This window comes from Kribbella sp. (assembly GCF_035655035.1).
Classification (GTDB): domain Bacteria; phylum Actinomycetota; class Actinomycetes; order Propionibacteriales; family Kribbellaceae; genus Kribbella.
In genome coordinates, this window is record NZ_DASRVN010000170.1 from 1 (window position 1) to 57671 (window position 57671).

The following is a 57671-nucleotide window of genomic DNA, read 5'->3' on the forward strand; positions in this document are numbered from 1 at the left end:
TACGTCGTGGGGCTCGACATCGGGGCGTACTCCGTCCGCGGGGTGCTCACGGACCTCGACGGGCAGGTGCTCGCGAACACCCGGCGGACCGTGACGCCAGAGGTACCACGCGCCGACCGACTGGCCGTTGCGGATCAGGTGATCGCGGACTGCGCCCACGAGGCCGGCGTACCGGCGGCTCGGGTGTGGGCAGTCGGCGTCGGCACCACCGGCATCGTCGACACCACCGGCACCGTCGTCCAGGCCAACGCGATCCCCGACTGGGGCGGCACCAACCTCCCCGCCCACTTCACAACCCGCCTCTCCGTGGCCGACAACGACAGCCAACTGGCCGCCCTCGCCGAACAACGCCGAGGCTGGCTGACCACATCCCACCCCTCCAGCCCGGCGGGCTCCCCCGCGATGTCCGCACGCACCGGGCGTCCTGCGGGCTTCGCCTCCGGGCAGGGGTCCTCCGCCGGACCCGCGGACATGGTGTTCTTGCATGCCGGGCGGCGGACCGGGCTTGCTCTCGTGATGGATGGGACGTTGCGGCGGGGCGCGTTCGGGGCGGCGGCGGACATGTCGGCGTTGCGCGGGGTCGCCTGGGAGGCGGCGCTCGAGTATCTGCATGCCGTCGTACCGGCGGATGTCCCGACCGTGGACAAGGCCGAGCGGGCGTTCGCCGCCGCGCGCGACGGCGACCGTGCCGCGCGCGCCGCCGTACGGAAGTACGCGCAGGCGATGGCAGTAGCGGCCGCCACCGCGATCGCGATCGTCGACCCGCGCGTGCTCGTCCTCGGCGGCGCGTTCTCCCAAGCGGCCGACGTACTGCTCGAACCGCTCACCGCCGAACTCGACCGGCTCTGCCCGCGCGTCCCCGACGTACGCGCCTCCGCGCTCGGCGCGCTCTGTGTCGCGCTCGGCGCCGCCAGCCTCGCCCTGGACGCGCTCAACGACCGCCTCCTCACCCCCGCGCGCGGTCCGCTCCCCCCGCTCGCCGCCCGCAGCCTCTGACCCTACTGACCGGCGAGCTTGGCCACGGCCGGGGCGAGCGTCTCGGCGAAGTCCGCGCCGATGACGAAGTAGGAGAAGCCGATCTCCTCACGGCGTCGCTGGATCTCCTCGGCCGCTGCCGCGGGGTCACTCGGCAGGATGATGAGCGAGTCCGCCGCACGAAGCGCCGCGGTGTCGAGGCCGGGCGCCGCCATGAAGGGAGCGGTACCGTCACCGACCGCGGCCACGTGCTGGGCGAGCTCGATGTCCCGGCCGTCGCCGAACTCACGGACCCGGCGCGTGGTCTCGGCCCGGTCGTCGTCCGCCGGAAGCACGAACGTGACCCCGTCGGCGACCTCGAGCGCCAGCGCCTGCGACTTCGGTCCGCTGACCGCCATGATCACCGGCGTGTGCCGCTCCGGCCCGTCGAACCGGCGCAGGGCGGCCACGCTCTCCCGCATTCTGGTACGCCGCTCCGCCAAGGAGACGGCGGGCATCCCCAACTCGACCTCGATCCCCGGCCGGCCGGCGCCGATGCCCATCTCGAAGCGTCCTTCGGTGAGGACCGAGAGCGAGTGGGCTTCCCAGGCCATGCTCGACGGCTCGTGCAGCGCGGCGGCATAGACCCACGAGCCGATCCGCAGGTCGGCGATCGCGGCCGCGGTGGCCAGCGTGGGGGCGAGCGCCGGCTGCCACGTCGGTACGTCGGGCATCAGCACCGTCGAGTACCCGAGGCCGGCGACACGGCGCACGCGGTCGCGCCACGCGGGCAGGTCGGAACCGATCGGGGCGACGACCCCGAACCGGAACGGTCTGGTCGCTCGCGCAGCCTGGTTCTGCATCATGATTCCCCTCGGGTCCGGGACCGCGTTCGGTCCGTCTGCCCTGTCCACGAACTGCCCACCCCGACTTCGACACGGCCCGCCCAAAGATTGTCGCCGAGCACTGTTCGTCAGCCTGCCGATCAGCGCGTGTTCACCGACGCGTTGACGGATGTCCCGGCACAGGCGTTAATAATGTCGGAAAGAGGCAATAATGCGCACGAACGCGCATCCCCCGCCAGGAAGTAGGTTCGTTGTGAACAGTCGGATCCGCCGCCGGACGTTCCTCACCGCCACCGGAGCGCTCGCCACCGCCACTGCGGTCGGCGACGTCGCCTACGCCACCCCGCACGCACTCGACGACGCGTCCGGGTACGTCGACGTACAACTGCTGAACATCACCGACCTGCACGGTTACCTGCAGCCGACGACGCCGGGCCAGGGCAGCGTGATCACCGGCGCCGGCGGTGTCCAGGTGACCGTCGGCGGTGTCGGGTACATGGCCACGCACCTCAAGCGGCTCCGCGAGGGCCGGAAGAACTCGCTGTTCTTCTCGTCCGGGGACAACTTCTCCGGCTGGCCGTTCGAGATCGACGCGCACGCCAACGAGCCGACCGTCGAGGCGCTGAACGCACTCGGCCTGCAGTTCAGTACGGTCGGCAACCACGAGCTCGACCAGTCCGTGAGCTTCCTGGTCGACCACATGGAGCACGGCGCGCCGTACCCGGTGAACGGCCGCGACGACAACTTCGCCGACTCCACCGGTCACAAGTTCCGCGGCGCGAACTTCCGCTTCTACACCGCGAACATCGTGTACTCCGACACCGGCCGGACGATCGTCCCGCCGTACAACATCGAATGGGTGGACGCCGGAAACGGGCGGAAGCTCCCGATCGCGTTCATCCACCTCACCGTGATGGACACCCCGACCGGGTCGACGTCGTACCAGCCGGACCTGAAGTCGCTGTCCGACGTACAGCAGGCGAACAAGCTCGCCGCCCAGCTGAAGGCCCGTGGCGTGAACGCGATCGTGATCAACATCCACGACGGCGGCGTCGCCGGGAACGACTACAACGCCGGCACGAATCCCTCCGGCCCGGTGTTCCAGCTGGCCGCGAACGCGTCCCCGGACATCGCCGCGATCGTGACCGGCCACTGGCACTGCCGGTTCAACATGATGGTCCCGGACCCGAACGGCGTACCGCGTCCGGTGGTCGAGGCGGGCAACCACGGCTCGCTGATCAACGAGATCAACCTGAAGCTGGACCCACGGACCGGTGCGGTGATCCGCGAGCTGACCACCTCGACGAACCACGCGAACACCCGCGACGTACCGGTCGACGAGGAGCTGCAGTACATCGCCGACTACTGGACCGCCAAGGGCGCGAAGCGGTACGCGACGCCGCTCGCGAAGGTCACCGGCGACTTCACCCGGACCGCGAACGCGTCCGGCGAGAGCACGATGGGCAACCTGGCCGCGGACTTCGCGTACTGGGACGCCAACCAGAACCGCGACGGCCGGGCCGACCTCGCGCTGATCTCGACCAAGCCGGTGTCCGGGTCGAACGCGCTGACCGGCGACCTGTTGTTTGCCAAGGGCACCAATGCGGCCGACGCGGACGGGACCGTGCTGTTCGGCGAGGCGTGGAACGCATTCGGGTACGGCAACCCGATCCTGACCGTGACGCTGCCGGGGACGCAGCTGCACGCCGCGTTCGAGGCGCAGTGGGTGCCGCAGACGAACGGGACCGTGAAGTTCGCACCGTTCGCGGTGTCGCAGAACGTCAGCTACAGCTACGACACGAGCAAGCCGGTGGGTCAGCGGGTCGACCCGGCCGGGATCCTGATCGACGGCAAGCCGCTCGACCTGAACCGGAACTACCGGGTCGCCGCGCTCGCCTACACGCTGATCGGCGGCGACGGCACGAAGGTGTTCACCGGCTTCACCGACCCGGTCCGCAACGACCGCGACCACGAGGGCTTCATCAAGTACCTGCGGGCGCACCCGGTGCTCACCCCGTCCACACTCACCCGCGCGAAGCCCGTGAGCTGACGGTCCACCGAAGCCAACGGGCGGACGCCACCGGAAGCGTCCGCCCGGATGAGTCTGTCACGTCTCGTATTTCACGGTGTATGACTACGGCCATGACAGTGGCTCCGGACGGTGTGCGGCGGGGCAGTGTGCGCAGTACCGGCCTCGAGGCGACCGTGCAGCTGCTCAACCAGGTGTATCCGAACCGGGTGCGCCTGGTCGGCCGGACCCGGGACAACGGGTCGCTGGCGCTCAGTACGGCGGACCACGCGGGCGTCGGCGCCGACCGGTGCCGGATGGAGATGCGGTTCGACGCGCTCACCGATCCGTGGCAGGACCTGAACGCGATCTGGCTGGTCAAGGGCCGGCTCGGCCTCGGCGACCGGACCGGCGAGCACACCCTGACCGCGGGCGACAGCTTCCTGTACTCGGTCAAGGACGTGATGCGGTTCCACCCCCAGCCGCTGGAGGTGGTGGTGGTCCGGGTCGGCCAGGCGGACGTGGCTCGGGTGGCCTCGCGGCACTTCGGCGCCGTACCGGCGGACCTGTGGCCGGCCGCGGGCCGACCGGTGTCGCGGGCGATGAACACGCACTGGCAGGTCCTGTCCGGGTACGTCCGCAAGACGCTGGCCGCGGCGCCGTCGGTCGCGGAGCATCCACTGATCGCCGGGCAACTGCTGGAGTACGTCGCCTCGTCGATGCTCGCGGTCTTCCCGAACGCGACCATGCAGCTGTCGCACGTGCCGTCTCCGGGAACCGTCGGTACGGCGACCCTGCGCCGGGCGGTCGCGTACGTCGACGCGAACGCGGAGCAGCCGATCACCGTCGAGGACATCGCGACCACCGCCGGGACGAGTGCTCGCGCGCTGCAGTACGCGTTCCGCCGGTACCTCGACTGCACACCGCGCGAGTACCTCCGCCGGGTCCGGCTCGAACGCGCGCACCGCGATCTCCAGGACGCCGGCCCGGACGCCACGGTCGCGGCGATCGCGCTCCGCTGGGGATTCACCTCAACCGGTTGGTTCAACCAACATTACCGAGCGACGTACGGGTGCTCACCGGGCGAGACGCTGCGCGGCTGAGGCAGCCAGGATCGAGGCCAGCTCGTGCCGGTACACCGGACGGGCCACGTCGCAGGTGTGGGTGAGGTGCCGGTCCCGGAGCATCCGCTGTACGTCGTCGACGTCCACGCCGAGCGCCTTCGCGGCGGTCGCCAACGTCAGCCATCCGCCGCGCAGCGTGGCCAGCACCTCCACGTCGTTGCGGCGCAGCGGCAACTCCTTACCGTGCGCCGCCAGCAGTCCGGCCGAGATCAACCGCCGTACGCTGGTCTGCCCGAGGCCGAGAACCGCACCCGCCTCCGCGACCGACATCCACTGGTCGAGACCTGACTGGACCACGTCGGACAGCAGCAGCCGGCGGTGCGCCCGGGACCGGGCCGGCAGATGCCCGGCGCGGACGAGCCCCGCGACGCGCTGCGGCGAGACCCCGAGCAGGACCGCCGCCTGCGCGGTCGTGATCAGCGGGTCGTCGACCATCAGGGGCTCGCCGAGCAGCTCCGTCAACCGCGCTCGGTACTCGCGAGCCAATGCGTCCATCACGATCACCCCCAGACGCCGGCCGGGCGCAACGGTCTGACGCGCCGGCGAGCAACACGCTCTGCGGCCGATTGATCCACGTCCGCAGCCGGGACGCCAGCGAGTTCTTCCGGTACCGGAGCGCGGCTTCGGATCCGGGAGCGCCACGCCCTACGGGATCAGGCCGTTCCAGTCGATCGGGTGCTGGCCGTGGGCGGAGTCGCCGCGGACGAACTTCGCCGGGTCGCCGGCGGCGCGCGGGTTCGAGGCAAGCCAGGCGGCCACGCCGTCCGGGTGCCGGCGCTCCAGCTCGTCGAGGTACGCCCGGCGCTCCTCGACGACGCGCAGCTGGTCGCTGGGTGCGGCGGCCGCGCGTTGCAGACCGGCGAAACTCGCCCGCCAGGCGAGGCACAACGCCTCGTCGCTCAGCTCGGTCAGGTCCTCGACGTGCTCAGGCGTGACTGTTACCCCGGCTCCCCTCGACATCGGCTTGCGTCGCGAACGCGGCTTCGGAGTGGGCCGGACCGCGGCAGGTGGCTCGCGGAACCAGCCGATCCAGTGCGGCACGACGGACGGCGCGCCACCGATCGCGACCAGCCCGACCCAGAGCGTCGTCCACGCCCCGGCGAGCGATCCGAGCCCGCCGAGCACGATCGTCGCGGCCCCGGACACAACGGTGCACTTGGCAACGATCGTCCACACCTCGCGGGGCCGCCGGGTGGTCTCGTCGGGGTTCAGCACGACCAGCGCGATCATGCCGCCGGTGGCGCCGGCCACCGCGAACAGCAGCACCAGCACGGACAGCGACCAGTCCGCGGCACCGAGCGCGCCGGCCAGCCCGGCGACTCCGCAGAACACGACCCAACCGATCCGGTACGCCATCGCCATCACTCGTCCTCCACGCTCGCCTCGCGCGGATTTGTATCGTAACACGATACTCTGAACGGATGACCGCTGAGGAGCTGACGAAGGCGGACTTCGAGGCACTGGCCCGGTTCCGCTTCGGTATCCGGCGGTACCTGCGGTTCAGCGAGCAGACCGTCCGCGAGCACGGCCTGACCCCGCAGCAGTACCAGCTGATGCTCGCGCTGAAGGGCTACCCCGGCCGCGAATGGGCCACGTTGCGTGAGCTGGCGGACCGGTTGCAGTTACGCCACCACAGCGTGGTCGAGCTGGTCGACCGCGCGCAGGCCCAGCAGCTGGTACGCCGCGACCCGCACCCCGAGGATGCCCGCGCCGTACAGGTCCGTCTGACCCCGACCGGCGACCACGCCCTCAGCCGCCTGAGCGCCTTGCACCGCGACGAGCTGCAGCGGATGGCCGCCGTCCTCACCCTCCCGGAGTGGACCGATCCAGCAGAGAGGTGAGCGCGTCACGGACAGCGGCGATGGCCGGAGCATTCGCACTTCCCCGGCGTACGGCGATGGAGATCGTCCGAGCCGGATCGCCTTCCAGCGCGCGGGTCTGGACCGCGGTCGTGTCGCACGCACGCAGAACCAGCCCCGGGACCAGAGCGACCGCCGCGCCGGCCGCGACCAGGCGGACGTGGAGCAGCACATCGGTCGACTCGAACGCGACAGCAGGCTCGAAGCCCGCGCGGCGGCACGTCGACTCGGCCCAACGGCGGGCCGGCGTACCGACCGGCTCCATCACCCACGGCCGCGCCGCCACTTCCGCGAGCGACCCAGGCGACGCCGCCGGCACCAGCAACCACAGGGGATCCCGCGCGACCGCCGCGGTCTCGACCCCGGCCGGCTGCACCTGCGGCTGCCCCGGGAACTCCTCCTGCAGTACGACGTCGAAGTCGCGCGCGATCAACGCCGGCAGCGCGTCCTGCACCGGGATGTGGCTCACCTGTACGTCGAGCGCCGGATGCGCCGCCGCCAGCGCACGGACGGCCTCCGGGATCACCGTGTGCGCCGCGGTCTGGAAGGTCGCGATCCGGACCCGCCCCCGGACCGCGTCGTGGGCCGCGGCGATCTCCGCCTCGGCCTCCTCGAGGTGCCGGAGGATGTGCTCGGTGTGCTCGACCAGGATCAGCGCCTCCGCGGTCAGCCGGACCTTGCGACCGACCGGCTCCAGCAGCGGTACGCCGACCTCGCGTTCGAGCAGCGACAACTGGTGCGACACCGAGGAAGGGTTCAGCCCGAGCGCCTCGGCGGCCGCCGCGAGGGTGCCGCGGACCCGGACCTCACGGAGCATCCGGAGCCGGTTCACGTTGTACACGATTCATGCTCACATTTCATGAGTACACCTGTAAATCATGTCATCGACGCCACCCGAGCGGCTCCGTAGCGTGGCGGCCATGATCACCATCGACTCCCAGCGGCTCTGGCACTCGCTCATGGAGCTGGCCGAGCTCGGCGCGTACGACGACACCGCGACCGGGCTGGTCGGCGTCAACCGGCAGTCCCTCACCGACGCGGACGCGGCCGGCCGGCGCCTGCTGATCGGCTGGATGCGGGACGCCGGGCTGGACGTGACCGTCGACGAGCTCGGCAACATCTTCGGCCTCCGCGAAGGCCTCGAACCCGCCCTCGCGCCGGTCGTCATCGGCTCGCATATCGACAGCGTCGCGACGGCGGGCGCCTTCGACGGCTGCCTCGGCGTACTCGGCGGGCTCGAAGTCGTCCGGTCGCTCAACGACGCCGACGCCCGTACCCGCAGGCCGTTGGTCGTCGCCGCGTGGACCGAGGAGGAGGGCATCCGGTTCGGGACCGACATGCTCGGGTCCGCGGTCGCGGCCGGCCGGCTCACCCTCGAGTACGCGTACGACCTGGTCGACGCGGACGGTCTCCGGCTCGGCGACGAGCTCGTCCGGATCGGGTTCAAGGGCGACCGCCCGGTCCGGCTCGACCCGCCGTACGCGTATGTCGAGTGCCACATCGAGCAAGGACCGGTGCTCGCCGGCCAGGGGTTCGCCGTCGGCGTGGTCACCGGGGTGCAGTCGATCTCGTGGCAGCACGTCACGCTGCACGGGCGGGCGGCACACGCCGGTACGACGCCCACCGAGCTGCGCGTCGACGCCGGGCTGGCCGCGGCGCAGGTCGTCGTACACCTGAGGGAGATGGTTGCTTCGGGCAAGTACGGGCAGCTGCGCGCGACCGTCGGCCGGTTGCAGACGTTCCCTGGCGTACCGAGCGTCGTACCGGATCGCGCGGAGCTGACCGTGGACCTGCGGAACCCGGACGACGCGTTGATGGCCGCGGCCGAGGCGGACCTCGCGGCGTACCTGGAGGCGCTGCCGGTGTTGCGGGTGGACACTCGGAGGATGGCGCGCACCACGATGGTCCCTTTCGACCCGAAGATCCAGGAAGCGATCGCGACGACCGCGGACGAGCTCGGGATCCCGACGATGCGGCTGATGTCCGGCGCCGGACACGACGCGCAGGAGCTGGCCGCGATCACGCCGACCGCGATGGTCTTCGTCCGCGGGCAGTACGACGGGATCAGCCACAACCCGCGCGAGTACTCCACGCCGGAGGACTGTGCGGCCGGTGTCACGGTGCTGGCGAACACCGCCGTACGGCTGGCATCCTCGTGAACAGTCTGGAGTTCCACCGGAGCATGCCGGGCTACGCGCCGACGCCGTTGATCGAGTTCGGCAAGTTCTGGGTGAAGGACGAGTCGAACCGGTTCGGGCTGCCCGCGTTCAAGGTGCTGGGCGCTTCGTGGGCGGTGAACCAGGCGCTCGGCCCGGCGCGGACGTTCGCCGAGCTGGCCGCGCTGCGTCGGCACGTCACGCTGGTTACCGCGACGGACGGGAACCACGGGCGAGCGCTCGCGTACCTCGCCCGATCGCTCGCGTTGACGTCCCGGATCTACGTCCCCGCAGGCCTTCCGGACGAAACCCTGCGGACGATCCGCGGTGAAGGCGCGACGGTCATCGAGACCGGCCGGCCGTACGACGACGCGGTCCAACTGGCCGCCGCCGGCGTCGGGGACGGTGATGTCTTGATCCAGGACACGGCGTGGCCCGGGTACGAGGACGTGCCGCGGTGGATCGTCACCGGCTACGACACGCTCTTCAGCGAGATCGACGAGCAGTTCCCCGGCGTACCTGATCTGGTCGTGGTGCCCACCGGCGTCGGGTCGCTACTGCAGGCGGCGCTCGAACACTACCGCGGACGAACCAAGGTCCTCGCCGTCGAGCCGACCACCGCGGCGTGCGTCGGAGCCTCACTGAAGGCCGGAAAGCCTGTCTCCGTTGACACTTCGGCCCCGACGATCATGGCCGGCCTCAACTGCGGCACCGTCTCCTCCATCGCCTGGCCGACCATCCGCGACCACCTCGACGCCGCAATCACCGTCACCGACGACGAGACCCGCGCCGCCATGCAGCTCCTCCACACCCACAACATCCCCGCCGGCCCCTGCGGCGCCGCAGCCCTCGCCGGCGCCCAGAAATCCACCCTCCCGGCAACCACCACCGTACTCATCAGCACCGAAGGCCACTAAACCCCTTCACCCCTTGACGTTGTGAGAACCTCGCCGTCTGCTGCCGCTCTTCGGCTGAGTTGGTGGGGTTGTCGAGGAGCGCACCATCAGGCGGCTGGGGACGATTGTGCGGCGTTCGGACGGGGGTTTGCCGTTGAGTTGGTCGACGAGGAGCTGGGCTGCGCGGCGGCCCAGGTCCTGGCTCTGCAGGGCGACCGAGGTGAGGCCGGCGACCGGGGCGGCGGAGGTGTCGTCGAAGCCGGCGACCGAGATGCCGGGGGTGCCGGACTCGCGGAGCCATTGCAGGACGCCGAGGGCCATGCCGTCGTTGAACGCGAAGACGGCCGTGGGCGGGTCGGCGCGGTCGAAGAGGCGGACGGCGGCGGCCTGGCCTGACTCGGCGGTGAAGTCGCCGCGGTCGGTCAGCGTGGGGTCCGGGTGGAGATGGGCGTCGGCGAAGGCCCGGGTGACGCCGGTGCGGCGGGCGGCCATCGCGAGGTGGTTCTCGGCGGGGCCGTTGACGATGCCGATCCGGCGGTGGCCGAGGGCGAGCAGGTGCTGGACGACGGCGTACGCGCCGCCCTCGTCGTCCGGGTGGACCATCGGCAGGTCGTCGTCGGCGTACCCGATCACGACCGCCGGATAGCCCTGGGCCAGCAGGTCCGAGAGGCCGGTGAGGCCGGCGCCACCCTCGACCAGGAAGCCGTCGACGAGGCTGCGGCGGTCGAAGCGGGTGAACGCCGACATCGCGTCGCCGCCCGGCTCGCGGGTCGACAGCAGCAGCCCGTACCCACGCGCCGCCACCTCCTGCTCGGCGCCGCCGATCAGCCGCATCAGGTGATCGTTGCCGAACGTGAACCCGGCGGCGTGCGGTACGACGAGCGCGACCACCTCGGTACGGCCGCGGGCCATCGCGCGCCCGCCCGCGCTCGGGCGGTAGCCGAGCGCGGTGATCGCGGCCCGGACCCGCTCGCGGACCGGTTCGGTCACCGACCGCTCGTCGTTCACCACCCGCGAGACGGTCTGGTGCGAGACCCCGGCAGCGGCCGCGACGTCGCGCATGGTCGGTCGGCCGGCCAACTCCGCCTCCTGAGGGATCGACGAGCCCGAACCCTTGACGGCCCGGCTCTGGAATCCTAGCGTTCCGTACCGTCGATGTGAACGTTCACGTGCTTGTCACTTTCCCCCGCCCGCCACCAAGGGATCCAGACATGAACGACCGCCCAGGTATCACCCGCCGGCAGGCGCTCGCCGTCGGCGGCGGCGCCCTCCTTCTGCCCACCCTCTTCGCGAACACCCCGGCCAGTGCGGCGTCGAGCCTCACCACGTCGTGGGTCGGCAACACGTACTCCGGCGCCACCGAATGGATGCAGGACTTCGTCTTCAACATCGCGGTCACCCCGGACGGCGCGGTCTACACCGTGAGCTTCTGGGACGAGGCCGGCAACTACGCCGGCATCTACAAGGACGGCCACCTGACCGGCAACTGCCGCGGCGCCAATGGTGATGCCGTCGCCGTCAACAGCACCAACGCGTACCTGTCGGTGGGCAACGGCCTGACCGCCTTCACGCTGGCCGGTGCGGCCACCTCGCTGGCCTTCCCCGTCGGCAGCCCACCGGCCGCCGCGGCCGCGACCGACACCCAGGTGATCGTCACCGACCGGGTGCAGAACCGCGTCGTGGTCTTCGACGCCAAGACCGCAGCGGTGCTGAACACCTGGAGCGTCAACCAGCCCGGCGCCGTCGCGGTCGACAAGACCACCGGCGAGATCTGGGTGGTCGCGAACATCACGCGGGACGCCAACGACGGCCACTTCTGGCACGTCGACACCGCCAAACCCGCGCAGATCCTGCACTTCTCTGCCACCGGTACGGCGCTCGGCGGCACCATCAACGGTCCCGCGGCGACCTGGATCCCGACCTCGCTCGCCGTCGACAAGGACCACAGCCTGCTCGTCGGCGACAACGGCCCGCGGCGCCAGGTGCACACCTACAGCACGCCGTCGACCACACCACGGCTGACCCGCAGCCTCGGCCTGTCCGGCGGCATCGGTGCCGGTACGCCGGGGGTCGTGACGCCGGACAAGCTGTGGGGCATCGCGGGCGTCGGCGGCGACGCGGCCGGGAACACGTACGTCGCGATGTGCGAGTTCGGCTCCTGGCTGCGCAAGTACGACCCGAACGGGAACCTGGTCTGGGAGCTGATGGGCGCCGAGTTCGTCACGACCGCCGACTTCGACCCGGCCTCGGACGGGAAGGACATCTACAGCCAGCAGAACCACTACCGGATGGACTACACCAAGCCGCCCGGCAGCAACGCGGCCTGGATCGGGCACTCGCTCGACTCGGTCCGGTACCCGCAGGACGCGCGGCTGTTCCTGCCCGGCCACCAGCACCACATCTCGTCGCCGTTCCTCAAACGCCTCGGCGGCCGGCTGTACCTGTACGCGACCGGCATGTACGCGTCGCACCTGGTCATCTACCGGTACGACGGCGAGATCGCCCACCCGTCCGGCGCGATCTTCAAGGCGCACTGGACCGGCGACGACCCGAGCTGGCCGCCGTACCAGCCCGCGGCCGGGGAGTGGATCTGGCGGGACGCGAACGGCGACGGGAAGTTCACGGCCGACGAGTACCTGCAGACCGGCACCGGGCAGAACTCCCCAGGCAACTGCTGGGTGTGGTTCGTCGACGACCGCGGCGACATCTGGGAGGGCGGCGACCGGGACCTGCGGCGTTATCCGCTGAAGGGCTTCGACAGCTTCGCCAACCCGATCTACGACTACGCGAGCCGGGTCACCATCGCGTTGCCGGCGCCGTTCAAGGTCGTACGGCGGTTGCACTACGACGTGGCCACCGACGTCATGTACCTGTCCGGCTACACCGCCGATCAGCCGTTCGACAACGCGTACTGGAAGGAGTGCGGCAAGGTCCTCGCCCGCTACGACGGCTGGAGCACCGGCAACAGAACGGCGACGTGGACGATCCTGCTGCCGTGGGACACGACCGCGACACCACTCGTCACGACGGTGTCCTGGGCACCGGCCGGTGACTACATCTTCAGCTGCGGCGTCGCGACCCGGGGCAAGGTCTGGGCCTGGCACGCGGCGGACGGCGCGGCCGCGGGCAGCTGGTTGCCCGGGGCAAACGTCGGCGGCGTGGACCGGACCGGCTGGGTCGACATCCCGTACGGACTGAACGCGGCGCGGCGCTCGGACGGTACGTACCAGGTCGCCGTCGAGGACGATCTGTTCAACAAGGTGCTCGTCTACAGCTGGCTGCCCGGATGATCAGGTCGACTGGCGCTGCACCAGATCGGTGCCGAACAGCGTCGCCTGCGGCGGCTGGTCCGGGTTCGCGATCCGGTCCAGGATCAGCTGCGCCGCGGCCTGCCCCTGACGGCGGATCGCGACCGCCATCGTGGTCAGCGCCGGCCGCACCAGCGCCGCCGCGTCGATGTCGTCGAACCCGACCAGCGCGACGTCGCCCGGGACGTCGAGACCCCGGTCGAGCGCCTCCTGCATCGCGCCGATCGCGACGAAGTCGTTGGTGCACACAACGGCCTGCGGAGGGTGGTCCAGCGCGAGCAGTTGGCGCATGCCGGCCGCGCCGCCCTCCCGGCTGACCGGGCCGTGCACCACGAGCTCGTCCGCGATCCCAGCACTCTCGAGCGCTGCCCGGTACCCGGCGACGCGGTCGGCGGGTGGCCCGACGTCGCTCGGCCCGCTGATGCTCGGCCCACTGATGCTCGGCCCGCTGATGAAGGCGATCCGCTCGTGGCCGCGGGACAGCAGGTGCTCGGTCGCCAGCCGGCCGGCACCGATGTCGTCCGTGGTGACGGTGCTGATCCCGGGGTACGGCGCGCGGTGCCCGAACAGCACCACCGGTACGCCGGCCTCGACCGCAGGCTCCGCGTCGGTGTGGTCGTCGTAGTACCCGGAGATGCAGATCCCGTCGACGCGGCGGGCGAGCATCTGCTCGACGATCTCGCGGCGGGACACCGGCTCGGCGTCGGAGCTGCAGATCAGCGCCTGGTAGCCCTTCGGCGACAGCACGTCCTGCATCCCGCGGGCGAGCTGCGGGTAGAACGGGTTGGTGATGTCCGGGACGATCACGGCGACCGTGGTGGTCGGCTGGCCGCGGAGGCTGCGGGCCGCCTCGTTCGGCCGGTAGCTGAGCTCCTCGATCGCGCGCTGCACCCGCTCGCGGGTCGCCTCGGACACCGGGCGGCGGCCGCTGAGCGCGTGCGACACCGTGGTGATGCTGACGCCGGCCCGCGCGGCGACATCCACGATCCGCACGCGCTGCTTGCCGTCGACAAAACGTCTTGCTGCCATGCCACGAAGTATGTCATCACCAGATCCCTTGATTTCAAGGGTCCTCTTGACAGCGTTGTCTGCGTCCCCCAGAGTCGGACCCACTCCAAACGCAAAACGTTCTGCACCGGCGGACGGAGTCCGCAAAACAACCAACAGCTCGCGGAGGTTGGCTTCATGCCCGAAATCCCGCCCATCACCCGCCGTCGTGCCCTCGGGTACGGCGCCGCCACTGCCGCCGGCGCCGCGCTCGCCTCCACGCTCACCGCCGTACCGGCGCGGGCTGTGGCTACCGGGGTCACCGTCGCCGCGGCCGACGACCCGTCGGTCACGTTCACCGCCGCGTTCGACGACGTCACCGCGCTGTACGTCGCCCCGGCCGCCCCCGAACTCGTCGTCACGATCGCCTCGAAGGTCGCGCTGACCGGCACCGTCAGCTGGAAGGTCCTTGCCCACGGCACCGAATCGGCCGGTTCCGGCAGGTCGCCGGTGACCGTCGCGGCCGGCGGCTCCGGCACGGTCCGTTCCGCCCTCGGACCGCGCACCCCGGACTTCTACGCGGTCCAGGTCGACCTCGCCGACAGCACCGGCACGACCCTCGCCACCCGCACGCTCGGCCTCGGCGTCCTGCATCCGCCGACCGACGGCCTGCGGCCCGGATCGTCGTTCGGCCTCGGGCTGCGCGGCGAGTCCGACCCCGTGATCACCAAGCGGATCGCCCAGCGGATGGGCGCCAAGTGGACCCGCGGGATCAGCGCGATCTGGCCGGACGCCGTCTGCACCGCGCCCGGCAAGTTCTGGGACCAGGCCGCGATCGACAAGGCCCGCAACGAGGTCGCCGAGTGGCGCTCGTACGGGATCGAGCCGATCGGCTTCATCGCCTACAACATGTGGTGGAACGTCACACCCGGCCCGAACGGCGAACCGCTCAAGCTGCACCAGAACAAGCCGCTGGACCTGAACGCGCACGTCGAGATGACGTACCGGGCGATCGCCCCGATGCAGGACCTGGTGAAGAACTGGGAGATCTGGAACGAGCCGTGGGTGCACGGCTGGACCTGGAAGACCGGCGACGCCCAGGACTACCGGGACCTGACCAAGCGGACCTGGGACCGGGTCAAGGCGGACTTCCCGGACGTGAACCTGATCGGCGGCGGCTCGGTCCCGTACCAGCGCGACGTCGTCTACGCGAAGGGCTCCAAGGACACCGGCTACATCGACGGGTCGGTGAACCACGCGTACGGCGTACCGGATCCGGTGCAGTACGCGCTGACCAAGGTCCAGATCAAGATGGACAAGCTCTGGTCGAAGTCGAACGGCCGCGCCGGGCAGTGGCAGACCGAGCTGGGTACGGCGGCCGACTCGTTCCCCGGGCTGCCGTTGGAGGAGGTGCCGTACGCCGTCGCGCGGACGCTCGCCCCGACGTACCTGCTGCATCTGCTGGCGGGTGCCGAAGAGGACTCGCCGATGAAGGTGTTCTGGTTCTCGCTGTCGTACGACAAGGGGTACTCCGGCGACACGTTCAACATCTACGACGCCGGCACCAAGACGCCACGGCCGGCGGTGGTCGCGTACTCGGCGATGACGAGCCGGCTCGAGGACTCGCGGATGCTGCGGGAGCTGTACCCGGACGCCCGCTCCACCTGGGGATTCCTGTTCGAGGACGCGGACGGGCACGGTCGTGCGGCGTTGTACTCGGTCCCTCGGGAAGCGGATGGTTATGCCCATCCGGAAAGCGGTTACCGTGGCACGCTCACGCTGCCGGACGCGCGCGGTGTCAAGGTGTACGACTACCTCGGCCGCGAGCTCAGCGACGGGCGCGCGCCGCAGGTCACGCTGCCGGTGAACCCGTGGGAGGTGCTGTACTTCGACAGCGACCGCTCCCCCGAGCAGCTCGCGACCGCGCTCACCCGGTCGGCGCATTTCGACTACGACACCCCGCTCGACATCCGGCCGCTGTCGTTCACCCGCCCGATCGACGCGTCCGGCGCGATCGAGGTCCGGGTCGAGAACGTCACGCCGCAACCGGTCAGCGCGGTGCTCGGCGTCCAGGCGCCGGCCGGTTGGGTACTGCGCACGCAGCAGGTGGAGGTCGACGACCTGCAGCCCGGCGAGGTCCGCACCGTCCGGTTCCCGGTGGTTGCCTATCGCAACGAGCCGTCGAACAAGTACCTGATCACGTACGAGGCGAAGATCGCCGGCGCGGCGAAAACCCGGCAGAGCGGCGAGCGGGAGATCCAGCTCGCGTACGCGCCGTACCGTCAGATCACCGTCGGCGGGGATGTCTCTCAGTGGGCGGGGATCGCGGGGGTCAGTGTCGCGAACACGTCGGCGAGCGGTGACCGGAAGGAGTACCGGCTCTGGTCGGCGTGGGACCAGCAGTTCTTCTACGTGCGCGCCGTACTCGAGGACGCGGTGCACTTCGGGAACAAGCCGTTCCCGCAAGATCAGTACTCGTTCCCGTTCAAGGCGGACAGCCTGCAGCTCGCGTTCGACGCCGGTGCCAAGCCTGACGACCTGCTGGCCGGGGATCCGCACTACGCGAAGTGCGGCGGTTCGTTGTCGCACCTGTACGTCGCGACGCTCGCGCAGGGTGGTGTCTCCGAGCTGCACCGGCAGGCTGCGCCCGGGACGAACTACCAGACGTTCTACCCGACGAACGCACCGCTGGATCCGCCGCTCGGATTGTTGACAATCGACGAAGGACGGGCGCTGGTCACGCGGGACGAGACCGCGAAGACCACGACGTACGAGGTCGCGATCGCCTGGGACCAGCTGCCCGAACTGGCCGCCGAGGCCGCGGGGCTCACGGCCGGGAAGCAGGTGCGGACGACGTTCGCGTTCGCGGTCGCCGATGCCGGGACGAACGGCCACGGGATGACGTACTGGACAACGGCCAACGGGCCGCTGACCACCGGCTGCTACAACTTCGCGCCGTTCTGGGGCACCGGCGGGCTCGCGCTCGGCGGCCGTGTCGACACGCCGTGGGGGCTCGGCCGATGAGCGAGCCGCCCTGGGACGGGTCGGACGTGAAGATCACCGACGTCCGGGCGTTCCTGACCGCTCCCGAAGGGACCACGCTGGTGGTGGTCCGGGTCGAGACGAGCGAGCCCGGGCTGTACGGCGTCGGGTGTGCGACCTTCACGCAGCGGGCCAATGCGGTCGCGACCACGGTGACCGACTATCTGGCGCCGCAGCTGGTCGGCCGCGACCCGGCGGAGATTGTCGACATCACTACGATCCTGCATCTGAGCGGCTACTGGCGCTTCGGGCCGGTGCTGAACAACGCGATCTCCGGTGTGGACATGGCGTTGTGGGACATCAAGGGCAAGCTCGCCGGGATGCCCGTGTGGCAACTCCTCGGCGGCCGCGCCCGCACCGCCGTACCCCTCTACGGTCACGCGTCCGGCCGAGACCCCGCCGAGGTCGCCGACGAAGTACGCGCACTCCTCGACGCCGGCTACGGCCACGCCCGCTGCCAGGTCGCGGTCCCCGGAGCCGGAACGTACGGCGCTCCGGCTGCTGGTCCGACGACTGGTGCGTGGGATCCGAGGAAGTACACGCGGACGGTGGTTGGGCTGTTCGAGTATCTGCGGCAGGAGCTCGGTGACGACGTCGAGCTGATTCACGACGTCCACGAGCGGGTCGCGCCGGTGGATGCGATCGGCTTGGCGCGGGAACTCGAGCCGTACCGGCTGTTCTTCCTGGAGGATCCGGTCGCGCCGGAGGATCTGAACTGGTTGCGGCGGCTTCGGGAGCAGTCGTCGATCCCGATCGCGATCGGCGAGCTGTTCACCCACCCGGCCGAGTACCGGCCGCTCCTCGCCGAAGGGCTGATCGACTTCGTCCGGGTGCACCTGTCCGCGATCGGCGGCATCACCCCGGCCTGGCGGCTGGCGACGGCGTGCGACCTGTTCGGCGTCCGTACCGCCTGGCACGGACCGGGCGACGTCTCGCCGATCGGCCACGCCGCGAACCTCGCGCTCGACTTGGTCAGCCCGAACTTCGGGATCCAGGAGCAGCACCCGTTCAACGCCGAGGCCGAGGAGGTCTTCCCCGGCGTACCGCAACCACGCGACGGCCACCTGTGGCCGAGCGACCGCCCCGGCCTCGGCGTCGACTTCGACGAACGGGCCGCCGGCAAGTACCCACCCACCCTGAGACGACAGGGCGACCGGTGGAAGCCGCCCCGCCGCCCCGATGGCGCCGTACAACGCCCTTGAAAACCCTGTCTGGAAAGGACATCCGATGAGAGCACGATTCCCGGTGCTGCTGCTGTGCGGCAGCCTCGCGCTGGCCGCGACGGGCTGTACGGTCGGCGGCTCTGCCGGTTCCGGTGCCGCGGGCAACGGTCAGCAGAAGACCCTGGTGGTCGCCGAGTGGACGAACCCGTCGGCGATCGAGGCGACCAAGAAGATCAACGCGATCTTCGAGAAGGAACACCCCGGCGTCAAGGTCAAACTGGAGAACGCCCCGACCGCCGCCGGCGCCTGGGGCACGCTGACCAACAGCCTGCTGTCCGCGAAGTCGGTCGACGTACTCGCGCAGTTTGCGCCGACTCCGGCCAAGTTCCCTCCGGCCGACACCGGGCTGAAGTCGTCCGGCTCGGCCGCCCTGATCACCGCCGGCCAGATCACCGACCTGTCCGGCCAGGACTTCATGAAGTCGTACGACCCGGTGCTGCAGAAGTACGGCGTCGGCTACAACGGCGGCATCTACGGCGTGGTCGCCGCGGAGTACATCGGCCACGGCGCGGTCTGGTACAAGAAGGACCTGCTGGACAAGTACGGCGTGAAGGTGCCGACGACGTACAGCGAGTTCGTCGCGGCGCTGAAGAAGTTCAAGGACGCCGGCAAGACGCCGATCTTCGTGGCCGGCAAGGACGGCCTGCAGGGCATCGTGTACGGCGGCGCGGTCCAGCAGCTGCTGATGAAGGGGAAGACCAGCACCGACGCGAACGTGGTCAGCGACCAGCGCGCGAAGGACTTCTGGGCCGGTACCAAGACCTGGAACGACCCGGTCTACAAGGAGGCCGCGACCAAGTACACCGAGGTCATGCAGTACATCGAGCCGGCCGCGTCCGGTGTCGCGCAGCTGACCGCGCCGGGCGTCTGGGCGGCGAAGTCCGACGACTTCCCGTTCTTCCTCGACGGGTCCTGGGACGGCAACACGATCAAGGAGGCGAACCCGGACCTGAAGTTCGGCTTCTTCGTGATGCCGGCCACCGACGACGCCGCGAACAACCGGGTGCCGGTGAAGGCCGACCTGACCTGGATGGTGCCGACCTGGGCGCCGAACAAGGACCTGGCGATGGACTGGCTGCGGATCTTCTCGCGGCCGGAGAACTACAAGCTCTGGCTGGACGCCACCGGCTCGACCTCGACCCAGCCCGGTGTCACCTCGTCCACGCTGCCGTGGATGGACTGGCTGAACGAGCACGGCGACCAGCGGTTCGTCGCGCTCACCGACCCGTGGATCCCGGCCGGCGCGCCGCCGGAGGCAGCAGGACCTGACCTGACCAAGATGACGCCGTTCGGCAAGCAGAGCGTCGACGATGCCCTGACCGGCGCGGCCACGGCGTACCAGAAGTCGGTGGGGAAGAAGTAGATGACGACCTGTCCGTTCGGCACCCGCCGGACCCGCCGCTACATCCCCTGGCTGTCGATCGCGATCCCGGGGATCGGCTGGCTGGTGTTCGGGCTGTACCCGTCCGTCGCCACGGTCGGCTACTCGTTCACGCAGTACTCCGGGCTCCCGGGCACCGCGCTCAACGTCTGCGGGCTGTGCAACTACCGGGACGCCTTCACCACGATGCTGCCGGACGTCGCGGGCAGCCTGAAGGTGACGATCATCTACGTGATCGCGGTGACCCTGCTGCAGAACGGGGTGGCGCTCGGACTCGCCGTACTGCTGAAGGAGAAGCGCCCGCTGTACGGGCTGTACCGGGCGCTGATCTTCATGCCGCAGATCTTCAGCGTCGCGGTCGTCGGCGCGATCTTCTCGCTGCTGCTCGACCCGTACAGCGGGCCGGTGTCGCACGTCCTGCAGTCGCTGTTCGGCATCACGTCGCCGCTGCTCGGCTCGACCACGCTCGCGCTGCCGCTGGTGATCGGCGTGAACGTGTGGATGTTCAGCGGGTACTCGATGCTGATCTACATCGCCGGGCTGCGGCACATCCCGAAGGAGGTGTACGAGGCCGGCGCGCTGGACGGCGCCGGCCGGTGGGAGGTGTTCCGGCACATCACCTGGCCGCTGCTCGCGCCCGCGACCACGGTCAACGTGTTCCTCACCGCGATGGGCTCGATCGGTGAGTTCGCGCTGATCCTGGTGCTGACCAACGGCAACTTCGGCACCCGGACCCTCGGGTTGTCGATGTTCACCACGGCGTTCGGCAGCAACTCGCAGCTCGGGTACGGCTCGATGCTGGCGATGCTGCAGTTCTTCCTCACGCTCGTGATCGGCGGCGGCCTGCTGGTCACCCTGCGCCGGCGGGAGGTGTCGATGTGATCAGGCGTACGGCGGGGTGGTACACGAGTCAGGCCGCCTGTCTGGTGATCTCGGTGGGCATGTTCGCGCTGCCGGTGATCTACCTGGCGCTGCAGTCGGTGAAGCCGTACACGGCGTTCCTGCGCGACCCCACCGGGCTGCCGTCGGTGGTCAGCGGCGCGAACTTCAGCCAGGCGTGGACGCAGGGCGACTTCGGCCGGCAGATGATCAACAGCCTGGTGTACGCCGTGGTGCCGGGCGTGATCACGTTGATCCTCGGGGTGTTCCTGGCGTTTCCGATCTCCCGCGGATACTTCCGGCACTCGAACGCGCTGTACGGGTTCTTCGTGTTCTCCGGGTTCCTGCCGGGCGGGCTGATCCCGCTGTTCGTCGAGGCGCAGGCGCTGCACCTGTACAACAGCATGGTCGGGTACCTGATCATGACGAGTCTCGCGGGCGCCGGGTTCTTCTTCTTCGTCGGCTACATCAAAGGCATCCCGCGGGAGCTGGACGAGGCGGCGGCGATGGACGGCTGCGGGTACGTCCGGTTCATCCTGCAGATCATCGTGCCGCAGATGAAACCGGCGCTGGCGACGTTCGGGATCTTCGGGTTCATCGGCAGCTGGAACAACCTGATCCTGCCGCTGGTGATGCTGTCGGACTCGAAGCTGTGGCCGGTGACGCGCGGCCTGTACTCGTTCTTCGGCGAGTACAGCCAGAACTGGCCGCTGATCGCGGCCGGGACCCTGATCGTCGCGGGCCCGGTGATCGTGGTGTTCGCGATCCTGCAGCGCTACCTGGTCGACGGCGTGGCCGGCGGCGCGATGGCCGGCAGCCGCGGCGTCGCCCAGCCGGCCGTGGACGCCGAGCAGTGATCGAGTGGCCTCCCGGAGCGAGGAGCATCCGCTTCGAGCTCCGGGACCGCCTCCACCATCCCGAGTTCAGCTGGCCGCGGACGCTGCTGACCTACCGGGTCCGCTGGAGCGAACCCTTGTACGGCCAACTGCACTTGTCGGACGCCACAGGCAGCCCGGTCCCTTTCCAACTCTCGAACATCCACCGCGAGAACGGCCTCCTGACCGAAGCCGACGTCTCCTTCGTGGCCGACCTCCCGCCAGGGGCAGCCCGCACCTTCGAGCTAGGCCTCGGCGGACGCTCCACCGTGGCTGGGAATTCGGTGGTGATCTCCTACGAAGCGGATTCGATCGTGGTCGACACGGGCAGTCTTCGCGTCCGCCTGCCCCGGAGTCTGAACAGCCCAGGCATCCAGTTCGACCACGGCACCGGGTGGCTGGGCCGCACGACGTTCCACAACACCCCACCGCTGGTCGGATTGCAGACAATCCTACGAGAGTCCGGTGACCTGTTCGCCACCTTCCGCCTGACCTACGAGTTCGAGGGTTCGGCGACCTACGTCGCAACGATCCGCTGCATCGCCGGGTACGAGTACATCGAGCTCGACGAGGAGATGTGCGGGCTCGGCGACGCGGCCTGGGAGCTGGAGTGGACCGGCTTCCACCCGACGCACCGGTTCTCCTCGACGTGGCCGTACTCGCAGAATCCGGCCGACTACCAACCGCAGCCGGGCGTCTCCCGCTGGCTCCCGATCGACGAGCCGCTCGTCATCGGTGACACCGGCGAGGACCCTGCGTTCTTCGGCCCCGGACGGATCGAGGACCCGGCGGCGGAGTTCGCGTTCACGGTCGCGCCGTACGCCCCGTCGTACGCCTTCGACGTCCGGCCGCACGCGACCTTCTGGAACGACCGCACCAGCGTCGGCGTGTTCGTCCTCCGCCCGGAACGTTGGGATGACCACCAGTACGCGCTGTGGGCCTCGTCGCCGGCGTTGCGGATCCGCTTCCGGTACGCCGACGGCGTACTGCGCTGGACCTGGCCGTTGCGGGACGGCACGCGGCGCACGGGGATCGCGTGCTACGACCACGCCCGCGATCTCGACGTACCGCAGGAGTTCCGGACCACGCACGTACGGCAGCTGCAGCACTGGCACAGCACGCTCAGCCTCGACCTCGTCAAGGACTGGCAGCTCCGGTACGACGGGACGCGGCCGGATTCTCCTTTTCACGAAGGGGTTCTGACCTCCGCGGATGAGCTGGTCGACGAGTTGTTCCATGGCGCCGACGGACCGCGGCTGATCGCGCGCGGGGTGAACGACGTCGGCGGGTACAGCAACATCGGGCAGCGGCCGTTGTACGAACGCTTCGTCGACGGGTACGCGCGGCTCCGCGGCGAACTCGATCCGGCCGAGCGGGAGCGGGTCGAGGCGTTGCTGCTGCTGAACGCGTACGTCGCGGCCGGTGAGGAGATCGGGCCGATGCTGCGGATGTTCGGCGGGCACCCGAACTTCATGGCGGACGGGAAGGCGGCGCTCGGGTGTTTCGCGTGGCTGTTCCCGGAGCATCCGGCCGCGGCGTCGTGGCTCGATCAGTTCGGGAAGTTCGTCGAGCTGGTGGCGGCGTTTCACACCCGACCCGCGGACGGGGACGCGCGCGGTGGGCGGTGGACCGAGAGCCTGGCGACGTACGTGTGGGCGTTCCTGCGGCCGACCGTCCTCGGCAATATCAGCGGGATGCTCGCGGACGGGCGGAATCGGCTGGCGGACCCGCAGCTCGCGGCGATGGGTACGTGGCTGGTCGAATCGTTGAGTTCGCCAATGGTTTTCGGTGGGCGGGTTCATCCGCCGCAGGGCGCGCACGCCTACTGGCCGCGGCGGCCACCGCTCGAGCTCAGACTGCTCGCTCAGGCGCTGCGGAACTACGCACCGATGGTCGCCGAACATTTGCTGTGGGCAAGCAGTCCGGATGCGTCGCTGCTGGAGCACCGGCCGGGCGCACCGGATCCGTGGCGGTCCGCGGTCGCACCGGACCGGGGCACGAATCCGCGGTTGCGCAGTACGAAGCATGCCGGGTACGGCGTAACGCTGCGCGCGGATGTGGACCGGCCGAGCGAGATCGCGGTGTTCCTGCAGCAAACGGATCCCGGGCCGAACTACCGCTGGGGCGTGCCCGGGGACAACGGTTCGGGGACGATCTACTACTACGCGGGCGGGCGGAGCTACAGCGGCCACGGGCCGGAGGACGCTGGCGATCGGCGGGCACCGGCGGCGACGTACACGAGCTCGTTCGGCGTGTGGGCGGACGGGTCGTACCGGTCGATCGGGCCGAACACGCTGGACCGGCCGCTGTACGACCTCGGGTGGGCGCAGTACGCGGAGATCACGTCGGCCGGCGGCCCGTACCGGAGCCGGTCGGTGATGCTCCTCGGCAGCGACTACATCACGACGTACGACGCGGTCGCGCCGAACCAGCGAACCGCGTGGACCTGGTCGGTGGCGACTGTCGCGACCGGGTGGGACGCGAACAGCATCGACCAGGTGGTCGACGAGCTGCCCTTCATCCATGTCGTCGGGCGCGAGCTGTCCGAGTTCACCACCGAGTTCAGCCGGGGTGTTCGCTCCGAGAGCCCCGCCGACGGCACGGGAGGCAACGTCCTGGCCGTCGTCAGTCACCGGCGGGACCTCCACGTCACCGACACCCCGTGGGGCGCGCTGGTGCGTACGCCGGAGACGGTCGACTACGTGTTCCGCCGTACCGCGTCCGTCTACTACGAGCCGCAGCAGATCGAGCACGTCTACTTCACCGGCACGGCCGGAGCCGTACGCCTGCACACCGACGGCACCCAGCAACTCGCCCTCTTCCAGGGCTCCCGAATAGGCACGCCCGCCATCACCCTGACCACCCCGGACCCTGCCCTCGCCATCACCCTCGACTTCCCGTCCCTCAAGGGCACCTACTACTCCCCCACTCCCACCACCTTCACCCTGACCCCCACCACCGGCGACCTGTACGTCGACGGCGAGCGCGCCACCTTCACCGCCGTACCCGCCGGCCGCCACCACTGGGAGGTCACCACCGGCAAACCCCAACCCCTCCCACCCGAAATAACCCACACCACCGGTACCACCGTCCACTTCACCCCCGTCCCAGCAGCCGAAACCTACGAACTCGAGCTGAGCCACGACGGCGGCCTCACCTGGACCACCAGCGCATACGAAGCAGACGGCGCGTGCTTCGACCTCAACCGGCTCGAGCGGGATGTGCATGTGCGGGTGGTTGCAGTGAACAGCGACCAGCGAAGCGACCCCGGCCGGGACTATCCGGTTCGCGTGGTCGACGGACCGCCGCTCCCGCCGGACGGCTTGCGGGTGAACGCGGACCGGCGCCTGACGTGGGGCCAGGTGCTAGGGGTGTCGGCCTACCGGCTGTATCGGCGAGTCGACCGGGAGGGTGAGTACGAAGAGATCTACCGCGGACCCGCCGTGGAGTTCGTGGACACGGTCGACGGCCTACACGAGTACGCCGTGGCGGCGGAGAACCCGTACGGCGTGGGCGCCCGCTCTGCCCCGGTGGACACCAGCCGCCGCAACTGGCACCCACCCGGCGGCGCCAGCTACCGCCGCACCCACACCTACAACCAATCGCCCTACCGCACCTGAACAGCTTGTACCGCCGGGTTGGGGAGGATCCTGTCCCGCCACGGGGGCGAAATCCTCCCCAACCCGGCGGTTTCAGCCGACGGAGGGGCCGAGGCCGAGGGATTGGGGGGTGCTGGAGTCGGGGGACGGTTGGTGGAGGCCTTCGTCGAGGGCACCGTACTCGGTCATCAGGGACGGGCTGCCGCCCCACGGGGTTTGTTCCTCGGCGATCAGGGTGTTGGTGGTGAGGAGGAGGCCGGCCACCGAGGCGCCGTTCTGGAGGGCGGAGCGGGCGACGCGGAGCGGGTCGATGATGCCCATGGCAAGCATGTTGCCGTAGCGGCCTTCGAGGGCGTCGAAGCCGTCGTCGACGTCCATCGCGGCGGTACGTTCGAGGACCTCGGCGCCGGAGTAGCCGGCGTTCGCGGCGATCAGGTACGCCGGTTCCCGCAACGCGCGGCGGACGATGCCGACCCCGATCCGGTAGTCGCCCTGCACGTCGAGGTCGTCCAGCGCCGGCGATGCGTGCAGCAGCGCCATCCCGCCGCCCGCGACGATCCCCTCGGCCATCGCGGCCCGTGTTGCCGACAACGCATCCTCGACACGATGCTGCAGCTCCTTCAGTTCGACCGGTGTCGGTGCGCCGACCCGGATGATCGCGACCTTGCCGGACAGCGCGCCGATCCGCTCGGTCAGTACGTCCTCGTCGACGCCGAACGTCGCCCGCTCCAGCTCGGCCCGCAGCTGCGTGACCCGGAATTCGACGTCCTGCTCGTGCCCCGGGCCGGCCACGATCGCGGTACGGTCCGCGGTGACCCGTACCTGGTCCGCCCGGCCGAGCTGGTCGATCGTCATCGTCTCGAGGCTGAATCCGGAGTGCCGGCTGTACACGGCGCCGCCGGTGATCGCGGCGATGTCCTCCAGCTTGTGCAGCCGCCGGTCGCCGAACCCGGGCGCCTTCACCGCGACACACTGGAACAGCCCGTTCACGTGGTTGTGCACCAGCATGCTGAGCGCCGTACCTTCGAGGCTCTCCGCGATGATCACCAGCGGCCGCGGCTCGCGCATGATCTTGTCGAGCAGTGGCATCACCTGCTGCACCTTGGTGATCTTCTCGCTGCAGAGCAGGATGTACGGGTTGTCGAGGACGGCCTGCAGGCTGCCCGGGTCGGTGACCATGTACGGCGACAGGTAGCCGTTGTCGAACTCGAACCCCTCGACGAAGTCCACGCTCATCCCGTGGGCCGCCGACTCCTCGACGGTCACGATGCCGCCGTCCCCGACCCGGTGCAGGGCGCGGGCGATGACCGCGCCGACCATGTCGTCGTCGTTCGCCGAGATCGCCGCGACCCGCGCGTAGTCGTGCTCGGTCTGCACCGGGTGCGCGACCTCGCGGAGCCGCTCCACCAGACGGGCGACCGCCAGGTCGATGCCGCGTTTCACCAGTACGGGGTTGCCGCCGGAGCTGATCGCGATCATCCCCTCGCGGATGATGGCCTGCGCGATCACGGTCGCGGTGGTGGTGCCGTCGCCGACGATGTCGTTGGTCTTGATCGCGGCTTCCTTGACCAGCTGCGCGCCCATGTTCTCGAACTGGTTCTTGAGGTGCACCTCGCGGGCGATCGTGACGCCGTCGTTGGTGACCACCGGGGAGCCGGTGATCTTCTCCAGGATCACGTTGCGCCCTTTCGGGCCGAGAGTCGACTTCACCGCGTCCGCCAACTGATCGACACCAGACAGCAACAACTCGCGAGCACTCTCTCCAAACCGCAGTTCCTTGGCCATGAAACCCTCCGATCATGAGCTAGGTGGATAGAAAGGGAAGGGAAAGAAAGGAGGGGTGGGGACGGAAATGATCGTCAGGGAACGAGGATCGCGCGGCCGCGGATGCGGCCGGCGTCGAGGTCGGCGACCGCGTCGACGGCCGCTTCGAGCGGGTACGTACGCGTGTGCAGCGTCACCTTCCCGGCCTCCGCGAGCGCCATCAGCTCGGCCAGTTCGTTGAAGGTGCCCACGATGTTGCCGACGATGTTCCGCTCGGTCGAGATGATGTCCAGCGTCGGGATCTGTAGCCGGCCGCCGTACCCGATCACGAAGTACGACCCGGCCCGGCCGGTCATCGCGAAGCCGTCCTGCTCCGCGCCCTGCTCGGCGACGAAGTCCAGGACGACGTGCGCACCCGCGCCGTCCGTCAGCTCCAGGACCTTCTCGACCTGGTTGCCGTCAGCAACGACCGTCTGGTCCGCGCCGAGCTGCTCGGCCAGCTTCAAAGCGTCCGGGTTCCGATCCACGACGATGATCCGGGCCGCCGTCAACGCAGCCAGGCACTGTACGCCGATGTGCCCGAGGCCGCCCGCCCCGATCACCACGGCCGTCGTACCGGGCGGCAGCAACGGCAGCGCCTTCCGCACCGCGTGGTACGCCGTGATGCCGGCATCCGCGAGCGCGGCGACGTCCTGCGGCCGGGTGCTCGGATCGAGCTTCACGCACGCGCGCGCCGAGGTCAGCAGGTACTCCGCCATCCCGCCGTCGCTGTCGAGCCCCGGGAACGTGCTGTTCGAGCAGTGCATGTCGTCCCCTGCACGACACGCACGGCACAGTCCGCAGGTCGGCGTCGGGTGCAGGATGACGGTGTCGCCGACCTGCACGTTGGTGACCGCGGAACCGATCTCGTGCACCCAGCCCGCGTTCTCGTGCCCGATGGTGTACGGCAGCGCCGGGTGCATCGCGGCGTCCCACTGCCCTTCGATGATGTGCAGGTCGGTACGGCACACCCCGGCGCCGCCGATCTTGACGACGACGTCGAGCGGGCCTTTGACGACCGGTTCCGGTACGTCGTCGATCACCGGTTGCCGGTGGTACCCGTGCAGTCGTACGGCCTTCATCCCAGCTCCTCCTCACCCGCACCGGCCTCGGCGTACCGGTGTCTCAGCATTCCCCTGCAGATCCCGGTGTTGGCCTCGATCCCGGTCCTGGTCAGCCGGGCCAGCCCGAGGTGTCGCGCCGCGTCGGCAGGGCTGATCGCCGCACCGGTACCCACATCGACCAGCAACGGTGCGTCCGGGCCGGTCGGCAACCCGAGCTCGGCCCGGCGGCGGAGCAACCGGTCCAGGTCAACGGACGGTGACACGTCGCCGATCGTGCACTCCACCGGATCGATGCCTGCAGCAACCAACGGACGGCAGACCACGTCCGTCCCGGCGAGGACAGCTTTTCGCACGAAGGTACGGCGTAATTCGTCCAGCTCGCCCGCCGCCTCCCCCGCGAACGAACCGGCGAAACCGGCCCGCGCTGCTACCCCGGCGTTGATTTGCGTTGCCGCGAAGTGGTCTTCGAGGGCTACGTCCGCTGTGCGCACCCAGGGCAGTGCCGTGACTGCGTCGTAGGCGTCGGCGACCATCAGGAAGGCGAAGTTCGGCGCGCAGAAGTACGTCGGCAACCGCAGCCGGACGACCACGTCGCCGGCCGCCGACACGACGCAGGTGGACACGAAGCCGAGCGTCGTGATCGGCTCGTCCAGCTCCGGGTCCCGGACGGCGCCCAGCGCGTCCAGGACCCGGTCCCGCTCGGTCGCTACCGCCGTCATCAGGAAGTGACCAACTTCGAGTCGTCCTGGGCGGCCGGCGTCGCCTCCTTCAGCTGCAGTTCGTCCGGCACCTTCAGGTCGTACAGCTTGGCGGCGTTCAGCCCGAGGATCTTCTTCTTGCCCTCGACCCCCAGCCGCGGGTAGTCGGCGAACTCCGGGTCGTCGGGGAACTCCCAGTCCACGAACCCCTCGACCTGCCACTTGGGTTCCCAGATGCCGTAGTCGCTGCCGAACGTCATCTTGTCCTCGCCGACCCAGAACAGCAGCTCGCCCATCACCTTCGCGAAGAACCGCGGCCGGGCGTGCATCAGGCCGCCGATGACCACCGACAGACCGGCGTACACGTTGGGTTCCTGGGTGGCCATGAAGCAGAAGTCCTCGATCCGCGGCAACCCGACGTGCTCGACGATGAAGTTGAGCTCCGGGAAGTCGGTCGCGGCGTGGTCGACATCGGCGACGTCGAACGCGTCCTTGTCCAGCGGCCAGATCGTCGGGCCCTTGTGGACGTGGATGTTCTTGATCCCGAGCTCCTGCGCTTTGGCCAGATAGGTGTACGCCGCCGGGTCGGTGAGCTTGTAACCACGCGAACCCGCGTTCCACTCGGCGGTGTACAGCTTGACGCCGCGAGAGCCGTACCGGTCCACGTTGCGGGCCAGCTCGTCCAGCCCGGCGTCACCGTCGCGCGGGTCGAAGCGGGTGTTCAGCACGAACATCCCCGGGTGCTTCTCGCCGAGCGCGGCGTTCTGCTCGGTGGTGTTGAAGCCCTCGGTGTACCACTCCTTCAGGTACGTCGGCTGGAAGATCGCGATGTCCACGTAGCCGTCCTCGAAGACGTCCTTCATCAGGTCGTCCTCGGTGTAACTCATGAACTTCTCGATCGGCCAGTGCGTCTCCGGCGGCCCGAGGCCCTGGTAGGCGTGGAAGCACTCGATCCAGCCCTTCGCGTACTGCTCGGCGCCCTTCACCCAGTTGTCCGGGCCGGCCCTCCACATGTGCATGTGGCTGTCGACCACGAAGTACTTCGTACCGTTCTTCTCGTACACGAAACGACCCCCTTGTCAGCTGGATGCGGTCAGGTCGAAGCCGATGTAGTCGGCCGCGTCCTCGGGGTTGGCGAACAGGATCGTCCGGTCGTCGAGGTGCACCATCCGCCCGTAGTGGGTGGACATGTTCTCCTCGAACTCGGCCTGGTCGAAGTACCCGGGCTCCTCGCCGAGCGCCTCGGACACGTCGTCGTACACGACGTCCATCCGGCCGGTCGCGTCGACCCGGATCATCGACGGCAGCGGCGTCACGGTGACGTTGTCGTAGGCCTTCATCACGTCCGCGACGATCGCGCCGACCTGGTTGTTCATCAGCGTGAACCCGCACCTGTTGGACGCCGTACTGTCGGACTTGAACGGGCTCTCGACGACTGTCTTCAGCGTGGTCACTGTGCCAACTCCTTCGGTTCGGTCAGGCCCAGCGCGGTGACGATCCCGCTGAACCGGCTCTTCACGCGGTCGAGCCCGTCCTCGAACCGCGGCGGTTTCGCGTCTGGCTGCGACCACAGCGGCTGCAGCGTGCGGGCCGCGGCGAGTGCCTTGGCGGTCCAGTTGCTCGCCCAGCCGTCGAGGATCGCCTTGTTGTGATCGGCGAACTCGCGGTCGTTGGTCAGCAGTTCGAACATCGCGGTGGTGTATCGCAGGTCGCGTTCGGCGAAGTCGTACTCCGCCGCGCCGATCACCGTCGGCGTGACGAAGTCGCCGTTGCGCGGGGCGGCCTGCTGGACCAGCTGGCTGCGGAACAGTTCGCCGACCAGCGGCTCGAACACGACGTTCGCGGCGAAGATCGCCTCGCACCAGTCGTCGATCGCGGTCAGCTGCTCGGCCAGGTCCCGGACGCCCTGCCAGGCCGGGTCGTGGTTCCAGGTCTCCAGGTGCGCGCTGCCGTCGAAGCCCTCGATCTCCTCGGACAGCGTGAGGTTGTAGAGCGCGAGGTCCTGCGCGGCGCGGATCCGGTGCATGCTGTTCACCGAGATCGCGTTGTTGTGCATGTTCGTCGGCGCGCGCCGGTTGGCGTTCGCGTACAGGTACAGGCCGAGGCCGTGGTCGACGTGCATCCAGGCGCCGATGTGCTGCTCGACGAACCGCACCCAGTTCGGGTTCCACTGCTCGAAGGCCTTGGACGCCTTGGCGGCCTCGACGTTCTGGGTGACCTGGCGGACGACGCTGGAGTTGTACCGGTACAGCGTCATCTCCCATTCCTCGTTCGGGTCCCGGAACTCGTGCCAGCCGGTGGCCGGCCAGTCCTTCACGTTCAGCCCGCCGGTGCCCGGGCCGCGCTGCGGTTCGGGCTTGTCCGAGCCCCAGGCCTTCAGCGCGGTCCAGTCCAGTGGGTAGCCGCCGCGCCCGTCGGCGAACCCGTACAGCCAGCCCTGCGTGAGGTAGTGCCGCGTGTCCGGCTGGACGTCGACCGTGACGTCCTCGTAGTGGCTCTGCTTACGCTTCTGCGGCTTGTAGTAGTTGTAGTGCCGCAGCGTCGAGTCCGGGAACTCGCGGGCGCCGGCTTCGGCGTCGGTGAAGACCGGCTTCGGCACACTGCGTTCTGTCTTAGGTGAGTCCTGTGTGGTGGTCATCTTGCCTCCAGCACCTTCGAGTCACCGGCGTCGCCGGTCGTCGTGAACTTGTCGTAGTAGATGTGCTTGGTCGCCACGCCGAGCCGCTCGAGCAGCGGGATCGCCGCCTCGACCATCGGCGGCGGACCGCACACGTAGGCATCGGCTCCGGTCAGGTCCGGCTCCAGCCGCTTGACCACGTCGGTAATCAGGCCGTTCTCGCCGTCCCAGTCCTCGTGCGACAGCGCCGGTACGTACCGGAACCGCGGCAGGGTCTGTTCGAGGGACCGCAACTCGTCCTCGAAACACAGGTCCCGGGGAGTCCGCGCGCCGTAGTAGAACGTGGTCGGCCGGTCGATCCCGCGCTCGGCCATCGACCGGAGCAGCGCCAGGATCGGGGCCAGCCCGGCGCCGCCGCCGAGGAAGACCAACCGGGCGTCCAGGTTGTCCCGGAGGGTGAACACCCCGAACGGCCCGGTCAGCTCCAGCCGGTCGCCGACCCGCAGGCGCCGGTCTAGGAACTCGGAGAACACGCCGCCCGGGTACACCTTGATCACGAACTCCAGCTGCGCGCTCTCCCGGCTGGACGTGTTCGCCATCGAGAACGACCGTGTCCGATCGGTCCCCGGTACGGCGATGTCGACGTACTGCCCGGGGAAGAACTTCAGCTCCCCGGGCTCGGTCAGCCGCACGACCAGGTGCCGCAGGTCGTGGGTCACCGGGGTGATCGCCACGACCTCGGCGGTCCGTTCCTGGATCGGCAGCCCGGAGCGGATCATGTCCGCGTCGTAGTTGAGCAGCTCGATCGTGAGGTCCTCGAAGGCGTGCGCGCGGCAGAGCAGCGTGTAGCCCTCGTCCAGTTCGTACTCCGGGAGCGCGAAGGTCGAGTACCGGTCCAGGTCGATGTCCTCACCGTCGAGGACGAACGACTTGCAGGACGCGCACTGTCCCTCCTTGCAGCCGTGCATCAGCATCACGCCCTGCTCGGCCGCGGCCCGCAGGATCGTCTGGTCCTCGTCGACCTCGATCTCGATGCCGACCGGTTCGAACCTCACGACGTGCTTCATTACGCCCCGTCAGCCTTGAGCCGGGGCGGGACGGCCGGCCGGACCACCCTTCACGTAGCGGGCGGCGAACGCCGTACGTTCGTCGTCGCTCATCTCGTTCAGCAGTACGTTCGGGCTCGCCAGCGGCGGGCACTTGCGCAGGTGGTCGAGCGTCCACATCTTGCCCGGATCCAGGTCGAGGTGCGGCTGCGCGACCATGGTCTTGCCGTCGTCGCGGACGAAGCCCATGTCGGACACCACGTCGGCCCAGTTCCAGCCGTGGTACAGCGTCTCCCACTCGCGGTGGCCGATCAGCTTGCCCATGTTCGGCGTGTTCCGCCCCTGGTACGTCGGCCGGAAGGCGGTCTCGTCGGTCCACTTGCACATCTCGTGGCAGTACGTGCGCCACTGGCCGTCGACCTTCGCCATCACCATGTCCTCACGGACCAGGCACGGCACCATGCACGTCCAGCAGCGGTGCGGGTACTCGTAGTCGACGTCCTCGAAGACGATCGGCTTGTGCCCGTTCGGCCTCGACAGCCGGTTGTAGTTCTCCCACCACTTGCCGTACTTGTCGTACCAGCCCGGGTACTTGTACTCGAACCACTCGAAGTCCTTGTCGGTCATCGGGTCGATCCGCCAGTAGTTGGCGAGCCACCCGGTGGCGAAGAACTGCGCGACCTCGTGCACGTAGCCCTTGTTCCAGATCTGGTTCCAGGACTCCTCGATCAGGTCGTGCGGGATCTCGAGTCCGTACTTCTCCAGCGGCACCAGGTAGCTGCGGTAGTAGTCGTCGTAGATCCAGCGCCGCCACATCTCGGCGTACGACTCGCGGTCCTTGCGGCGGTCCTTGGTGCCGTACTCGATGAACGTGCCGATCGCCGCGTCGACGACGCGGTGGTTGTTCCACCAGGCGTACCGCAGGTCGCGGGCGAGCAGCTGGTGGTTGTCCTCGTCGGCGAGTGCCATCAGCAGCGTGGCGTACCCGTTGCTGATGTGCCGGGACTCGTCCGACTGCACCGAGTGGAACACCGTCGGCAGCAGGTAGTCGCCGTTCGCGGCGGCCTCGGCCGGCATCGCGACGAACAACGTGTTGGTGAACGCGGTCTCGGCCACGATCGTCAGGTAGATGCTGGCCGCGGTGATCGCGTCACCGGTGATGAACCCCTCGGCGAACTGCCGGCCGATGGTGCCGCAGTAGTCGCTCTGGAAGTTCCGCAGGCTTGAGTTGAAGCCCGCCGGGTCGATGTAGTTGTTCATGTAGAGGCGTTTGAGGTTCTGCTGGATCGTCGAGTGCCTGACCTCGTCGATCATCTGGATGGCCTGCCCGTTGTGCAGTTCGGGGTTCGGCACGGTCCGGAACAGCAGCGGCATCGCCCGCGCCGCGGAGATCTCCGGCAGCGGGATGATGCTCAGGAACAGCTTCTGCCATTCCAGCCAGCGTTCCTGGACCTGGCGGAACATGTTGCCGCGGATCGCGCCGTCCGAGGCGCCGTACACCCGGTGGTCCTTCTCCTCCTGCATCGGGAAGTACGACCGCAGCACCTGCTTCAGCGGGTCCTTCTTCTGGGCCTTCCGGAACGTGTAGTCGGTGCCGTACTGGGAGACCGGCTCGTGGTACGCCGGTTCCCAGGACAACTCCTGGATCTTCTGGTGGGCCTTCGCCACACTCTGGCGACTCATGGCACTCCTCCCGCTCATGTGACCGGCTGTCACCTGCAGTACAGCCCCGGCGGGAGTGTGACGGAGGTCTCAAATTGAGAAGCGGCTCACGATTCCCCGAAGAAGGCCTCGCGGAGCTCCGCCAGCTTGGCCTCCTTCTGCCCGGCGAGCCGCTGGTCGCCCTGCGGATCGGGCCGGATGCCGAGGCAGCGCAGGAGTTCCGCGGCCGGCTCGCCGGGATGCCCGGTCGCCCCGAGGACCGGGTGCAGGCCGGCGTCGGCGAGGTGTTCGAAGACCAGGTGTACGACGGTCCACGGGTTGTACGACTCCTCGTCCATCCACTCATCACAACCCCGCGGCCATCGGGCGGTTGTCTCATTCTGAGACAGCGCTTGCGGCCCACTGCACTAGGCTCGAAAGGAAGCGTCAGGGAGGCCCCCGTGGACGAGCTCACACCTACGGCGGACGACAACCTCCGGACCGCCGCGGCCCGGTTGCACTTCCTCACGCTCGATCCGGTCGAGGTTCGCGACGTACGGCCGCCGATTCTCGCCTCCTGGGTCCGGTCGCAGCACTGGAACCTGCCGCCGGACCGGATCCAGCTGCCGTACGTCGCCGACCCGGACCTGGAGATCCCGCTCGCCCGGAGCGCCGCCCCGGTGCTGCGGAAACTGCACGAGAACCTCGACGGGCAGCCGATCAGCGTGATCCTCACCGACCGGTCCGGGCTGGTCCTCGAACGGCTGACCGCGGATGCCGGACTGGCCCGGCACCTCGACAAGGTCTACCTGGCGCCGGGTTTCAGCTATGCGGAGCAGTTCGCCGGTACGAACGGCATCGGCACCGCGCTCGAGGGCGGCGGGCCGATGCACGTGTTCGGCCACGAGCACTACGCCGAGGACCTGGAGGACCTCGCGTGTGCCGGCGTACCGATCAAGCATCCGCTGAACGGCAAGACGGTCGGGGCCATCGACCTGACCTGCTGGCGCAAGGACGCCGGGTCGCTGCTGATGGCGCTCGCCAAGACGACCGCGGAGAACATCCGCGCGGCGCTGCTCAAGGACAGCTCCACCCGCGAGCTGACGCTGCTGGAGACGTACCTGCAGCGTTCACGGCGGCTCGGTGACCTGGTGATCGCGGTCGACGAGGACCTGCTGCTGATGAACGCCAAGGCCCGGCAGTCGCTGGACACCGACGACCAGCGCGCGGTCCTCGGGTACGCGTCGGAGATCCTCGCGGGCGGCGCCACCGAGGCGATCCTGACCGAGCTGCCGAGCGGTTCCTGGGTCCGGATCATCTGCCGCCCGGTCGGCAGCAAGCCCGGGGCCGGGATCATCCAGATCAGTCCGCAGTCGACGGGCTTGGACCTGGGCTCGCCGGCGTCCGGACACCGCCCGCCGCCGCGTCCGGTGCTGCCCGGGCTGGTCGGCCGGAGCGCGCCGTGGCTCGGCAGCAGCCGCGAGGCCGACAACGCGTGCCGCGCCGGTCAGTGGGTCGTGCTGACCGGCGAGCGCGGTGTCGGCAAGGTCGCGGTGGCCCGCGCCGCGCACCGGCAGAACAAGGCCGGCCTCTGCCACGTCGTCGACGCGGCCCGGCCGGTGGACACGTTCACCGCCGAGCTCGATGCGGAACTGTCCGACGACTCGGTCCAGACCCTCGTCGTACGGCACGTCGAGTCGCTCGACCCGGCCGGCGTAGCAGCGCTCGTCGACGCGCTGTACGGCGTTCTCGAACGCCGGCCGTCCGAGCCGCCCTGGGTCGTCCTGACGCTGTGCTGCGACGACGCGGGACACCTCGGCGAGCTCCTCACCCTGTTCCCGCTGACCGTCGAGGTGCCACCGCTGCGGCACCACATCGAGGACATCCGCGAACTGGTCCCGTACTTCCTGGATCAGCTCAGCCACGGCGAGCTCATCTGCGGGCCGGACACCATGCAGCAGCTACTGCGATCGGCATGGCCCGGCAACACGGCCGAGCTGTGCCAGGTGCTCCAGCAGGTCGTCGTACGGCGGCGCCGGGCGGGCGTGCTCGTGCCCGCGGACCTGCCGGGCCGTACTCAAGCGGTCAGCCGGCGCAGCCTCAGCCAGCTGGAGGCGCTCGAGCGCGACGCGATCATCCGCAGCCTGCTCGCCAACGACGGGCACAAGGGCCGGGCCGCGAAGTCGCTCGGCATGTCCCGCGCCACCATCTACCGGAAGATCCACGACTATGGAATACAGCCTCCGTAATTGTGATCGGAGCTGCACCTGAATTCGCAGTTCCTGACAGATTTGATCAACTTCCTCTTGCCGTGAGCGTCTCGCTCGGGGTGAGATTGGCAGATGACGGATACCCGACCCGCGGGGACCGCGCAGCAGCCGGGCTTCTCCTACCGCCCGTTCATCTGGCTTGCGGTCGCGACGTTCTCGATGGGCATCGACGGCTACGTGCTGGCCGGGCTGCTGCCACAGATCGCCGGCGACCTGTCGGTCACCCCGGCCGCCGCGGGCCAGTTGATGTCGGTGTTCGCCTTCACGGCCGCGCTCGCCGGCCCGGTCCTCGGCACGCTGACGTCGCGGTGGGAACGCCGTACGACGATCGTCCTGTCGCTCGGCGTGTTCGTACTCGGCAACGTGGTGGTCGCGGTCGCGACGAACTATCCGGTCGCGCTCAGCGGGCGGGTGCTCGCCGCGCTCGGCGGCAGCCTGCTGAACGCGGCCGTCACCGGGTACGTGATCGCGCTGACCCCGGCCGAGCACCACGGCAAGGCGTTGTCGTTCGTGCTCGGCGGGTGGATGACCGCGACCGCGCTCGGCGTACCGGTCGGACTGGTGATCGGGCAGTCGAGCTGGCGGTTCCCGATGGTCATGGTCGCGGTCGTCGGGACGATCGCGCTGGTCGGCATCCTGTGGCGGTTGCCCCAGCTGCACCTGCCCGGCGGGACACTCGTCGAACGGCTCCGCCCGCTCGGGCAGCCGCGGCTGGTGGCCGGTCTGCTCGTCACCAGCGGCATCCTGTGCAGCAGCTACGCGTGCTTCACGTACGCGACGCTGATCCTCGAGCCGCACTTCCACGTCAAGTGGGCGATGATCGCGATCATGTTCGGGTACGGCGTGTCGAGCATGGCGGGTAACGCGGTGACGGGACGGCTGGTCGACAAGTTCACCGCGCTCAAGGTGCTCACCGTCGTACTGATCGGACTGTTCCTGAACGCCGTGCTCGGCATGGTCGCGCTGATGTTCGCGCCGGCCACCGTGGCGGCGGTCTGGGGCCTCGTGTGGTTCTTCTCGGCCGGCGTCGGCAACGGCGGCGGCGCCGTACCGCAGCAGGCCCGGCTGGCGTCGATGGCGCCGGACTCGGCGGCGATCGTGATGGCCTTGAACGGCAGCGCGATCTCCCTCGGCGGAGCCATCGGCAGCGGCCTGGGCGGCATCGCCCTCACCGCCGGCGCCGCCCCGAACGCCCTGCTCGGCGTCTCCGCCGTCGTCCTCGCCCTCACGGTGGGCCTCCACCTCCTCGTCGCCCGCGCGACCCGCCTGCGGGACCACCTCCGCTGAGGCGTGGCGGCGTACGGCGAAGTACGGCGAGCACGATCACCACACCGCACACGAGCAGTACGGCGCACAACCGCAGGCCGACGGCGTAGCCGTCGTTGAGGGCATCGACCGTACGGAGACCGCCGGTGCGGTCGTGCGCCACGGTCCCGAGGGCGGCCAGGCCCAGCGAGGCGCCGATCTGACGCGAGCTGTTCAGCAGGCCGGACGCGGTACCGGCCTCCGCGGGCGCGACGCCTCCGGTCGCCGTCGAGACGAGCGGCGCGAGGCAGAGCCCGAACCCGGTACCGGCGAGGATCGACGGGCCGAGGACGTTCACGAGGAACGAACCGTCCGGGCTGACCAGGCCGAACCACCCGAACCCGGCGGCTGTCAGCAGAGCGCCGCCGACCAGCAGGTCCCGGGTCGCGAACCGGTACCCGAGCTTGATCGCGACGAACGACCCGGCCACGACCGCCAGCGCGAACGGCAGGAACATCAGCCCACTCGCCGCCGGTCCGTGCCGCAGGACGTCCTGCAGATAGAGCGACAGGAAGTAGAACGAGGACGCCATCGCGGCGCCGACCAGCAGGTTGAAGCTGTTGGCGCCGCTGACCGAACGGTTCGCCAGCAGACCGAGCCGCAGCAACGGCTCGCGCCGCGTCGTGTTCTCGACGTACACGAACGCGGCCAGCAGGGCCACGGCGACGGCGAGGGTCAGCAGTGTGGTCGCCGAGGTCCACGGATGCTGGTCGGTCCGCATGACACCGAACACCAGCGTTGTCATCCCCGCGGTCGCCAGCAGGCCACCCAGCACGTCGGGACGGCTATCGGGACGTGGCGGCCGGAGGTCGTGGATCCGGGCGACCATCAGAACCACGATCACGACCATCGGGACGTTCACGAACATCACTCCCCGCCAGCTGACGTACTGCGTGAGCAGGCCGCCGATCAGTACCCCGAAGGCACCACCCGCGGCGTTCGTCGCGCTCCAGATCCCGAAGGCACGCACGCGTTCGCGGCCGTCCGGAAAGGTCGCGGTCAGCAGCGCGAGCGCGGACGGCGCAAGTGCCGCGGCCCCGATGCCCTGGACGGCTCGGGCGGCGATCAGCTGACCGGGCTGCTGCGCGAACCCGCCGGCCAGCGACGCGATGCCGAACAGGGTCAGACCGAGCAGCAGCATCCGGCGGCGGCCGTACCGGTCGGAGGCCTTGCCGCCGAGCAGCAGCAGTCCGCCGAACGTGAGGGCGTACGCGTGGATCACCCACGCGAGGCCGACCGCGCCGAACCCGAGGCCGGCCGCGATCCGCGGGAGTCCGACGTTCACGATCGAGAAGTCCAGCGACACCATGAACTGCACCACGGCAACCGCTGCCAGGATGAGCCCGGGCCGCACCCGGGTAGACTTTAGGAACATGTTCCGAAAGTACACACGACCGACCGCAACTGTCCAGGAGGATGATGGGAGCCGTGCCCCGATCCACTACCCCGAAGTCCGCGGCGGCCGGCGGGCGGACCGGCCGGCCGCCGGTCACGTCCCGCGCGCGGATCCTGGCCGCGGCCCGGCAGCTGATCGACCGGGACGGCTGGGACAAGCTCACCGTGCGCCGGCTGGCCGTCGAGCTCGGCATCGGATCGACGACGCTGTACCACCACCTCCGCGACAAGGAGGACCTCCTGCTGCTGATGCTGAACGAATACGTCGGCCAGGTTCCGCGGCCCGAACTGCCCACTGACCCGGCCGAACGGATCGTCACGGTCGCGGTCGCCGTCCGGGACCTGCTGGCCGCGTGGCCGTGGGCTGCCGAGGTACTGACCGTCGACGGCTTCATGGGCCGCTTCGACGACGACGCCCGGTGGTTCGTCGAGGAGATCCTGGCGGCGGCCGTCGCCGGCGGCTGCAGCCACGACCAGTCCGTCCAGGTCTTCCGGCACATCTGGTACTACACCGTCGGCGAGGTGCTGGTCCGGTCGCGCTCGGTCGGTGTCCGCGGGCCTGACGGACAGCCTGTCGACCCCGCCTTCCGCCGGAGCCTGGACGAGTCCCGGCTGGCGCATGTCGCCGCGGTCGCGGACACCTGGTCGGTGCTCGCGGTCGAGGACACGTACGCCGCCGGAGTCCGGGCGTTCGCGCACGGCATGCTCGTCCGGGCCTAGGATTCGGTCATGGCCGGAAAACTGCGGATCGTGCTGGCGGCGACGCCGTCGTACCTGAAGATGGTGTTCGCGCCGGAGAGTATGGCGCGGCTGGAGACGCTCGGGGAGGTCGTCGTGCTGCCGGAGCCGGGGAATGCCGACGCGTTGCAGGCTGCGTTGCCCGGGACCGACGTACTGATCACGTCGTGGGGCGCGACGCCGCTGACCGCGGAGGTCCTTGACCAGGCGGACCGGTTGCGGTTGATCGCGCACAGTGCGTCGTCGGTGAAGCACTTCGTCACCGACGAGGTGTTCCGGCGCGGGCTGCGGATCACGCAGGCCGGACAAGCGATGGCGGAGCCGGTCGCGGAGGTCTCGCTGGCGTTCACGTTGAGCCTGCTCCACCGGATCCAGCGGTTCGATCACGCGATGCACGCTGGCGGCTGGCGGGACAGCTTCGGCACAGTTCCGCCGCAGCACGGGCTGACCGCGTCCCGGATCGGGGTGGTCGGGGCGTCGCGGACCGGGGTCGAGTACATCCGGATGCTGGTCGCGCTCGGTGCCGAGGTGGTTGCCTACGACCCCTATCTGACGGACGAGCGGGCGGTCGAGCTCGGCGTACGGCGAAGTGACCTGGACGAGCTGCTCCGCAGCAGCCGGGTGGTCGCGCTGCACGCGCCGACGCTGCCCGAGACGCACCACATGATCGGCGCCCGCGAGCTTGCGCTGATGCCCGACGGCGCCGCGCTGGTGAACACGGCCCGGTCGTGGCTGGTGGACATGGACGCGTTGCTCGGCGAGCTGCGGTCCGGGCGGCTGGATGCGGCGCTGGACGTGTTCGACGAGGAACCGTTGCCGGTCGACAGCCCGTTCCGCGGGTTGCCGAACGTACTGCTCACTCCACATCAGGCCGCGGCCACCGTCGAGTGTTACTTCGAGATGGGCTCGATCACGGCCGGGGAGATCGAGCGGTACGCCGCCGGGCAGCCCCTGCAGTACGAGCTGACTGAGGCCGCCCTCGCCCGGATGGGGTGATCAGCAGGTCGCCGTCGAGGCGGTCCGCAGCGCGCGGCGGTGCAACGGGTCGAGGTGGTGGAGTGCCGCGCCGGTCGCGTCCGCGACCACCAGCGCGATGTCGCAGCGCAGGCCGCTCTGGCGCAGGTGGTCCACGCGGACCAGTTCGGCGAGCAGCTGGGTGGTGAGCGCGTCGAGCTTCTGGCGGATCACGTTCAGGTCCGGGCCGCTGGTCGGTGCCTTGTCCGGGTGCGCGGCCCAGTACGCGAGCAGCCCGCGCTGGACCACCTTGCTGGCGTCGATCTGCGCCTGGAAGAACGCCGCGGTCGCGTCCGGGTCGATGCCCAGCTGGGCGGCCGACGCCCGTACCGAGGTCAGGATCTGCTGCTCCCGCACCGGGTCGTCGACCGGTTTGCCGCTGAAGTACTTCGACGCGGCGACGTCGTCACCGACCAGGATCCGCTGGATGACGAGCTCGGTGAGCCCGTCGAGCGTCACCTGCCCGTCGTGCACTCCCCCGAGCCGCACGGACGGTACAGGCGCCGCGTTCGCGGTCGGCGTCATGAGCAACGACGTACCCGCCGTGGCCGCCGCCACGGTTGCGGTGATCAGCTTTCGAAGCACGCGCTCCACCTCTCCACGACGGTTCCGGCCGGCTGGCGACTGTACGCCTCCGGAGGTCCACTACCCAACGCCGGTTCCACTGGCCTAGTACTCTCCCGGCATGGTGGAGGCGACTGCCGAAGTACAAGCGCGAGTCCAGGCCAGTTTCGAGCGCCAGGGACTGATGGAGCACCTGGGCGCCCGCATCTCGTACATCGGCGCCGGCGAGGTGCACATCCAGCTCCCCAGCCGCCCCGAGGTCACCCAGCAGCACGGCTACTTCCACGCCGGCGCCACCAGCTCCATCGCCGACAGCGCCGGCGGCTACGCCGCGTTCACGATGTTCCCGGAGAACACCTCGGTCCTCACCGTCGAGTTCAAGATCAACCTCCTGGCCCCTGCCGAAGGCAACCACCTCGAAGCCATCGGCACCGTCCTCAAACCCGGCCGCACCCTCACCATCTGCCAGCTCGAGGTGTACGGCGTCACGCCCACCACCCGCACCCTCGTTGCCGCCGGCCAGCAAACCCTCATCCAGATCGAAGCCCGCGCGGAACGCTGAGCCGGTCGGACCTGCAGTTTCGCTACAGTGCCTCCGGACGGGGGTCAGCGGTCTCCCGGATACGGTTCGCGGGCGCTGGAAAGGGAAATTCTTCGTGCGGAAGATCAGATTCGGTCGCGTGGTCGCTGTCGTCGCAGCTGTCCTGTGGACGGGTTCGTGTGCGGTGGCGGCGCCCGAGGTGAAGCCGGTGAAACCGGTCGAACCGCCGACGTTGAGCTTGCCCGCCAAGACGCCGGGTTCATCGGCGAGTCCCAGCGAACGACCGGCTCGCCCGAACCGGGGTGCATGGACCCCGTCCCCGCGCCCACGGGCCGGAGAACTCGACCTTTCGACCCTGCGGGACTGCACCGCGCTCGACCGGATCCCGGTCGGGAAGTGGCAGGTGCAGAAGGGAAAGCCGGTCGCGGAGTGGCTCGGGAAGACCCACACCCTGGTCTGCACCTGGGCATACCGGCAGCCGCCGTACTCGCTCACCGTGATGGTGTACCCGACAGGCGTCTTCGACGCCCCGATCTTCAGCGACGCCGCACCGAAGGAAATCGAGGTCGCCGGATTCCCGGCCTGGTCCGGGGCGCGGATGCAGGTCCGGCCGACCTGCGAGGTCGTGATCGACACTCACGAGGGCCAGCACATGGTCGTCGACTACAACGTCACCGGCCCGGTCGGCGGACGCACCGTGAACTGCGCCGTCATGCCGGAGATCGCCGCTGACGTGATCACGGCCCTGCGCTGACCTCAGCCCACCGGCAGGTGGAGTCAAAACTCGTGCTCATCGCAGCGATGAGTTCGGGGGTTCGCGCCGGTCTATAGGGGTGACAGCAAATCCCCTGGAGGATCTTGTGCGTGAGCGGTGGGTATTGGGGTTGACCTCTCTCGGGTCGTTCATGGTGGCGTTGGACACGTTGGTGGTGGCCGCGGCGCTGACGACGATTCGCGGGGACCTCGGCGCTTCGGCCGAAGGCTTGGAGTGGACGGTCAACTCGTATGCGTTGAGTTTCGCGATGCTTTTGATGACGGCTGCCGCGATCGGCGACCGTCTGGGGCGGCGGCGTACCTATGCGGCCGGTCTGGCGCTGTTCACGGCGGCGTCGGTTGCCTGTGCGCTGGCGACGTCGCTGCCGTTCCTCATCGTGGCGCGGACGGTGCAGGGTGCAGGTGCGGCGTTCGTGATGCCGTTGGCGATGAGTTTGCTCGGTGCGGCGTTTCCGCCGGAGCGGCGGGGGCGCGCGATCGGGGTGTTCAGTGGGGTGACCGGGATCGCGGTCCTCGGTGGCCCGTTGATCGGCGGCGCGGTCACCGAAGGGCTGTCCTGGCAGTGGATTTTCTGGATCAACGTACCGATCGGGGCGCTCGCGATCGCGCTCGTGCTCGCGAAGATCCCGGAGAGTACCGGACCCGCCCGGCGGCTGGATCTGGTCGGCGCGGTGCTGATCAGTCTCGCCGTACTGGGACTGGTCTGGGGCACGGTACGCGGCGAGTCGGCCGGATGGGCGAGTGCCGAAGTACTGTCCGCGTTCGCGATCGGCGTCGTGATGCTGATCGGCTTCGGGCTGTGGGAACGTCGTACTGCCCATGCGATGGTGCCGCTCGCGTTCTTCCGGAATCGGACGTTCACGGCGGCGAACTCGGCCGGCTTCTTCCTGAGTGCGGCACTGTTCAGCGCGGTGTTCTTCCTCTCGCAGTACATGCAGGTCGTTCTCGGGTCGGCACCGCTCAAGGCAGGTCTGCAGCTGCTGCCGTGGACGGCGACGCTGTTCGTGATCGGGCCGATCGCCGGGCGGCTGGTCGACCGGGTCGGCGAGCGTCCGCTGGTCGTCATCGGGATGGCGTTGCAGGCGGCCGGCATGTTCTGGGTGAGCCGCGGTACCAGCCACTACTGGGAGCTGATCGTTCCGCTGATCGTCACCGGGTCCGGGATCTCGCTCGCGATGCCCGCGGCCCAGAGCGCGGCGATGGCGGCGCTGCCGCGGGAGTCGGTCGGGATCGCGTCCGGCATCTACAGCATGAACCGTCAGCTCGGCGGCGCGGCCGGGGTCGCGGTGCTCGGCTCGGTGTTCACCGCGGCCGGCGGCTACACCGGTCACGGCTTCACCCAGGCGCTCGCGGGTTGCGGCGTACTGTCGTTGCTCGCGGCACTGTCGGGTCTCGCAATCGCGGCCCACGGCCGGACCACCGCACCGGCTGCGGCAAAGGCGGCGAAGGTGGTGGAAGGAGTCCGATGAACCTCGAGGAGGAGTTCGCGGAGCATCGGGGTGAGCTGGTCGCGCACTGCTACCGGATGCTCGGCTCGCTGCATGACGCCGAGGACGCGGTGCAGGAGACGTACCTGCGCGCCTGGCGTGGTCACGCGGACTTCGAGCACCGTTCCTCGGTCCGGACCTGGCTGTACCGGATCGCCACCAACGTGTGCCTGAACCTCCTGCAGCACAGCAGCCGACGGGTGGTCCCGTCGGCGCTGGGTGCCCCGGGCAACGATCCGGAGGACCTTCACGCCCGGGCGCTGGAAGTGCCGTGGCTGGAGCCGTTCCCGGACCAGTTGCTCGGGGCCGATCCGGCCACCGTGGTCGGCGACCAGGCGAGTCTGCGGCTCGCGATGGTGGCGGCGATGCAGCACCTGCCGCCGCGGCAGCGCGCCGTACTGATCCTGCGCGAGGTGCTCACCTGGCCGGCCGCCGACGTCGCATCGTTGCTCGACACAACGACCGCCGCGGTGAACAGTTCGCTGCAGCGGGCCCGCGCCGAGCTCGCCCGGCTGCGGCCGCGCGAGGACGAGTTGAGCGAACCGCAGGAGCCGTTGCGGCGGGCGTTGCTGGACCAGTTCCAGGCCGCGATGGAGAGCAAGGACCTGGTCCTCCTCGAAGGGCTGTTCACCGAGGACGCGCGCTGGGAGATGCCGCCGATCCCGACCTGGTTCAGCGGGCGCGCCGACGTACTGCGGTTGCTCGACGCGAAGCTCCGGCCGGGCCCGGACCGGCGCCGGCTGGTCGCCACGTCGGCGAACGGGCAGCCGGCGTTCGCGATGTACATCCGCGGCACCGACGGCCAGTTCCACGCCCACTCGGTGAAGGTGCTGACCCTCACGAAGAACGCGATCTCGGCGGTGCTCGCGTTCCACCAACCTGCTGTGTTCCCGGCCTTCGGGCTGCCCTTGAGCTGTGGGAGATCATGATGTCCTTGGCAACTACTTTGCGAGACCTGCACGTCCCCGGTACACCGTTGGTGGTACCCAACGCCTGGGACGCCGCGTCGGCGCGGCTGATCGAGCAGGCCGGGTTCGCCGCGGTCGCGACCAGCAGCAACGCGACCGCCGCGGTCCTCGGGTACGACGACGGCGAGCACGCGCCGGTCGCCGACGTACTCGCCGGCGCGGCCCGGATCGCGCGGTCGGTGTCCGTCCCGGTCACGGTCGACTTCGAACGCGGGTACCGGCTGGACCCGGACGAACTCGTCGAACGCTTCGTCGCCACCGGCGCCGTCGGCCTCAACCTGGAGGACTCCGACCCGGCGACCGGAGCGATGATCGACCCGTCACGGCAGGCCGATTTCCTGGCCGCGGTCCGCGCCGCGGCCGGTGACGCGCTGGTGATCAACGCCCGCGTCGACGCCTTCATCCGCAAGGCCGGTACGGCGGCGGAACAGTTACGGACCGCACTCGATCGCGGTACGAAATACCTGGCCGCCGGGGCTGACTGCGTGTACCCGATCGCGGTCGGCGACCTCGACGTGATCGGCACGCTGAGCACGGAACTCGAGGGTCCGGTGAACGTGGCGTACGGGCAGGGCGCGCACACGGTCGCCGCTTACGCAGCACGGGGTGTGGCCCGGATCAGCTTCGGGCCGATGTTCCAGCGGCACCTCTACGGCGTGTTCGCGTCCAGCGTACTCCCCGCGCTTCAGGCGGACCGGAATCCGTTTGCCGGGTGAACGCCGCGCCAACGGTCGGCGAGTCCTTGTGTGGAATCGGCCGGATCGGGTAAGACGGGCTAGGTAGTGCAAGGCAACCATCGAGGAACGGGGAAAGACGATGGGTATGTTCGACGAAATGAAGGACAAGGCCGAGGAACTGGCCAAGGAGCACCCGGACCAGGTCAACGAGGGCCTCGAGAAGGCCGGTGACTTCGCGAACGAGAAGACCGGCGGCAAGTTCGGGGACCAGATCGAGCAGGGCGAGAACTACGCCCGCGACCAGTTCGGCGGCGGTCAGGGCGACAACAACAATCAGGACAACCAGGACAACAACCAGTCCTGATCCAGTCCTGACCGAGCACGCGTAGCGGCCGCGGCACTCGCCGCGGCCGCCGCGTGATTCTCAGCAGAATCGCGGCCCGCACTCAGCGGGTGCTCAGCGCCAGATCACCGCTTCGATCTCGCGGCGCTGCTCCGCGAACAGCCCGTGGTCGGAGGCGTTCGTGAGCAACTCGCGCAGATCGGCCTCGAACGCCGGCCGCTCCGCGCCGAACAGGTGCGGTGTCGAGCTCGACAACGAGAACACCGACGCGACCACGTCGTCGACGGTACGGTCTTCGACCTCGTTCCCGCCGACCACCAGCCTGGTCGGTCCGGCGTACCCGGCCGCACGCATCACGTCCTCCTCACCGCCGCGTGTCCCCGTCGGCAGCACGCTCCGGCCGGCCCGGCGTACCGGACCGAGGTAGCGCGTCACCAGTTCGTCGATCGCGGTCCACGGCGGCCGCGGGTGCGGCAGCTCCGCAGTACCGTCGAGCCCGCGATGCGTGGTCGCACCAACATGTACCCACGCCCCACCGGGCGCGAGCATCCCGCGCACCCGCTGCGCGACCAGCGCTTGATCCATCCAGTGGAACGACTGCGCGAACGTCACCACGTCGAACGTCCCGAGGTCCGCCGGCAGCTCCTCGGCCCGTAGCTGCCGCCATTTGGTGTTGCGTACGCCGAGGTCCGCGGCCCGCGCCGCCGCCACGTCGAGCATGTCCGCGTCCGCGTCGACACCGACCGCTTCCGCGAAGTACGGCGCGAGCAGCAGCGTCACCGGCCCGGGGCCGCAACCGACGTCGAGCAGCCGGCCTTTCCCGTTCAGCTGCAGTTCATCCTTCAGTACTTCGGCCAGCGCCGCCGGGTAGGCCATCCGCCCGACCGCGTAGTGCTGCGCGCTGCCGGCGTACAGCGTCTCGTCCCATTGCCAGTTCGAGTCATTCACCAGCAGAGGCTAGCGAGCGACCCGCTGACGCGCGATCGCTTTGTGGTCAGGAGTCCTTCGACGTACGCTCTGCTCGACACGTCGTTGGCAGGGGGGAACTGCATGACGCTGGGGTTTGGCCTGCGCTCGGGGCTGGGGAAACGATGATTCCGCTGCGGCGGATCCTGATCTGGATCTCCGGCGCCTCGGCCGGGCTGGGTGCCGCGCTCGCGGCCACGGTCCCGTTCGAGAACGCGGAGCTCGTCGACATCTCCCGCCGCGGCGGGACGCCGGGAACACAGCACGTGGCCGTGGACCTCGCCGATCCGGACTCGTGGCCCGTGGTCGACAAGGACTTCCGGCAGCGGATCGGGGACGGCGACCCCGCGCTGGTGGTGTTCATCCACAACGCCGGAACGCTGGCGCCGCTCGGCCCGGCCGATCGCGTCGACACCGCGCAGTACACACGGAACGTCCTGCTGAACTCAGCTGCCGCTCAGGTTCTCGGGCATTCGTTCCTCAGCGCGCTCGACGGGCGGGACTGCGAGCAGCACCTGATCATGGTGTCGTCAGGTGCCGCGAACCGCCCGCACGAAGGCGAATCCAGCTACTGCGCTGGCAAGGCCGCGCTCGACCAGTGGGTCCGCACGGTCGGTCTGGAGCAACGCCGGCGAAGTCCCGGCTGCCGGGTGCTCTCGGTCGCACCGGGCACGCTCGACACCGACATGCAGGCCCAGTTGCGCGCGGCCAGTCCGGAGGAACTCCCGGAGTCCGGCCGCTTCCGGGAGCTGGAAGCCACCGGCAGGCTGGAGAAACCCGAGACCGCGGCGCGCGCGATCTGGTCGCTGCTCGACCGCGACCTGGACAGCGGGACCGTGCTGCACCTGCGCGAAGTCACGTAGCAAGCCGGTGGATCAGGTCCCGGGTCGCGGGATACAGCTCGGTGTACGCCTCGAACAGCGTCCGGTACGTCGCCGCCGTCGACGGATCCGGTACGATGACGTGATCCGGCCTGGTCCAGTCGGTGCCGGGTGGTACCGCGCCGACGCCGATCGCGGCCAGCAGCGCGTCGCCGTACGCGGCCCCGATTGTCTGCTGTGGAACGGTTTGCCGGACGCCCGCGACATCGCTGACGATCTGCGTCCACAGCCCGCCCTGGGTCCCGCCGCCGACCGCGACGATGCGTTCCGCCGCACCGAACACGTCGAGGATCTGCCGCACCCCGCAGGCGATTCCTTCGTACGTCGCACGCAAGAGGTGACCGCGTCCGTGCCGGAGCGTCAGGCCGGCGATCACACCGCGTGCCAGCGGATCGTAGACGGGGGTGCGTTCGCCGCTGAAGTACGGAAGCAGGACGAGCCCTTCGCTGCCCGCGGGTACGGCGGCCGCGTCCTGCAGGAGGGTCTCGAACGGGACGCCGCCGGTGAGGTCCTGCAGCCAGGTGGTGACGGTGCCGGAGGTCGCCATCCCGGCGGCCAGCGTGTGCGAACCGCGTTCCACGCCGGAGGTCGTCCAGAGCCCGCGCACAGTCGTTGGGGCGGCCAACACTTGAACGAAGAACATCGTCGAGCCGTACATCAGCATCAGGTCGCCCGGACGGCGGACGCCGACGCTGAACGCCTCCGCCCACGCGTCGACGGTGCCCGCGACGACCGGCGTACCTTCGGAGAGACCCGTCTGCGCGGCGGCGTCCCGGCGTACGGTGCCTACCTGTTCGGAAGGCCAGACCAGGCGTGGCAGGGCGAGGCCCGGCAGGACTTGTTCCACCCAGTCGGACGCCCAGTCCTGGCGGTGGATGTCGTAGAACGGGTCGCACTGGCTGGCCGTGTGATGGTCCAGGATCCACTCGCCGGTCAGCCGCGCGACGACGTACGTGTGCGCGCTGAACCACCGGTCTCGCGGGCGCCACGCATCGCCGGCCTCGCGCCTGAGCCAGGCGAGCTTCGGGCCGATCGCCTGGCTGGACAGGTCCTTTCCGCAGCGTTCGAGGATCGCGTCGGCGCCGAGCTGCTCGGTGAGCTCGGCGATCTCCCGCGTCGCGCGCGTGTCGACGCCGTACAGGATCGCCGGGCGCCGTGGGCGCAGGTCGTCGTCGGACTGGACGACGCACGGGCCGAGCCCCGAGACGCAGACCGCGACGACGTCGGTGGAGTCCAGCTCGGCGAGGACCTCCACGACGTCGCCCCACCAGTCGCGTTCGGGATGCATCTCGGCCCAGCCCGGCCGCGGCAGGCTCGGCGCGTGGTCGCGGCGGGCGACCGCGACCACCTCACCGTCGAGCGTGCAGCGGACAGCCTTCGTACTGCCGGTACCGATGTCGACGCCGATGACGAAGCTCATCCGTCGATTGTCCAGGTGTACGGGACGTTCGCGGTCAGGGACACCTCCTCGCGGCGGTCGCGGTGCCGGAGTACGGCGGTGGTGTCGCGGTCTGCCGTCAGTACCGCGGTTGCCGTGGTCGGGGACCATTCCAGGTCGACGCCGATGCCGCCGCGGGCGCGGAGGCCGGTGATCGAGCCCTCGGGCCAGGCGTCCGGCAGCGCCGGGAAGACCTCCAGTTCGCCGGTGTGGCTCTGCAGCAGCATCTCGGCGATCCCGGCGGTGGCGCCGAAGTTGCCGTCGATCTGGAACGGCGGGTGCGCGCAGAACAGGTTCGGGTACAGCCCGGAGCCGGCACCCACGTAGTCGGTGCCGGAGTCGCCGGCCGGGGTGAGCAGCTCGCGGACCAGGCGGTGCGCGGCGGCGCCGTCACGAAGCCTTGCCCACAAGGAGATTCGCCACGCCAGCGACCAGCCGGTGGACTTGTCGCCGCGGAGTTCCAGGGTACGGGCGGCGGCCGCGGCGAGTTCCGGCGTACCGTCCGGGGTGATCTGGTCGCCGGGGTGCAGGCCGATCAGGTGCGACGTGTGCCGGTGCTGCGGCTCGGCCTCCGGCAGGTCGTCCCGCCATTCCTGGAGCTGCCCTTGGGCGCCGATCCTGGGGTCGGGGAGGCGTTTGCGAGCCGCTCGGAGGTCGTCGATCAGCGGGTCGGTGAGGTCGAGTACGGCCGCGGCCTGGGCGCAGCGGTCGAAGAGGTCGGCGATCAGCGACAGGTCCATCGTGGACGAGGTGGTGACCGAGGCGGGCTCGCCGTCCGGTGCGACGAACTCGTTCTCGGGCGAGGTGGACGGGGCGGTGCCGAGGGTGCCGCCCGGGAGTTCGATCAGCCAGTCGCGACAGAACTCGGCGGCGCCCTTCAGGACCGGCCAGACGTCGTCCAGGTACTCGCGGTCGCCGGTGAACGCGTAGTGGTCCCACAGGTGGCGGCACAGCCAGACCCCGGCCATCGGCCAGTTCGACCACTTCGGGTTGCCGTCCACCGGGGCGGTCCAGCACCAGGCGTCGGCGTTGTGATGCGCAGCCCAGCCGGCGGCGCCGTACAGGACTTCCGCCGTACTGCGTCCCGCCTGGGCGAGGTTCTTGACGTACGTGAGCAACGGCTCGTGGCACTCGGAGAGCGAGGTGGTCTCGGCGGGCCAGTAGTTCATCTCGGTGTTGATGTTCACCGTGTAGTTGCTGCTCCACGGCGGCTGCAGATGCTCGTTCCAGATCCCCTGCAAGTTCGTCGGCAGTCCACCGGGCCGCGAACTGGCGATCATCAGGTACCGCCCGAAGTTGTAGATCAACGCCGCCAGCCCCGGATCATCACCCGCGCTGCTCAGCCGCTGATCCGTGGTCAGCTCCACCCCCGACGGAAGCGTCAGCACCGACCGCCTGAACAACCGCTGATAATCCGCAACATGCTCCGCACGCAGCACGACGCCCGCCCCCGCCTGCAACCCCGCGCGGACGGTGTTGTCCGCCAGCTCGCGGCATTCTTCTCGGGTGCGGGTCGGGGCCGTGTGCGGTCCTTCGTAGCCCGTGGTTGTCGACAATACGACGAGCAGTTCGGTTGCGTCGGTGACTGTCAGGGCATGGTCGGCCGGGGTGAGGGTGCCGTCGGTCTGAACCCGGAGTACGGCGGCGGCGTTCATGCCGCGGTCCTCGCCGTCGGAGTACTGGATCGGGGCGCCGGTGCCCTTGTGAGGTGGGGCGACCGACGATGGGCACGTGGCGAGCAGGGCGAGGCCGTTCTCGCCGACGGCTTCAGTGGTGGAGCGGAGCTGCGACGTGAGGCTGAGCGTCAGGCTGACCGGCTGAGCAGCACCCAGACGTAGGATCAATGCCTGCGCCGGCGCGCTGACGTACACCTCCTGCCAGACCTCCACCCCGGCAACCGTGTACTCCGCCCGCGCCACCGCCGTGTCCAGATCGAGCCGCCGCCGATACCCGGCGACCTCACCGGCACCCGCGAAGTCCAGCAACAGATCACCCAGCGGCAGGTACGCCTGCGAGTGCCCGCTCTGGAACCCGCCGGCCAGCTCCTCCGCCGCCCGTACGTCGCCCCGCGCGAGCGCCTCCCGCACCCGCCCGAGCGCAGCCGGCCCGACCTCCCCGTTCGGAGTGGCCAGCCGCCGCGTCGTCGCGGGACTCCCCGACCAGCACGTCTCGTCGTTGAGCGCGATCCGGTCGTGCGCCGTACCGCCGAACCACATCGCGCCGATCCGGCCGTTGCCGAGCGGGAGCGCCTCCAGCCAGCTTGCCGCGGGAGCGTCGTACGTCAACTCGGTGGCGGCCGCAGTCATCCGATCTCTCATACCGGAATCCTCCCCCGGCCACGGCCCCGCCCGCGACCTGGGGTCCGGCTACTGGTCAGACCGCTGGTCCGGCTACTGGTCCGGTCGCTGGTCCGGTCGCTGGCCCGGCCGCTGGCCCGGCCGCTGGTCCGGCGAGGGTCAGGCTGCCGTGGCGAACTGGGTCGCGTACAGGTCGGCGTACAGCCCGCCCTGCGCCAGCAGCTCTTCGTGCGTGCCGCGCTGCTGGATCCGCCCCTCGTCGAGCACCAGGATCACGTCGGCGTTGCGGATTGTCGACAATCGGTGGGCGATCACCAGCGACGTACGGCCGACCAGCGCGTTCGCCAGTGCGGTCTGCACGGCGGCCTCGGACTCGGAGTCCAGGTGCGCGGTCGCCTCATCGAGGATCACGATCGACGGCGACTTGAGTAGCAGGCGGGCGATCGCCAGCCGCTGCCGTTCGCCACCGGACAGCCGGTACCCGCGATCGCCGACCACGGTGTCCAGCCCGTCGGGCAGGCTGTCGACCAGCGTCGCGATCTGCGCGGCCTCGAGCGCCTGGTGCAGTTCCGCGTCGGTCGCGTCGGGGCGGGCCAGCTGCAGGTTCGCGCGGATCGTGTCGTGGTACATGTGCGAGTCCTGCGTGACCACGCCGATCGCCGCGCGCAGCGAGCTCTGGGTGACCTCGCGTACGTCGTGCCCGCCGACCAGCACGGCTCCACCGGTGGCGTCGTACATCCGCGAGACGAGCGACGACAGCGTGGACTTGCCGGCGCCGGACGGGCCGACGACCGCGACCAGCTGCCCCGGTTCGACGGTGAACGTGACGTCCTTCAGGACCTCTTCCCCGGTCTTCGCGGACAGCGTCGCGACGGACTCCAGCGAGGCGAGCGACACCTCTTCGGCGGACGGATAGTGGAACGACACGTGGTCGAACTCGATCGACGGCTCGGCAGTTGCCGGGAGCACCTTCGCGTCCTTGCGGTCGGCAACCATCGGCGGAAGGTCCAGCACCTCGAGCACGCGCTCGAAGCTGACCAGCGTCGTCATCACGTCGACCTGGATGTTCGACAGCGCGGTGAGCGGTCCGTACAGCCGGTTCAGGTACGCCGTCAGCGCGACGACCGTACCGATACCGAGCGACCCGGCGACCGCGAGTACCCCGCCGACGCCGTACACGAGCGCGACCGCGAGCGCCGCGACCATGGTCAGCGAGACCCGGAACACGCTGGCGTACATCGCGGTGGTGACGCCGATGTCGCGGACCCGGCCGGCCTTGGCGGCGAAGTCCTGCGACGAGTCCTGCGTGCGGCCGAAGACCTTCGCGAGCACCGCACCGGCGACGTTGAACCGCTCGGTCATGGTCTGCGCCATGGTGGCGTTCAGCTTGTACGTCTCGGCCGTTGCCTCGCGCAACTTTCCGGCGAGCAGCCGGGCCGGGATCACGAACAGCGGAAGTACGACGAGGGCGAGGAGAGTGATCTGCCACGACATCACGAACATCGCGCCGAGCACGAGGACGACGCTGAGCAGGTTGCTGACCACGTTCGACAGCGTCGACGTGAACGCCTGCTGGGCGCCGAGGACGTCGCCGTTCAGCCGCTGGATGAGCGCGCCGGTCTGCGTGCGGCTGAAGAACGCGACGGGCAACTGCTGGACGTGGTCGAACACGGCGGTGCGCAGGTCGTACACGAGACCTTCACCGATCCGCGCGGAGAACCATCGCTCGCCGAGCGTGATGGCGCCGTTCGCGAGCGCGAGGACCGCGACCACCAGGGCGAGCCAGACGACCACGTCGGCGTGCCGGGGCACGATGCCCTTGTCGATGATCGCCTTGAACAGCAACGGGGTGACGGCGCCGGTGCCGGCGTCGAACGCCACCAGGACGAGAAAGACGGCCAGGTAGCCGCGGTACGGACGGGCGAACCCGAGGATCCGGCGGAGCGTGCCCGCCGACAGTTTGTGATGCCGGACCGAGGAGTCCTTGAGCAGTGAGCGCATCGCGCGCCCGCCCCCGCCTCCCCCGCCCGGCATTCCGGAAAGCTGCGACATGCAGTTCCTTTCGCCAGGGACCAGATATACTGAGGTTAACTCAATATGAGCAAACCTCACAAGATCCCCGTTTGTTCCCGCCGCGCGCGCGATCCCGCCGTACGCCGACCACTAGGCTCTGCACATGCATGACCCCGACGACTCGGACGACCTCGACGACCTCGACGACACCGCCGAGCGGATCGCGGCGCTCCTGGACGGGATCGTCCGCCGCCAGCGCCGGGCCTCCCGTGAAGGCTTCGGGGAGAACGTCACGCACGGCCAGTTCAGGGTCCTCCGGACCCTCGACCACGCCGAGGAGCCCATCCGCCTGAGCGAACTCGCCGCCCGCCTCGGCATCGTCCCGCGCTCCGCGACCTCCGTCGTCGACGACCTGGAATCAGCCGGCCTGGTAGCCCGCCGGCCCGACCCCCACGACCGCCGCGCCACCCTGGTCACCCTCACCCCCGCCGGCCGCCAGATCCTCACCACCCTCCGCCAAAAACGCCACGACGTCATGGCCCGCCAACTCGCCCGCCTAACCCCCCAAGACCAGCAAACCCTCGCCCACCTCCTCCACCGCCTCGCCGCCGACTGACCCCCGCAACCGGACGCGCCGCCGCGGACGCGGCCGCACCTCCGGACACCCTAGAGTGAGACTGGGCTGGTTTCCGTGTCAGTCGGTCGCTGGGGGCAGCATGGGACGACGTCGGGGCTTCTTCGCCGAGATGGAGCATCAGCGGAATCTGCGGGTGAAGCAGGCTGCCCGTGAGCAACGTGAGCGCGAGCGCCTGATCGCCCAGGCACAACGCGAACGTGAGCGCGCCACCAGGGCTGCCGCACAAGCCGACAAGCAGGCCGCCAAAGAGGCCGCCGCGCGCTATTTGCAGGTCCGTCAGGCCGAGGTCGCGGCAATGAACGAAGAGCTCGCGGAACGCATGACCGAACTCGAGGGCCTGCTTACCGGAACTCTGGGCACCTCTGCCCGGATCCCGTTCGCAGCATTGCGCAGGCAGCCGGAGGTCTCCCGGTTCGACCCCGGGCCGGACGGGGTTCCGGCACCACCGCCAGTGTGGGCCGAATTCGCTCCACCACCCGCAGGCGCCGTACAGCGGATGTTCAAGAAGCAGGCGATCGAACGCACGCTGGCGGAGCGTCAGGCCGCATTCGCGGCTGCACAGGCGCGGCATCAAGCCGACGAGACAAGTCGCATGCAACGACTTCAGCAGACGGAGCAACGGCACCGCGCCCAGACCGCCGCAGCCAGGCAGCGGGCCGACGACGCCAACGCGAAGGTAGACGCGTTCGAGCAGGCCTACCGGCAAGGGCGTCCGGAGGCGGTGAACGACTATCTCGAGCTGACCTTGGAGGCCCGCCCGCTGCCGACCGGTTTTCCTTCGGACGTCGAGGTCGCCTATCAGGCGGAGAACCGGCGGCTGATGGTCGTACAGGAGCTTCCCGGCGTGGAGGTCATCCCGGCGGACGCGGAGTACAAGTACATCCGGACGAAGGACGAGATCACTCCCAGAGCGCGGCCGCCGCGAGAGATCAACCAGCGGTACGGCAATCTTGTGGCGCAGCTCGTACTGCGAACCATGCGCGACGCGTTCGACGTCGCCGGCCCGAACCTGGTGACCGAAGTCGCCGTCAGCGCCCTCGTCTCGACCCGCAACAAGGCCACCGGCAGACCGGAGCGGCCGTGCCTGGTCAGCTTGATGACCACCCGCGAGCAGTTCGGCGACCTGGTACTGAGCGAGCTCGATCCGACTGAGTGCCTGCGGCACCTCAATGCCCTGGTGTCGAAACATCCCTGGGACCTCGAAGCCGTCAGGCCCGTGTTCGACCCGGATCTGTCCCGCTACAAGTTCGTCGACGCACGCGACGCCGCCGCCGGCCTGGACGGCCGACGGGTACTCGTCGAACTCGACCCGACTGAGTTCGAGCACCTCGTGCGGCAGCTGTTCGAGGCGATGGGGATGAAGGCCTGGGTTACTCAGGCGTCTCGCGACGACGGCGTCGACGGGGTCGCGGTGAACGAGGACCCTGTGATGGGCGGCGTCTGCGTCATCCAGGCGAAGCGCTATCGCGGCGTGGTGTCGACCGAGGCGGTCCGCGCACTCGCCGGGACGATGGGACAGCTGAAGGCAAGCCGCGGCGTCCTCGTCACGACCTCGTGGTTCGGCAAACAGTCGCATGACTTCGCCGCCGAGCACGGCCGAATCCAGCTGATCGAAGGACCGCACCTGAAGCAGATGCTCAAGGAGCACCTCGGTCTCGACGTGATCGTCGGCGAGCTGAAGGGCGCACCCAGACGCCTCTAGCGGGAGGGCCGCGGACAGCCCGCCGGATGCCCGCGGCCCAGCTCTTTGATTCGGGTCAGGCCTTCTTGAGGTGGGTGACTATGCCTGCGAGGTCTTCGGCCAGGCGGTTTTCGCGGATTACGTGGCCGCCTGGGTCTTCGAAGGCGGTGTAGGGGATTTTGGCGGCGTCCAGGGCGGCCTTGAACTCGCGTTGGCCGGCCAGGACCTCGCGTTCGTTGGCGAGGTCGAACGGGTCCGGGCCGGGGCTGGTGCCGGCGACCAGGAAGATCCGCTTGCCGCGGTAGCGCTCGAGGTTCTGCATCGGGTTGTCGTTGGTGACCCGGGTCTCGTCCCAGGCGGGGGCGCCGTAGACCGTGCCGCCCGCCAGGTCGGAGGCCGCGGAGGAGGCGTTCGCCCAGTGCACGACCAGGCCGTTGTCCCGGCGCAGGCTGGGCGGGCCGGAGTGCGCGCTGATCGAGGAGAAGTGCCCGTAGTACTTCGCGGTGTACTTGAGCGCGCCGAAGCCGCCCATCGAGAACCCGGCGACGGCGCGGCCGGAGAACTCGGCGTACGTGCGGAAGTTGGCGTCCACCCACGGGACCAGCTGGTTGAGGTGGAAGCTCTCCCAGTTGTGCGGGCCGGAGTTGCTGCTCACCGGGTTCGAGTACCAGCCGGCGTGGCCGCCGTCGGGCATCACCACGATCAGCGGCTTGTCCGCGGTCAGCTCGCGGATGTGGTGGTGGTCGAACTCCATGAAGTCGCCGAGGCCGCCGTGCAGCAGGTACAGCACCGGGTAGGTGCGCCCGCTGGTGTGATAGTCACTCGGCAGCAGGACGTTCACGCCCGGCGCCCAGCTGATCTCGGCGGTCTGGAAGCGGTAGTACCACATTCGCGGATCGTTCTCGTTCCGATCCGTGATGTGCAGGCCGAACCCGTCGCCGGCGGCGTTCGCGGCGAGGGAGGTGGCCAGAATGGTGCCGGCGCCGAGGCCGGCGGCGACGGTCAGCCCGCCGGCGGCCTTGAGCATCGTGCGCCGGGTGGGGCGAGGTGCGCTCACCATGATCTCCTGAGGAGTAAGGGAACAGAACAGATCACCGTCGGTGACGGTGTCGATCTAAGTTAGTAGCATAACTTTGGGGTCAGCCCCGATCAGAGGAGGGTTGTGACAGCGAATCCGCCCCGCCGGAAGACCGGCGGTCGCCAGGCACAGATCACGCTCGCGGACATCGAACGCGAGGGCGTCCGGCTCGGCCTGCCGAACCTGACCGTGAACGGCGTCGCGACCGCGCTCGGCGTCAGCCCGACCGCCCTGTACCGACACGTCGACGGCAAGCTCGGTCTCGAGGCGCTGGTCGGCGAGGCGGTGCTGCAGGATCTGCGGATTGTCGACAATCCGACGGACGGCATCAAGGCGCACCTGCTGTCGTTCGCGCAGCAGATCCGCGACTTCGTCCTCGCCCATCCCGGACTGGCCGGCTACATGCAGGGCCTGTTCCCCCGCGGCACGGCCGGCGTCCGGCTGCAGCGGGAGGCGGTCGAGGCGCTCGGACGGCGTGGCTACGGCCCAGGCCCGGCGTTGATGCTGTCCGGCAGCGTCGCGTCGCTCGCGATCAACCTGAGCGCCGCCGAGGAGCGGCATCGCCCGTACTTCGAAGGCGCACACCGGCGCGAACTCGA

At 69.5% G+C, this 57671-nt stretch carries 49 protein-coding genes (1 of these 49 running past the window's edge); 27 read left to right on the forward strand and 22 right to left on the reverse strand.

What is annotated here, in order from left to right; translation table 11 throughout:
• Nucleotides 1–996 (forward strand): ROK family protein (locus VFF46_RS09900; RefSeq protein ID WP_325036759.1); only part of this gene is annotated, 996 nt, incomplete at its 5' end.
• 2 nt (nt 997–998) lie between these two features.
• Here the strand turns inward: VFF46_RS09900 and VFF46_RS09905 are convergent.
• The gene (locus tag VFF46_RS09905; RefSeq protein ID WP_325036760.1) at nt 999–1868 is read right to left on the reverse strand and encodes an LLM class flavin-dependent oxidoreductase; all 870 of its coding nucleotides are present in this window, start codon (nt 1866–1868) and stop codon (nt 999–1001) included.
• 184 nt (nt 1869–2052) lie between these two features.
• On the opposite strand from VFF46_RS09905, the gene VFF46_RS09910 reads away from it, so the two are divergent.
• A complete protein-coding gene (locus VFF46_RS09910) occupies nt 2053–3849 on the forward strand; it encodes a bifunctional metallophosphatase/5'-nucleotidase (RefSeq protein ID WP_325036761.1) in 1797 nt (598 codons plus the stop codon).
• A gap of 92 nt (nt 3850–3941) precedes the next feature.
• Nucleotides 3942–4910: a helix-turn-helix transcriptional regulator gene (locus VFF46_RS09915; protein WP_325036762.1), complete on the forward strand. Its 969-nt coding sequence runs from the start codon at nt 3942–3944 to the stop codon at nt 4908–4910.
• Here VFF46_RS09915 and VFF46_RS09920 read toward each other — a convergent pair.
• Both VFF46_RS09920 and VFF46_RS09925 read right to left on the reverse strand, forming a co-directional pair.
• A complete protein-coding gene (locus VFF46_RS09920; protein ID WP_325036763.1) occupies nt 4884–5426 on the reverse strand; it encodes a helix-turn-helix domain-containing protein in 543 nt (180 codons plus the stop codon). The genes VFF46_RS09915 and VFF46_RS09920 overlap by 27 nt on opposite strands.
• A gap of 150 nt (nt 5427–5576) precedes the next feature.
• Nucleotides 5577–6293 (reverse strand): hypothetical protein, encoded by a 717-nt coding sequence (locus VFF46_RS09925; RefSeq protein WP_325036764.1) that lies wholly within the window; start codon nt 6291–6293, stop codon nt 5577–5579.
• Between the two features lie 59 nt (nt 6294–6352).
• Here VFF46_RS09925 and VFF46_RS09930 point away from each other — a divergent pair, with 59 nt between their 5' ends.
• On the forward strand, nt 6353–6772 hold the full coding sequence (locus VFF46_RS09930; protein WP_325036765.1) for a MarR family winged helix-turn-helix transcriptional regulator: 420 nt from the start codon (nt 6353–6355) through the stop codon (nt 6770–6772).
• Here VFF46_RS09930 and VFF46_RS09935 read toward each other — a convergent pair.
• Nucleotides 6735–7631, reverse strand: a complete 897-nt coding sequence (locus VFF46_RS09935) for a LysR substrate-binding domain-containing protein (RefSeq protein WP_325036766.1) — start codon at nt 7629–7631, stop codon at nt 6735–6737. The two genes, VFF46_RS09930 and VFF46_RS09935, sit on opposite strands and share 38 nt — an antisense overlap.
• 79 nt (nt 7632–7710) lie before the next feature.
• Between VFF46_RS09935 and VFF46_RS09940 the strand changes: the two genes are divergently transcribed.
• Together VFF46_RS09940 and VFF46_RS09945 are read left to right on the forward strand one after the other, a co-directional pair.
• Nucleotides 7711–8949, forward strand: coding sequence for a M20 family metallo-hydrolase (locus VFF46_RS09940; protein ID WP_325036767.1), 1239 nt, complete (start codon nt 7711–7713; stop codon nt 8947–8949).
• The gene (locus VFF46_RS09945) at nt 8946–9863 is read left to right on the forward strand and encodes a pyridoxal-phosphate dependent enzyme (RefSeq protein ID WP_325036768.1); all 918 of its coding nucleotides are present in this window, start codon (nt 8946–8948) and stop codon (nt 9861–9863) included. The genes VFF46_RS09940 and VFF46_RS09945 overlap by 4 nt, the downstream gene beginning before the upstream one ends.
• Nucleotides 9864–9869: 6 nt before the next feature.
• Here the strand turns inward: VFF46_RS09945 and VFF46_RS09950 are convergent, their stop codons facing one another.
• The gene (locus tag VFF46_RS09950) at nt 9870–10922 is read right to left on the reverse strand and encodes a LacI family DNA-binding transcriptional regulator (RefSeq protein WP_325036769.1); all 1053 of its coding nucleotides are present in this window, start codon (nt 10920–10922) and stop codon (nt 9870–9872) included.
• A gap of 131 nt (nt 10923–11053) precedes the next feature.
• Between VFF46_RS09950 and VFF46_RS09955 the strand changes: the two genes are divergently transcribed.
• Nucleotides 11054–13132, forward strand: a complete 2079-nt coding sequence (locus VFF46_RS09955; RefSeq protein WP_325036770.1) for a hypothetical protein — start codon at nt 11054–11056, stop codon at nt 13130–13132.
• Here the strand turns inward: VFF46_RS09955 and VFF46_RS09960 are convergent, their stop codons facing one another.
• A complete protein-coding gene (locus tag VFF46_RS09960; RefSeq protein ID WP_325036771.1) occupies nt 13133–14179 on the reverse strand; it encodes a LacI family DNA-binding transcriptional regulator in 1047 nt (348 codons plus the stop codon).
• 156 nt (nt 14180–14335) lie between these two features.
• Here VFF46_RS09960 and VFF46_RS09965 point away from each other — a divergent pair, with 156 nt between their 5' ends.
• The 6 genes from VFF46_RS09965 to VFF46_RS09990 are packed head-to-tail and all read left to right on the forward strand — an operon-like array spanning nt 14336 to nt 25157.
• Complete coding sequence (locus tag VFF46_RS09965) at nt 14336–17161, forward strand: hypothetical protein (protein WP_325036772.1); 2826 nt, start codon at nt 14336–14338, stop codon at nt 17159–17161.
• Nucleotides 17158–18381: an enolase C-terminal domain-like protein gene (locus VFF46_RS09970; protein ID WP_325036773.1), complete on the forward strand. Its 1224-nt coding sequence runs from the start codon at nt 17158–17160 to the stop codon at nt 18379–18381. Before VFF46_RS09965 ends, VFF46_RS09970 begins: the two co-directional genes overlap by 4 nt.
• 25 nt (nt 18382–18406) lie before the next feature.
• Complete coding sequence (locus VFF46_RS09975; RefSeq protein ID WP_325036774.1) at nt 18407–19765, forward strand: ABC transporter substrate-binding protein; 1359 nt, start codon at nt 18407–18409, stop codon at nt 19763–19765.
• On the forward strand, nt 19766–20665 hold the full coding sequence (locus VFF46_RS09980; RefSeq protein ID WP_325036775.1) for a sugar ABC transporter permease: 900 nt from the start codon (nt 19766–19768) through the stop codon (nt 20663–20665).
• Entirely contained in the window at nt 20662–21519 is an 858-nt protein-coding gene (locus VFF46_RS09985) for a carbohydrate ABC transporter permease (RefSeq protein ID WP_325036776.1), read from the forward strand. The genes VFF46_RS09980 and VFF46_RS09985 overlap by 4 nt, the downstream gene beginning before the upstream one ends.
• On the forward strand, nt 21516–25157 hold the full coding sequence (locus tag VFF46_RS09990) for a hypothetical protein (protein WP_325036777.1): 3642 nt from the start codon (nt 21516–21518) through the stop codon (nt 25155–25157). Before VFF46_RS09985 ends, VFF46_RS09990 begins: the two co-directional genes overlap by 4 nt.
• Nucleotides 25158–25229: 72 nt before the next feature.
• Here VFF46_RS09990 and groL read toward each other — a convergent pair whose 3' ends face one another.
• From groL to VFF46_RS10035, 9 genes are all read right to left on the reverse strand, one after another.
• Nucleotides 25230–26921 (reverse strand): chaperonin GroEL, encoded by a 1692-nt coding sequence (gene groL, locus VFF46_RS09995; protein ID WP_325036778.1) that lies wholly within the window; start codon nt 26919–26921, stop codon nt 25230–25232.
• A gap of 74 nt (nt 26922–26995) precedes the next feature.
• Nucleotides 26996–28021 carry an NAD(P)-dependent alcohol dehydrogenase gene (locus VFF46_RS10000; RefSeq protein ID WP_325036779.1) on the reverse strand — a complete coding sequence of 342 codons (1026 nt, stop codon included), beginning with the start codon at nt 28019–28021 and terminating at the stop codon, nt 26996–26998.
• Nucleotides 28018–28722: an iron-sulfur cluster assembly protein gene (locus tag VFF46_RS10005; RefSeq protein WP_325036780.1), complete on the reverse strand. Its 705-nt coding sequence runs from the start codon at nt 28720–28722 to the stop codon at nt 28018–28020. The genes VFF46_RS10000 and VFF46_RS10005 overlap by 4 nt, the downstream gene beginning before the upstream one ends.
• On the reverse strand, nt 28722–29765 hold the full coding sequence (locus VFF46_RS10010) for an amidohydrolase family protein (protein WP_325036781.1): 1044 nt from the start codon (nt 29763–29765) through the stop codon (nt 28722–28724). The genes VFF46_RS10005 and VFF46_RS10010 overlap by 1 nt, the downstream gene beginning before the upstream one ends.
• 15 nt (nt 29766–29780) lie before the next feature.
• Nucleotides 29781–30155, reverse strand: coding sequence for a propane 2-monooxygenase effector subunit MimD (gene mimD, locus VFF46_RS10015; protein WP_325036782.1), 375 nt, complete (start codon nt 30153–30155; stop codon nt 29781–29783).
• Complete coding sequence (locus tag VFF46_RS10020) at nt 30152–31339, reverse strand: hypothetical protein (protein WP_325036783.1); 1188 nt, start codon at nt 31337–31339, stop codon at nt 30152–30154. Before VFF46_RS10020 ends, mimD begins: the two co-directional genes overlap by 4 nt.
• Nucleotides 31336–32373 (reverse strand): 2Fe-2S iron-sulfur cluster binding domain-containing protein, encoded by a 1038-nt coding sequence (locus VFF46_RS10025; RefSeq protein WP_325036784.1) that lies wholly within the window; start codon nt 32371–32373, stop codon nt 31336–31338. Before VFF46_RS10025 ends, VFF46_RS10020 begins: the two co-directional genes overlap by 4 nt.
• A gap of 21 nt (nt 32374–32394) precedes the next feature.
• Complete coding sequence (locus tag VFF46_RS10030; RefSeq protein ID WP_325036785.1) at nt 32395–34047, reverse strand: hypothetical protein; 1653 nt, start codon at nt 34045–34047, stop codon at nt 32395–32397.
• 86 nt (nt 34048–34133) lie between these two features.
• Nucleotides 34134–34364, reverse strand: coding sequence for a hypothetical protein (locus VFF46_RS10035; protein WP_325036786.1), 231 nt, complete (start codon nt 34362–34364; stop codon nt 34134–34136).
• A gap of 102 nt (nt 34365–34466) precedes the next feature.
• Here VFF46_RS10035 and VFF46_RS10040 point away from each other — a divergent pair, with 102 nt between their 5' ends.
• Together VFF46_RS10040 and VFF46_RS10045 are read left to right on the forward strand one after the other, a co-directional pair.
• The gene (locus VFF46_RS10040) at nt 34467–36254 is read left to right on the forward strand and encodes a sigma-54-dependent Fis family transcriptional regulator (RefSeq protein ID WP_325036787.1); all 1788 of its coding nucleotides are present in this window, start codon (nt 34467–34469) and stop codon (nt 36252–36254) included.
• A gap of 93 nt (nt 36255–36347) precedes the next feature.
• Nucleotides 36348–37562, forward strand: a complete 1215-nt coding sequence (locus VFF46_RS10045; protein ID WP_325036788.1) for an MFS transporter — start codon at nt 36348–36350, stop codon at nt 37560–37562.
• Here VFF46_RS10045 and VFF46_RS10050 read toward each other — a convergent pair.
• Entirely contained in the window at nt 37501–38955 is a 1455-nt protein-coding gene (locus VFF46_RS10050; protein WP_325036789.1) for an MFS transporter, read from the reverse strand. The two genes, VFF46_RS10045 and VFF46_RS10050, sit on opposite strands and share 62 nt — an antisense overlap.
• Nucleotides 38956–39008: 53 nt before the next feature.
• On the opposite strand from VFF46_RS10050, the gene VFF46_RS10055 reads away from it, so the two are divergent.
• Complete coding sequence (locus tag VFF46_RS10055) at nt 39009–39695, forward strand: helix-turn-helix domain-containing protein (RefSeq protein ID WP_325036790.1); 687 nt, start codon at nt 39009–39011, stop codon at nt 39693–39695.
• Nucleotides 39696–39704: 9 nt separating this feature from the next.
• Nucleotides 39705–40709 carry a hydroxyacid dehydrogenase gene (locus tag VFF46_RS10060; RefSeq protein ID WP_325036791.1) on the forward strand — a complete coding sequence of 335 codons (1005 nt, stop codon included), beginning with the start codon at nt 39705–39707 and terminating at the stop codon, nt 40707–40709.
• Here VFF46_RS10060 and aroQ read toward each other — a convergent pair whose 3' ends face one another.
• The gene (gene aroQ, locus VFF46_RS10065; RefSeq protein WP_325036792.1) at nt 40710–41312 is read right to left on the reverse strand and encodes a gamma subclass chorismate mutase AroQ; all 603 of its coding nucleotides are present in this window, start codon (nt 41310–41312) and stop codon (nt 40710–40712) included.
• Between the two features lie 100 nt (nt 41313–41412).
• On the opposite strand from aroQ, the gene VFF46_RS10070 reads away from it, so the two are divergent.
• The 6 genes from VFF46_RS10070 to VFF46_RS10095 all read left to right on the forward strand — a co-directional run bounded on the left by VFF46_RS10070 (nt 41413) and on the right by VFF46_RS10095 (nt 46102).
• Entirely contained in the window at nt 41413–41853 is a 441-nt protein-coding gene (locus VFF46_RS10070; RefSeq protein WP_325036793.1) for a PaaI family thioesterase, read from the forward strand.
• A gap of 94 nt (nt 41854–41947) precedes the next feature.
• Nucleotides 41948–42586: a DUF3558 family protein gene (locus VFF46_RS10075; RefSeq protein ID WP_325036794.1), complete on the forward strand. Its 639-nt coding sequence runs from the start codon at nt 41948–41950 to the stop codon at nt 42584–42586.
• Nucleotides 42587–42716: 130 nt separating this feature from the next.
• Complete coding sequence (locus tag VFF46_RS10080) at nt 42717–44075, forward strand: DHA2 family efflux MFS transporter permease subunit (protein WP_325036795.1); 1359 nt, start codon at nt 42717–42719, stop codon at nt 44073–44075.
• Complete coding sequence (locus VFF46_RS10085) at nt 44072–45022, forward strand: sigma-70 family RNA polymerase sigma factor (protein WP_325036796.1); 951 nt, start codon at nt 44072–44074, stop codon at nt 45020–45022. Before VFF46_RS10080 ends, VFF46_RS10085 begins: the two co-directional genes overlap by 4 nt.
• A 5-nt stretch (nt 45023–45027) precedes the next feature.
• The gene (locus tag VFF46_RS10090) at nt 45028–45777 is read left to right on the forward strand and encodes an isocitrate lyase/PEP mutase family protein (RefSeq protein WP_414673049.1); all 750 of its coding nucleotides are present in this window, start codon (nt 45028–45030) and stop codon (nt 45775–45777) included.
• 106 nt (nt 45778–45883) lie between these two features.
• The gene (locus tag VFF46_RS10095) at nt 45884–46102 is read left to right on the forward strand and encodes an antitoxin (protein ID WP_325036798.1); all 219 of its coding nucleotides are present in this window, start codon (nt 45884–45886) and stop codon (nt 46100–46102) included.
• 93 nt (nt 46103–46195) lie between these two features.
• Here VFF46_RS10095 and VFF46_RS10100 read toward each other — a convergent pair whose 3' ends face one another.
• Nucleotides 46196–47029, reverse strand: a complete 834-nt coding sequence (locus tag VFF46_RS10100; RefSeq protein WP_325036799.1) for a class I SAM-dependent methyltransferase — start codon at nt 47027–47029, stop codon at nt 46196–46198.
• 143 nt (nt 47030–47172) lie between these two features.
• On the opposite strand from VFF46_RS10100, the gene VFF46_RS10105 reads away from it, so the two are divergent.
• Nucleotides 47173–47910: an SDR family NAD(P)-dependent oxidoreductase gene (locus tag VFF46_RS10105; protein ID WP_325036800.1), complete on the forward strand. Its 738-nt coding sequence runs from the start codon at nt 47173–47175 to the stop codon at nt 47908–47910.
• Here VFF46_RS10105 and VFF46_RS10110 read toward each other — a convergent pair.
• The 3 genes from VFF46_RS10110 to VFF46_RS10120 all read right to left on the reverse strand — a co-directional run bounded on the left by VFF46_RS10110 (nt 47903) and on the right by VFF46_RS10120 (nt 53715).
• Nucleotides 47903–49348: an FGGY-family carbohydrate kinase gene (locus VFF46_RS10110; protein WP_325036801.1), complete on the reverse strand. Its 1446-nt coding sequence runs from the start codon at nt 49346–49348 to the stop codon at nt 47903–47905. The genes VFF46_RS10105 and VFF46_RS10110 overlap by 8 nt on opposite strands.
• Complete coding sequence (locus tag VFF46_RS10115; protein ID WP_325036802.1) at nt 49345–51684, reverse strand: glycoside hydrolase family 95 protein; 2340 nt, start codon at nt 51682–51684, stop codon at nt 49345–49347. Before VFF46_RS10115 ends, VFF46_RS10110 begins: the two co-directional genes overlap by 4 nt.
• 138 nt (nt 51685–51822) lie before the next feature.
• Nucleotides 51823–53715 carry an ABC transporter ATP-binding protein gene (locus tag VFF46_RS10120; protein ID WP_325036803.1) on the reverse strand — a complete coding sequence of 631 codons (1893 nt, stop codon included), beginning with the start codon at nt 53713–53715 and terminating at the stop codon, nt 51823–51825.
• A 124-nt stretch (nt 53716–53839) separates the two neighbouring features.
• Between VFF46_RS10120 and VFF46_RS10125 the strand changes: the two genes are divergently transcribed.
• Together VFF46_RS10125 and VFF46_RS10130 are read left to right on the forward strand one after the other, a co-directional pair.
• Complete coding sequence (locus tag VFF46_RS10125; protein ID WP_325036804.1) at nt 53840–54292, forward strand: MarR family transcriptional regulator; 453 nt, start codon at nt 53840–53842, stop codon at nt 54290–54292.
• A gap of 100 nt (nt 54293–54392) precedes the next feature.
• Nucleotides 54393–56015 carry a restriction endonuclease gene (locus VFF46_RS10130; RefSeq protein WP_325036805.1) on the forward strand — a complete coding sequence of 541 codons (1623 nt, stop codon included), beginning with the start codon at nt 54393–54395 and terminating at the stop codon, nt 56013–56015.
• A gap of 55 nt (nt 56016–56070) precedes the next feature.
• On the opposite strand, the gene VFF46_RS10135 is transcribed toward VFF46_RS10130, so the two are convergent.
• Nucleotides 56071–57051, reverse strand: coding sequence for an alpha/beta hydrolase family protein (locus VFF46_RS10135; protein WP_325036806.1), 981 nt, complete (start codon nt 57049–57051; stop codon nt 56071–56073).
• Between the two features lie 105 nt (nt 57052–57156).
• Between VFF46_RS10135 and VFF46_RS10140 the strand changes: the two genes are divergently transcribed.
• A protein-coding gene (locus VFF46_RS10140; protein WP_325036807.1) for a TetR/AcrR family transcriptional regulator crosses the window boundary here: on the forward strand, nt 57157–57671 show its 5' portion. 190 nt of this gene lie beyond the right edge of the window; only the first 515 of its 705 coding nucleotides appear in the window; the start codon lies at nt 57157–57159; its stop codon lies beyond the right edge, outside the window.

Bases quoted from the DNA above. Each gene is read 5' to 3' on its own strand.
- VFF46_RS10045 (WP_325036788.1), top strand. From the start codon at position 36,348: ATGACGGATACCCGACCCGCGGGGACCGCGCAGCAGCCGGGCTTCTCC.
- VFF46_RS09955 (WP_325036770.1), top strand. From the start codon at position 11,054: ATGAACGACCGCCCAGGTATCACCCGCCGGCAGGCGCTCGCCGTCGGC.
- VFF46_RS09975 (WP_325036774.1), top strand. From the start codon at position 18,407: ATGAGAGCACGATTCCCGGTGCTGCTGCTGTGCGGCAGCCTCGCGCTG.
- VFF46_RS10000 (WP_325036779.1), bottom strand. From the start codon at position 28,021: ATGAAGGCCGTACGACTGCACGGGTACCACCGGCAACCGGTGATCGAC.
- VFF46_RS10125 (WP_325036804.1), top strand. From the start codon at position 53,840: ATGCATGACCCCGACGACTCGGACGACCTCGACGACCTCGACGACACC.
- VFF46_RS10035 (WP_325036786.1), bottom strand. From the start codon at position 34,364: ATGGACGAGGAGTCGTACAACCCGTGGACCGTCGTACACCTGGTCTTC.
- VFF46_RS09930 (WP_325036765.1), top strand. From the start codon at position 6,353: ATGACCGCTGAGGAGCTGACGAAGGCGGACTTCGAGGCACTGGCCCGG.
- VFF46_RS10030 (WP_325036785.1), bottom strand. From the start codon at position 34,047: ATGAGTCGCCAGAGTGTGGCGAAGGCCCACCAGAAGATCCAGGAGTTG.
- groL (WP_325036778.1), bottom strand. From the start codon at position 26,921: ATGGCCAAGGAACTGCGGTTTGGAGAGAGTGCTCGCGAGTTGTTGCTG.
- VFF46_RS09980 (WP_325036775.1), top strand. From the start codon at position 19,766: ATGACGACCTGTCCGTTCGGCACCCGCCGGACCCGCCGCTACATCCCC.
- VFF46_RS10020 (WP_325036783.1), bottom strand. From the start codon at position 31,339: ATGACCACCACACAGGACTCACCTAAGACAGAACGCAGTGTGCCGAAG.
- VFF46_RS09925 (WP_325036764.1), bottom strand. From the start codon at position 6,293: ATGGCGATGGCGTACCGGATCGGTTGGGTCGTGTTCTGCGGAGTCGCC.
- VFF46_RS09970 (WP_325036773.1), top strand. From the start codon at position 17,158: ATGAGCGAGCCGCCCTGGGACGGGTCGGACGTGAAGATCACCGACGTC.
- VFF46_RS09960 (WP_325036771.1), bottom strand. From the start codon at position 14,179: ATGGCAGCAAGACGTTTTGTCGACGGCAAGCAGCGCGTGCGGATCGTG.
- VFF46_RS10085 (WP_325036796.1), top strand. From the start codon at position 44,072: ATGAACCTCGAGGAGGAGTTCGCGGAGCATCGGGGTGAGCTGGTCGCG.
- VFF46_RS10115 (WP_325036802.1), bottom strand. From the start codon at position 51,684: ATGAGAGATCGGATGACTGCGGCCGCCACCGAGTTGACGTACGACGCT.
- VFF46_RS10105 (WP_325036800.1), top strand. From the start codon at position 47,173: ATGATTCCGCTGCGGCGGATCCTGATCTGGATCTCCGGCGCCTCGGCC.
- VFF46_RS10130 (WP_325036805.1), top strand. From the start codon at position 54,393: ATGGGACGACGTCGGGGCTTCTTCGCCGAGATGGAGCATCAGCGGAAT.
- VFF46_RS10120 (WP_325036803.1), bottom strand. From the start codon at position 53,715: ATGTCGCAGCTTTCCGGAATGCCGGGCGGGGGAGGCGGGGGCGGGCGC.
- VFF46_RS09915 (WP_325036762.1), top strand. From the start codon at position 3,942: ATGACAGTGGCTCCGGACGGTGTGCGGCGGGGCAGTGTGCGCAGTACC.
- VFF46_RS09940 (WP_325036767.1), top strand. From the start codon at position 7,711: ATGATCACCATCGACTCCCAGCGGCTCTGGCACTCGCTCATGGAGCTG.
- VFF46_RS10050 (WP_325036789.1), bottom strand. From the start codon at position 38,955: ATGTTCCTAAAGTCTACCCGGGTGCGGCCCGGGCTCATCCTGGCAGCG.
- VFF46_RS09920 (WP_325036763.1), bottom strand. From the start codon at position 5,426: ATGGACGCATTGGCTCGCGAGTACCGAGCGCGGTTGACGGAGCTGCTC.
- VFF46_RS10070 (WP_325036793.1), top strand. From the start codon at position 41,413: ATGGTGGAGGCGACTGCCGAAGTACAAGCGCGAGTCCAGGCCAGTTTC.
- VFF46_RS10005 (WP_325036780.1), bottom strand. From the start codon at position 28,722: ATGACGGCGGTAGCGACCGAGCGGGACCGGGTCCTGGACGCGCTGGGC.
- VFF46_RS10095 (WP_325036798.1), top strand. From the start codon at position 45,884: ATGTTCGACGAAATGAAGGACAAGGCCGAGGAACTGGCCAAGGAGCAC.
- VFF46_RS09965 (WP_325036772.1), top strand. From the start codon at position 14,336: ATGCCCGAAATCCCGCCCATCACCCGCCGTCGTGCCCTCGGGTACGGC.
- VFF46_RS10110 (WP_325036801.1), bottom strand. From the start codon at position 49,348: ATGAGCTTCGTCATCGGCGTCGACATCGGTACCGGCAGTACGAAGGCT.
- VFF46_RS10060 (WP_325036791.1), top strand. From the start codon at position 39,705: ATGGCCGGAAAACTGCGGATCGTGCTGGCGGCGACGCCGTCGTACCTG.